This window comes from Streptomyces sp. E11-3 (assembly GCF_046540415.1).
Taxonomy (GTDB): Bacteria; Actinomycetota; Actinomycetes; order Streptomycetales; family Streptomycetaceae; genus Streptomyces.
Genome location: NZ_JAZGRL010000002.1, coordinates 1,361,045 through 1,416,762 on the forward strand (window position 1 = coordinate 1,361,045; position 55,718 = coordinate 1,416,762).

General features: G+C 70.0%; 47 protein-coding genes and 2 pseudogenes (1 of these 49 cut by a window edge). 12 read left to right on the forward strand and 37 right to left on the reverse strand.

Annotation, left to right across the window (positions count from 1 at the left end):
• From U9R90_RS25240 to U9R90_RS25265, 6 genes are all read right to left on the reverse strand, one after another.
• On the reverse strand, window positions 1–808 hold the 5' portion of the coding sequence (locus U9R90_RS25240; protein WP_411058959.1) for a DEAD/DEAH box helicase. Its footprint begins 827 nt before the window's first position; only the first 808 of its 1,635 coding nucleotides appear in the window; the start codon lies at window positions 806–808; its stop codon lies beyond the left edge, outside the window.
• A gap of 246 nt (window positions 809–1,054) precedes the next feature.
• Window positions 1,055–1,258 carry a cold-shock protein gene (locus tag U9R90_RS25245; RefSeq protein ID WP_009715709.1) on the reverse strand — a complete coding sequence of 68 codons (204 nt, stop codon included), beginning with the start codon at window positions 1,256–1,258 and terminating at the stop codon, window positions 1,055–1,057.
• 208 nt (window positions 1,259–1,466) lie between these two features.
• Window positions 1,467–2,105, reverse strand: coding sequence for a TetR/AcrR family transcriptional regulator (locus U9R90_RS25250; protein ID WP_411058960.1), 639 nt, complete (start codon window positions 2,103–2,105; stop codon window positions 1,467–1,469).
• Window positions 2,106–2,131: 26 nt separating this feature from the next.
• A complete protein-coding gene (locus U9R90_RS25255) occupies window positions 2,132–3,775 on the reverse strand; it encodes a cytochrome b (protein ID WP_411058961.1) in 1,644 nt (547 codons plus the stop codon).
• Window positions 3,776–3,887: 112 nt separating this feature from the next.
• Window positions 3,888–4,997, reverse strand: coding sequence for a hypothetical protein (locus tag U9R90_RS25260; RefSeq protein ID WP_411058962.1), 1,110 nt, complete (start codon window positions 4,995–4,997; stop codon window positions 3,888–3,890).
• Between the two features lie 10 nt (window positions 4,998–5,007).
• On the reverse strand, window positions 5,008–5,226 hold the full coding sequence (locus tag U9R90_RS25265) for a hypothetical protein (RefSeq protein ID WP_411058963.1): 219 nt from the start codon (window positions 5,224–5,226) through the stop codon (window positions 5,008–5,010).
• A gap of 135 nt (window positions 5,227–5,361) precedes the next feature.
• Here U9R90_RS25265 and U9R90_RS25270 point away from each other — a divergent pair, with 135 nt between their 5' ends.
• Window positions 5,362–6,276, forward strand: a complete 915-nt coding sequence (locus U9R90_RS25270; RefSeq protein WP_411058964.1) for a chitosanase — start codon at window positions 5,362–5,364, stop codon at window positions 6,274–6,276.
• A 45-nt stretch (window positions 6,277–6,321) separates the two neighbouring features.
• On the opposite strand, the gene U9R90_RS25275 is transcribed toward U9R90_RS25270, so the two are convergent.
• The 16 genes and pseudogenes from U9R90_RS25275 to hisI all read right to left on the reverse strand — a co-directional run bounded on the left by U9R90_RS25275 (window position 6,322) and on the right by hisI (window position 24,558).
• Window positions 6,322–7,155, reverse strand: coding sequence for a carbohydrate ABC transporter permease (locus U9R90_RS25275; RefSeq protein WP_411058965.1), 834 nt, complete (start codon window positions 7,153–7,155; stop codon window positions 6,322–6,324).
• A complete protein-coding gene (locus U9R90_RS25280) occupies window positions 7,152–8,096 on the reverse strand; it encodes a carbohydrate ABC transporter permease (RefSeq protein ID WP_411058966.1) in 945 nt (314 codons plus the stop codon). The genes U9R90_RS25275 and U9R90_RS25280 overlap by 4 nt, the downstream gene beginning before the upstream one ends.
• A gap of 199 nt (window positions 8,097–8,295) precedes the next feature.
• Window positions 8,296–9,756, reverse strand: coding sequence for a glutamate synthase subunit beta (locus tag U9R90_RS25285; RefSeq protein ID WP_411058967.1), 1,461 nt, complete (start codon window positions 9,754–9,756; stop codon window positions 8,296–8,298).
• A complete protein-coding gene (gene gltB / locus U9R90_RS25290; protein WP_411058968.1) occupies window positions 9,749–14,335 on the reverse strand; it encodes a glutamate synthase large subunit in 4,587 nt (1,528 codons plus the stop codon). Before gltB ends, U9R90_RS25285 begins: the two co-directional genes overlap by 8 nt.
• A 304-nt stretch (window positions 14,336–14,639) precedes the next feature.
• Window positions 14,640–15,371 (reverse strand): VIT1/CCC1 transporter family protein, encoded by a 732-nt coding sequence (locus tag U9R90_RS25295; protein WP_411058969.1) that lies wholly within the window; start codon window positions 15,369–15,371, stop codon window positions 14,640–14,642.
• A 265-nt stretch (window positions 15,372–15,636) separates the two neighbouring features.
• A pseudogene (gene lgt, locus U9R90_RS25300) lies at window positions 15,637–16,737 on the reverse strand (prolipoprotein diacylglyceryl transferase); the annotation flags it as partial.
• A gap of 65 nt (window positions 16,738–16,802) precedes the next feature.
• Complete coding sequence (locus U9R90_RS25305; RefSeq protein ID WP_411058970.1) at window positions 16,803–17,579, reverse strand: thioredoxin domain-containing protein; 777 nt, start codon at window positions 17,577–17,579, stop codon at window positions 16,803–16,805.
• A 63-nt stretch (window positions 17,580–17,642) separates the two neighbouring features.
• On the reverse strand, window positions 17,643–18,458 hold the full coding sequence (trpA, locus tag U9R90_RS25310; RefSeq protein ID WP_411058971.1) for a tryptophan synthase subunit alpha: 816 nt from the start codon (window positions 18,456–18,458) through the stop codon (window positions 17,643–17,645).
• Complete coding sequence (gene trpB / locus U9R90_RS25315; protein WP_411058972.1) at window positions 18,455–19,696, reverse strand: tryptophan synthase subunit beta; 1,242 nt, start codon at window positions 19,694–19,696, stop codon at window positions 18,455–18,457. Before trpB ends, trpA begins: the two co-directional genes overlap by 4 nt.
• Window positions 19,697–19,912: 216 nt before the next feature.
• Window positions 19,913–20,065, reverse strand: coding sequence for a tryptophan biosynthesis modulator TrpM (trpM, locus tag U9R90_RS25320; protein ID WP_411058973.1), 153 nt, complete (start codon window positions 20,063–20,065; stop codon window positions 19,913–19,915).
• 7 nt (window positions 20,066–20,072) lie between these two features.
• A complete protein-coding gene (gene trpC / locus U9R90_RS25325) occupies window positions 20,073–20,882 on the reverse strand; it encodes an indole-3-glycerol phosphate synthase TrpC (protein WP_411058974.1) in 810 nt (269 codons plus the stop codon).
• Window positions 20,883–21,050: 168 nt separating this feature from the next.
• Window positions 21,051–21,515, reverse strand: a complete 465-nt coding sequence (locus U9R90_RS25330) for a DUF2752 domain-containing protein (RefSeq protein WP_411058975.1) — start codon at window positions 21,513–21,515, stop codon at window positions 21,051–21,053.
• A gap of 108 nt (window positions 21,516–21,623) precedes the next feature.
• Entirely contained in the window at window positions 21,624–21,851 is a 228-nt protein-coding gene (locus tag U9R90_RS25335) for an HGxxPAAW family protein (protein ID WP_411058976.1), read from the reverse strand.
• 130 nt (window positions 21,852–21,981) lie between these two features.
• Complete coding sequence (locus tag U9R90_RS25340; protein ID WP_411058977.1) at window positions 21,982–22,647, reverse strand: TIGR02234 family membrane protein; 666 nt, start codon at window positions 22,645–22,647, stop codon at window positions 21,982–21,984.
• A 31-nt stretch (window positions 22,648–22,678) separates the two neighbouring features.
• Entirely contained in the window at window positions 22,679–24,178 is a 1,500-nt protein-coding gene (locus U9R90_RS25345) for an anthranilate synthase component I (protein WP_411058978.1), read from the reverse strand.
• Between the two features lie 11 nt (window positions 24,179–24,189).
• Window positions 24,190–24,558: a phosphoribosyl-AMP cyclohydrolase gene (hisI, locus tag U9R90_RS25350; protein ID WP_411058979.1), complete on the reverse strand. Its 369-nt coding sequence runs from the start codon at window positions 24,556–24,558 to the stop codon at window positions 24,190–24,192.
• Between the two features lie 160 nt (window positions 24,559–24,718).
• Between hisI and U9R90_RS25355 the strand changes: the two genes are divergently transcribed.
• A complete protein-coding gene (locus U9R90_RS25355; RefSeq protein WP_411058980.1) occupies window positions 24,719–25,354 on the forward strand; it encodes a TIGR03085 family metal-binding protein in 636 nt (211 codons plus the stop codon).
• Window positions 25,355–25,517: 163 nt separating this feature from the next.
• Window positions 25,518–26,435, forward strand: coding sequence for a ketopantoate reductase family protein (locus tag U9R90_RS25360; protein ID WP_411058981.1), 918 nt, complete (start codon window positions 25,518–25,520; stop codon window positions 26,433–26,435).
• A 70-nt stretch (window positions 26,436–26,505) separates the two neighbouring features.
• Here the strand turns inward: U9R90_RS25360 and hisF are convergent, their stop codons facing one another.
• Genes hisF through hisD form a run of 8 tightly spaced genes read right to left on the reverse strand, consistent with a single transcriptional unit; the run spans window position 26,506 to window position 32,299 of the window.
• Window positions 26,506–27,261, reverse strand: a complete 756-nt coding sequence (hisF, locus tag U9R90_RS25365; RefSeq protein WP_411058982.1) for an imidazole glycerol phosphate synthase subunit HisF — start codon at window positions 27,259–27,261, stop codon at window positions 26,506–26,508.
• Window positions 27,258–27,719, reverse strand: coding sequence for a RidA family protein (locus U9R90_RS25370; RefSeq protein ID WP_411058983.1), 462 nt, complete (start codon window positions 27,717–27,719; stop codon window positions 27,258–27,260). Before U9R90_RS25370 ends, hisF begins: the two co-directional genes overlap by 4 nt.
• Complete coding sequence (priA, locus tag U9R90_RS25375; RefSeq protein WP_411058984.1) at window positions 27,716–28,450, reverse strand: bifunctional 1-(5-phosphoribosyl)-5-((5-phosphoribosylamino)methylideneamino)imidazole-4-carboxamide isomerase/phosphoribosylanthranilate isomerase PriA; 735 nt, start codon at window positions 28,448–28,450, stop codon at window positions 27,716–27,718. Before priA ends, U9R90_RS25370 begins: the two co-directional genes overlap by 4 nt.
• Window positions 28,450–29,097 (reverse strand): imidazole glycerol phosphate synthase subunit HisH, encoded by a 648-nt coding sequence (gene hisH / locus U9R90_RS25380; protein WP_411058985.1) that lies wholly within the window; start codon window positions 29,095–29,097, stop codon window positions 28,450–28,452. The genes priA and hisH overlap by 1 nt, the downstream gene beginning before the upstream one ends.
• On the reverse strand, window positions 29,094–29,258 hold the full coding sequence (locus U9R90_RS25385) for a hypothetical protein (RefSeq protein ID WP_411058986.1): 165 nt from the start codon (window positions 29,256–29,258) through the stop codon (window positions 29,094–29,096). Before U9R90_RS25385 ends, hisH begins: the two co-directional genes overlap by 4 nt.
• A gap of 4 nt (window positions 29,259–29,262) precedes the next feature.
• Window positions 29,263–29,856: an imidazoleglycerol-phosphate dehydratase HisB gene (gene hisB, locus U9R90_RS25390; protein ID WP_411058987.1), complete on the reverse strand. Its 594-nt coding sequence runs from the start codon at window positions 29,854–29,856 to the stop codon at window positions 29,263–29,265.
• A complete protein-coding gene (locus U9R90_RS25395) occupies window positions 29,853–30,980 on the reverse strand; it encodes a histidinol-phosphate transaminase (RefSeq protein WP_411058988.1) in 1,128 nt (375 codons plus the stop codon). Before U9R90_RS25395 ends, hisB begins: the two co-directional genes overlap by 4 nt.
• Window positions 30,977–32,299 carry a histidinol dehydrogenase gene (gene hisD / locus U9R90_RS25400; RefSeq protein ID WP_411058989.1) on the reverse strand — a complete coding sequence of 441 codons (1,323 nt, stop codon included), beginning with the start codon at window positions 32,297–32,299 and terminating at the stop codon, window positions 30,977–30,979. Before hisD ends, U9R90_RS25395 begins: the two co-directional genes overlap by 4 nt.
• A gap of 158 nt (window positions 32,300–32,457) precedes the next feature.
• Between hisD and U9R90_RS25405 the strand changes: the two genes are divergently transcribed.
• Window positions 32,458–34,035 carry an oxidoreductase gene (locus U9R90_RS25405; protein ID WP_411058990.1) on the forward strand — a complete coding sequence of 526 codons (1,578 nt, stop codon included), beginning with the start codon at window positions 32,458–32,460 and terminating at the stop codon, window positions 34,033–34,035.
• 200 nt (window positions 34,036–34,235) lie between these two features.
• Here U9R90_RS25405 and U9R90_RS25410 read toward each other — a convergent pair.
• Window positions 34,236–35,015, reverse strand: a pseudogene (locus U9R90_RS25410) (NYN domain-containing protein); the annotation flags it as partial.
• 251 nt (window positions 35,016–35,266) lie between these two features.
• Here U9R90_RS25410 and U9R90_RS25415 point away from each other — a divergent pair.
• Window positions 35,267–35,461, forward strand: a complete 195-nt coding sequence (locus U9R90_RS25415; protein WP_411058991.1) for a hypothetical protein — start codon at window positions 35,267–35,269, stop codon at window positions 35,459–35,461.
• A 148-nt stretch (window positions 35,462–35,609) separates the two neighbouring features.
• Here the strand turns inward: U9R90_RS25415 and dnaE are convergent, their stop codons facing one another.
• The gene (gene dnaE, locus U9R90_RS25420; RefSeq protein ID WP_411058992.1) at window positions 35,610–39,149 is read right to left on the reverse strand and encodes a DNA polymerase III subunit alpha; all 3,540 of its coding nucleotides are present in this window, start codon (window positions 39,147–39,149) and stop codon (window positions 35,610–35,612) included.
• Between the two features lie 171 nt (window positions 39,150–39,320).
• Between dnaE and U9R90_RS25425 the strand changes: the two genes are divergently transcribed.
• From U9R90_RS25425 to U9R90_RS25450, 6 genes are all read left to right on the forward strand, one after another.
• Window positions 39,321–40,649 (forward strand): DUF2252 domain-containing protein, encoded by a 1,329-nt coding sequence (locus tag U9R90_RS25425; RefSeq protein WP_411058993.1) that lies wholly within the window; start codon window positions 39,321–39,323, stop codon window positions 40,647–40,649.
• An 82-nt stretch (window positions 40,650–40,731) separates the two neighbouring features.
• The gene (locus U9R90_RS25430; protein WP_411058994.1) at window positions 40,732–41,415 is read left to right on the forward strand and encodes a hypothetical protein; all 684 of its coding nucleotides are present in this window, start codon (window positions 40,732–40,734) and stop codon (window positions 41,413–41,415) included.
• A 58-nt stretch (window positions 41,416–41,473) separates the two neighbouring features.
• Entirely contained in the window at window positions 41,474–42,268 is a 795-nt protein-coding gene (locus U9R90_RS25435; protein WP_411058995.1) for a DsbA family protein, read from the forward strand.
• A 91-nt stretch (window positions 42,269–42,359) separates the two neighbouring features.
• Window positions 42,360–44,006 carry an alkaline phosphatase D family protein gene (locus U9R90_RS25440; protein ID WP_411058996.1) on the forward strand — a complete coding sequence of 549 codons (1,647 nt, stop codon included), beginning with the start codon at window positions 42,360–42,362 and terminating at the stop codon, window positions 44,004–44,006.
• Window positions 44,007–44,398: 392 nt separating this feature from the next.
• The gene (locus U9R90_RS25445; RefSeq protein WP_411058997.1) at window positions 44,399–45,421 is read left to right on the forward strand and encodes a zinc metalloprotease; all 1,023 of its coding nucleotides are present in this window, start codon (window positions 44,399–44,401) and stop codon (window positions 45,419–45,421) included.
• 78 nt (window positions 45,422–45,499) lie between these two features.
• Window positions 45,500–47,095, forward strand: coding sequence for a protein kinase domain-containing protein (locus tag U9R90_RS25450; RefSeq protein WP_411058998.1), 1,596 nt, complete (start codon window positions 45,500–45,502; stop codon window positions 47,093–47,095).
• A gap of 265 nt (window positions 47,096–47,360) precedes the next feature.
• Here the strand turns inward: U9R90_RS25450 and U9R90_RS25455 are convergent, their stop codons facing one another.
• From U9R90_RS25455 to U9R90_RS25475, 5 genes are all read right to left on the reverse strand, one after another.
• Window positions 47,361–48,392, reverse strand: a complete 1,032-nt coding sequence (locus U9R90_RS25455) for a glycoside hydrolase family 5 protein (protein WP_411058999.1) — start codon at window positions 48,390–48,392, stop codon at window positions 47,361–47,363.
• A gap of 191 nt (window positions 48,393–48,583) precedes the next feature.
• Window positions 48,584–49,042, reverse strand: coding sequence for a GNAT family N-acetyltransferase (locus tag U9R90_RS25460; RefSeq protein ID WP_411059000.1), 459 nt, complete (start codon window positions 49,040–49,042; stop codon window positions 48,584–48,586).
• Complete coding sequence (locus U9R90_RS25465; protein WP_411059001.1) at window positions 49,039–49,983, reverse strand: RluA family pseudouridine synthase; 945 nt, start codon at window positions 49,981–49,983, stop codon at window positions 49,039–49,041. The genes U9R90_RS25460 and U9R90_RS25465 overlap by 4 nt, the downstream gene beginning before the upstream one ends.
• A gap of 59 nt (window positions 49,984–50,042) precedes the next feature.
• Complete coding sequence (gene lspA / locus U9R90_RS25470; protein ID WP_411059002.1) at window positions 50,043–50,660, reverse strand: signal peptidase II; 618 nt, start codon at window positions 50,658–50,660, stop codon at window positions 50,043–50,045.
• Window positions 50,661–50,756: 96 nt separating this feature from the next.
• Complete coding sequence (locus U9R90_RS25475) at window positions 50,757–51,815, reverse strand: TraR/DksA family transcriptional regulator (RefSeq protein WP_411059003.1); 1,059 nt, start codon at window positions 51,813–51,815, stop codon at window positions 50,757–50,759.
• A 598-nt stretch (window positions 51,816–52,413) separates the two neighbouring features.
• On the opposite strand from U9R90_RS25475, the gene ileS reads away from it, so the two are divergent.
• Window positions 52,414–55,557, forward strand: coding sequence for an isoleucine--tRNA ligase (ileS, locus tag U9R90_RS25480; protein WP_411059004.1), 3,144 nt, complete (start codon window positions 52,414–52,416; stop codon window positions 55,555–55,557).
• The last annotated feature ends 161 nt before the right edge of the window (window positions 55,558–55,718 follow it).

Consider the following 55,718-nt stretch of genomic DNA (forward strand, 5'->3'; position numbering starts at 1 on the left):
GCCGGTCGATGTTCTTGTCCAAGGTGGCCGAGAACAGCATCCGCTGCCCGCCCTCTTCGACCTGCTTCAGCAGCGCCGTGACCTGCGGCATGAAGCCCATGTCGGCCATCTGGTCGGCCTCGTCCAGGACGGTGATCGCGACCTGGTCGAGTCGGCAGTCGCCGCGGTCGATGAGGTCCTTGAGCCGCCCGGGCGTCGCCACCAGCACTTCGGCGCCGCGGCGCAGCGACCCGGCCTGCTTGCTGATCGACATTCCGCCGACGACCGTGGTCAGCCGCAGCTGTACGGAGGTGGCGTACGGCGCCAGCGCGTCGGTGACCTGCTGCGCCAGTTCGCGGGTCGGTACGAGGACGAGGGCGAGCGGCGCCTTGGGCTCTGCGCGGCGGCCCGCGGTGCGGGCCAGCAGGGCGAGGCCGAAGGCGAGGGTCTTGCCGGAGCCGGTGCGGCCGCGGCCGAGTATGTCGCGGCCCGCGAGCGAGTTGGGCAGGGTCGCGCCCTGGATGGGGAAGGGCGCGGTGACGCCCTGGGCGGCGAGGGTCTTGAGCAGGGCGGCGGGCATGTCGAGCGCGTCGAAGGTCTCGACGGCGGGCAGCGCGGGGACGACGGTCTCCGGCATGGCGAACTCGCCCTGCGGGGGCATGGAGCGCTTGGCGGGGCCCTTGCGGCCGCCCTGACCACCCTGGCCGCCCGATGCGCGGCCTCCCGGTGCCCGTCGGCCTGAGTTCCGCGGGGGGTTGCCCGCGGGCTTCTGGGCGGAAGACCTCGCGGCGGTGTTCCGGGTGCGGACAGGACGTGCGGAGCTGCTCATGCGGTGTTGCCTTCCCTAGGGGTACTGAAGATCTGCGTACGGCCGAAAATGGGCCAGCGCGGCAGATGTGTGCCGGGCGCCGCGAGCCCGGTCAAAGCCTCAGTACTCTCCTGAGCCTTTGGACAGCAGAAACCGGGGCCCGCACCGTGTAGGTGCGAGCCCCGGCTGCGAGACTGCGTTTTCCGGGGGATCACCCCCGGACCCCCGGCCGGCCAGGCAGGTCAGCCGGGGTGCACGTCCGGGCTATCAGGCCGGGACGATGTTCTCCGCCTGCGGGCCCTTCTGGCCCTGCGTGACGTCGAACGTCACCTTCTGGCCCTCCTGCAGCTCACGGAAGCCCTGGGTGGCGATGTTCGAGTAGTGGGCGAAGACGTCAGCGCCGCCACCGTCCTGCTCGATGAAGCCGAAGCCCTTTTCCGAGTTGAACCACTTCACGGTGCCAGTAGCCATGTCATTCTCCTAAATAAATGGGGCAGATCCGGAACCCGCACTTTACGAGTTCCTCGTCGCCGCATTGAGCCCCATCATCACCGGAGAAGCCGGAAAACAATAATGCGCCTGAGGAACATTCCCGTCAGGCGCACATAAAGTTCATGGGTACCAAAACTGCAACAGGGCAACCATAGCACGATCTCGGGGCCGGTCCCCGCGATGAGGGCTACGTCTCATCTACGGCGATTCCGTCCAGGACCATGGACAGGTACTGGCGGGCGATTTCCTCGGGGCTGTGCTGGCCGCCGGGCCGGTACCAGGAGGCGGCGACCCACACCGTGTCGCGTACGAAGCGGTAGGTGAGCCGGACGTCCAGGTCGGCGCGGAAGGCACGGGCGGCGACGCCTCGCTCCAGGGTGCCGAGCCAGGCCTTCTCGAACTTCTGCTGGGACTCGACGAGGTAGCCGAAGCGCGGTTGCTCGGCGAGGTGGTGGGACTCCTTCTGGTAGATGGCGACGGCGGCGCGGTGCCGGTCGATCTCCCGGAAGGACTCGGTGACCAGGGCCTTGAGGGTCTCGCGGGGGCCGAGGTCGGCGGCGAGTACCGCGTCGTAGCCCTCCCAGAGCTCCGTGAGGAAGCTGGCGAGGATCTCGTCGAGGATCGCCTCCTTGGAGTCGAAGTGGTAGTAGAGGCTGCCCGCGAGCATCCCCGCCTCGTCGGCGATCTTCCGCACGGTGGTGGCGTTGTAGCCCTGGGCGGCGAACACCTCGGCCGCGGTGGCGAGGAGTTCGCGGCGGCGCGCGGGGCCCGGCCTGGCGGCCTGCTTCGTGGCCTGCTTGCTGGTCGGCTTGCTGCTGTTCGGCACGGGCCCATTGTCCGCCCCGCGCGCGCTCAGTGGTGCCGCTCGCTCTCGGCGATCTCGCGGTACTCCCCCGCCGTGGCTTTGGGAACCTGCGCGGCGGGCCCGTACATCGCGCGCGCGAGCCGTGCCCGCAGCTTCTCGGAGCGCTTGAGGCGGCGTTCCACGCCGTTCCTGTCGACGAGCGGTCCCGGGTCGTAGGGTTCGGGCGGATCGTGCGCGGTGAGGGTGTACAACTGGCCCTGGGGCAGGGGTTCGTGGACTTCGATGAACTCACCGTGCGGCAGGCGCTTGATGGTGCCGCTCTCTCTGCCGTGCAGGACCTTGTCGCGGTCCCGGTGCTGCAGGGCCAGGCAGATCCGTTTGGTGATGATGAAGGCCAGTACGGGGCCGACGAAGCAGGCGATGCGGACGAACCAGGTGATATGGGTGATCGACAGGTGGAAGCGGGTGGCCCACAGGTCGTTGCCGCCGCCGATCAGCAGGACCGCGTACAACGTCAGCCAGGCGACGCCGAGCCCGGTGCGGACGGGGGCGTTGCGGGGGCGGTCGGCGATGTGGTGTTCGCGTTTGTCGCCGGTGACCCAGGCCTCGAAGAACGGGTAGACGGCGATCGCCGTCATGATCAGCGGGAAGAGCATGAAGGGGATGAAGACCCCTAGTTGCAGGGTGTGGCCCCAGGCGTTGATCTCCCAGGCCGGCATCACCCGGATCAGCCCCTCGGAGAAGCCCAGGTACCAGTCGGGCTGGGCGTTGGTGGAGACCATGTCGGGGCGGTAGGGGCCGAGGTTCCACACCGGGTTGATGGTGGCGAACGCGGAGAGCAGCGCCAGGACCCCGAAGACCAGGAAGAAGAAGCCGCCCGCCTTGGCGACGTAGATGGGCATGAAGGGGGCGCCGACCACCCGCTTCTCGGAGCGTCCGGGGCCCGCGAACTGGGTGTGCTTGTGGTAGAAGACCAGGATCAGGTGGAGGACCACCAGGCCGAGCATGATCCCTGGCAGCAGCAGGATGTGGAACATGTAGAACCGCGGGATCATGTCGGTGCCGGGGAACTCTCCGCCGAACAGGAAGAAGGAGATGTACGTCCCCACCACCGGGATCGACAGAAGCGCGCCCTGCGCGAAGCGCACCCCGGTGCCGGAGAGCAGGTCGTCGGGGAGCGAGTAGCCGGTGAGGCCGGTGAGCAGGGCGAGCATCAGGATCGTCCAGCCGAAGATCCAGTTCAGCTCGCGCGGCTTGCGGAAGGCGCCGGTGAAGAACACCCGCATCATGTGCACCAGCAGTCCGGCGACGAAGACCAGGGCGGCCCAGTGGTGGATCTGCCGGATGAGCAGGCCGCCGCGTACCTCCATGCTGATGTCGATGGTGGATTCGTACGCCCGGCTCATCTGGACGCCGTTCAGTGGCGCGTACACGCCGTCGTAGACGACTTCGGCGCTGCTCGGCTCGAAGAACAGGGTGAGGTAGATCCCGGTGAGGATCAGGATGAGGAAGCTGTAGAGGCAGATCTCGCCCAGCATGAACGACCAGTGGTCCGGGAAGACCTTGCGCATCTGGGTCTTGGCGACCGTGTAGATGCCGAGGCGGCCGTCGGCCCAGTCGGCAAGGCGCTCGCCTTTGGCCGGTTGGGCCTGTCGGCCACTTTCCAGGGTGCGCTCGGTGTGTCCACTCATGCGGGTCCCTTCCAGGCCCGTCCAGGGTAAACAGGGCAGCCGCGGCTGCCAACAGCCCCTAGGCCAAAAGGCCCTAGCCCGTAAGGGTTTGGCGACCCCACCCGCCGCGCGACTAGCCCGTCTGGTCCTGGAAGGCGGGCAGCTCGAAGACGCGGGTCTTGGCGGTGTCGTCCATCAGCTCGACCAGGGGCAGGACCAGCTCCCACAGGTCCCGCTTGTCGACCTCGCGGGCGAGTGCGTCCAGGTCCCGGTCGCCGAGCGCGCCCGCCGCGTCGGCGACGGTCTTGCGGGACGGTTCGGGCAGCAGCTCGACCAGGGGCAGGAACTCGGCCCACAGGGCGGTGGCGACCACAGCCCGGACGATCCCGGTCAGCACCTCGGCGGAGCGCAGTGCGGGCAGTACGGCGACGGTCCGCCGCTCCTGCTCGCTCAGCAGTGCGACCAGGGGCAGCAGCGCCTCCCACAGGTCCTGCTCGGCGACGACCGTGACGAGGGAGTCCAGCTCGCGCTCGGGGCGGGCGGCGGCCAGTGAGGCGATCACGCCGCGCTGCTCGCCGGTGACCATCCCGGCGACCGCGAGCGCCTCGGGCCACAGGCCGTCGGCGCAGGCCGAGCCGATGACGGCGGCCAGCCGCTCGGGGCCCATCAGCTCGATGATCCGGCCGAGCCGGTCGGCCCGGTCGATGGCGAAGCCGGTCTTCAGGACGGTGGCGTCGTCGACCTGGGGCAGGATGCGGGTGAGGGCGGAGTCGCGCAGGTGGCCGACGAAGCGGCCCATGGTGAGGTGGTCGCCGCGTTCGGCCAGGGCGACGGCGATCCGGACGAGGAGGTTCTCGTCCAGCCGGTCGACGATGCTGGGGATGCGGCGCGGGTCGAGGTGGCCGCAGGACTCGGCGGTGAACGCGACCGGCAGCTTCTCGATGATGTCCGCGGCGCGCGCGGGCTCCAGGCGGCCCGCGACGGCGGCGGCGAGCCGGGGCCCGAGGGCCTTCTGGGAGATGGCGGCGGCGACGCCCGCGGGGACGAGTTTGGTGGCGGCGGCGATCTTGTCGAGCATGTCGGGCGCGCGGTCGTAGAGCGCGGTGACGGACTGCTCGCGGAAGCGGCGTACGTCGTCTGGGGGCAGGTCCGCCAGGAAGGCGACGTGGTCCGGGTCGGCGTTCAGCAGGCGGGCGATCTTCTGGGTCTCGGCGCGGCTCTGGAGCTTGTCGATGGTGGTCACGGCCTGCCCCTTAGCGGAAGAGAATGCGACGGACGGGCCCGCGGGCCAGTGCGGGGACCAGTTTCAGAGCGTCTTCGGCGGCCTCGTTCAGGCCCAAGGCGCGGCTCTCGCGCTCGCGGCGCAGGGCGTCGGCCAGCAGCTGTAGCTGCGCGGGCTCGAGCGTCTGGAAGCTGTCGGGGGGTGCGGTGCCCAGTTCCGTACTCAACTGCGCCGGCGCTTCGGTGCTCACGGGTCCTCCCCAAGGGGGTCAGCGGCTGAGCGGCTCGGTGCCGAGGCTCCCGCTCGTTTGACTATTAGTCAATAGCGGCCTCAAGACCGCGTCCCGGGCGCCACAACCGTTCCCCTGAGCCTTACGCTGTGCGGCATGAAGCGTGCCAGTTGCCTGTTTTTCGCGATCGCTCCGCTAGCGACCCTTGCCTTCTTCCTGTTCGGACCGAGCTCAGGATCGGATGATTTCCGGGCAAAGAACAAGGAAAGCGGACAGAAGAGCGACGCCGAGGACTGGGAGCGGGACAAGAAGGCCGCCGAGAGCGACGCGCTCGACAAGCGCATCGCCAACCTGCCGCCGGGCCTCGCGGCCCCGGACAAGCGGGAGCTCGCCCTGCGTCTGGTGTCGACGGCGCACGGCTCCACGCTCGACTGGAAGCAGATGTACGCGTCCATCGGCGACAGCGGCGAGGGCGCTGGCTACTGCGCGGGCATCGCCGGTTTCTGCTCGGGCACCAACGACATGCTGTCCTTCGTCGAGCGCTACACCAAGAAGCAGCCCGACAACGGCCTCGCCGACTACCTGCCCGCGCTGCGCGAGGTGAACGGCTCGGACTCGCACGAGGGCCTGGACCCGGACTACCCCAAGGCCTGGGCTGATGAGTCGGCCAAGCCCGCCATGCGCAAGGCGCAGGACGAGGCCCTGGACCGGTTCTACTTCAAGCCCGCCGTGCGGATGGCGAAGATCGACGGCCTCGGCACGCTCGGCCAGTTCATCTACTTCGACGCGATGCTCCAGCACGGACCCGGCGCCGACGCCTCCGGCTTCTACAGCATCCGCAAGACCGCGATGGCCAAGGCCGACACCAAGGCCAAGGGCGGCGACGAGACCGCGTACCTGGAGGCCTTCCTCGACGTACGGCGTGACGTCATGAAGCAGGCGAAGCGCAAGTCGCAGCGCGAGACCAGCCGGATCGACACCGCGCAGCGGGTGTTCCTGCGCGACGGCAACCTGGAGCTGAAGACGCCCCTGGAGTGGAAGATGTACGGCGAGACCTTCCGGGTCCCGTAACGGTCAGGCCCGGGGACCGCGCGGTCCCCGGGCTCGGTATCCGACTCAGCCCTTCACCGCTCCCGCCGCGAGCCCGGAGCCGAGCCTGCGGTGGACGATGATGAAGAAGATCATCACCGGCGCGGTGACCAGCGTCGAGCTGGCCATGACAGGACCCCAGGCCGTGGAGTTCTCCCCGAAGAACTGGAAGATCCCCACCGCCGCCGTGTAGTTGTCGCTGCTCTTCATGAACGTGTACGCGAAGACGAACTCGTTCCACGCGGTGATGAAGGCGAAGATCGACGTGGCCACCAGGCCCGGCGCCACCAGCGGCAGCAGCACCGACCGGAACATCCGGAACCACGACGCGCCGTCGATGTAGGCGGCCTCCTCGACCTCCTTGGGGACGGTGGACACAAAGCCGCGCAGGGTCCAGATCGCGAACGGCAGGGACAGCGCGATGTAGACGATGCTCAGGCCCAGCAGGCTCTCCAGCAGGTCGTAGTCGCGCATCTGGAGGTAGAGCGGGATGACCAGCGCCTCCAGCGGGACCATCTGCACCACGAGGATCATGAGCAGTACGGACGTACGGAAACGGAACTTGAAGCGGGCCACCGCGACGGCCGCGAAGAGCGCCAGCAGCGCGGCCCCCAGGATGGTGCCGATCCCGATGATCGCCGAGTTCAGCAGATAGGTGCCGAAGTTCCCCTTCTCGAAGGCGAACGTGAAGTGCTCGAAGCTCAGGCCGCTGGGCAGCAGGTCCGAGCCGCGGGTGAGCGCCTTCGGATCGAGGGCGGTGGAGACCATCCAGTACACGGGGAAGAGCGCGAAGACCAGCAGGGCGGCGACGGCGGTCGCGAGACCGAAGCGCGCCGCGGGTGTGCTGCGGCGGGTGCTCACAGATCCTCCTCGCCTTGTCGGAACAGCGTGCGGATGTAGACGATCGTGATCGCCAGGAGCAGCAGGGTGAGCAATACGGCCGCGGCCGCGCCCGTACCGTAGTCGCTCTTGGCGAAGGCCTCGATGTACGAGAAGACGCCGAGGTTGTAGACGTCGGGGTTGGAACCGTCGCCGCCCGGCATCAGGAAGATCTGGGTGAAGACCTTGAAGTCCCAGATGGTGGAGAGGATGGTCACCACCAGGAAGACCGGCCTGATGGTCGGTACGGTGATCTGCCAGAACCGCTGCCAGGCGTTGGCGCCGTCGATCATGCCCGCCTCGTAGAGCTCCTTGGGGATGGTGAGCAGCCCGGCGAGCACGGTGATGGCGACGAACGGGAAGCCGTGGTGGACGACGTTGAGCGTGGCGATCGCGTAGAACGGCACCCGCTCGGTGAACCAGTTGGTGGTCTCCGGGTCGATCAGTCCCAGGCCTGCTGCGAGGTGGCTGAACAGGCCGTCCTCCGGCTGGAAGAGCCAGATCCACACATAGGTGCCGGTGACGGCGGGCATCGCCCAGGCTGCCATGATCGCCAGTGAGCAGATCAGCCGCCAGACCGGGCCGAGCCGGTTCAGCAGCAGTGCCACCAGCGTGCCGACGACGACGGTGAGTCCGACACACGCGAACGCGAAGAACACGGTGTTGGGCAGGACCGTCTTCCACAGCAGTGAACTGGTGACCAGCTCCGCGTAGTTGTCGAAGCCGGTGTAGGTGCCGACGCCGCCGCCGAACTTGACCTCGTACTCCTGCAGCGAGAGCTTGCCGACCTGGATCATCGGCCAGAGCAGCAGGCCGGCGAGTACGACCAGGGCGGGGGCGAGCAGCAGCCACGGGCGGGTGAGGGTGATGAGCCGTTTGCGGCGGCGGGCGGCGGTGTCGGGGGCGGGAGGTTCGGNGCACAACACGCAACGCGTCACCGAGCTCACAGCAGTGCGGCGACGAGCTCTACGGCGGCGGGACGCTCGTCACCCATGGCGGAGATCCACACGCCGCGGCGCCCGCATCCCTGGTCGGGGACATGCGGGCGCCGCGTCAGGTCCGTACTCCGTTGTACGGAACGTCAGTGGGGTACTGCGTCAGTGCAGGACTGCGCGTACCGGGTCAGACCGTCAGCGAACGGTCCGTGGGGCGGATCGGGGCCGGGAGGTCGCTGGCGCCGGTCAGCAGGCGGTCGACGCCGCGGGCCGCCGAGCGGCCTTCGGCGATCGCCCAGACGATCAGCGACTGGCCGCGGCCCGCGTCACCGGCGACGTACACGCCGGGGACGTTGGTCTGGAAGTCGGCATCGCGGGCGATGTTGCCGCGCGCGTCGAGCTCCAGGCCGAACTGCTGGACCAGGCCGTTCTCGGTGTCCGTACCGGTGAAGCCCATGGCGAGGGTCACCAGCTGGGCCGGGATGACCCGCTCGGTGCCGGGCTTCTGCTCCAGCTTGCCGTCCTTGAACTCCACCTCGATCAGGTGCAGGGCCTGGACGTTGCCGTCCTCGTCGCCCTCGAAGTGGGTGGTGGAGACGGAGTAGACCCGCTCGCCGCCCTCCTCGTGCGCCGAGGTGACCTTGTAGAGCATCGGGAAGGTCGGCCAGGGCTGGCCCGCCGGGCGGTCCTCGCCGGGCTTGGGCATGATCTCCAGCTGGGTGACCGACGCGGCGCCCTGGCGGTGGGCGGTGCCCACGCAGTCGGCGCCGGTGTCGCCGCCGCCGATGACCACGACGTGCTTGCCCTCGGCGGTGATCGGGGGCGCCACGTAGTCGCCCTCCTGCACCTTGTTGGCCAGCGGCAGGTACTCCATCGCCTGGTGGATGCCGCCCAGTTCGCGGCCCGGTACGGGCAGGTCGCGGGCGGTGGTGGCACCGGCGGCGATGACCACGGCGTCGTAGCGCTTGCGCAGGTCGGTCGCGTTCAGGTCGCGGCCGATCTCGATGCCGGTACGGAACTTGGTGCCCTCCGTACGCATCTGCTCGATGCGCCGGTTGATGTGCACCTTCTCCATCTTGAACTCGGGGATGCCGTAGCGGAGCAGGCCGCCGATGCGGTCCGCGCGCTCGTATACGGCCACCGTGTGACCGGCGCGGGTCAGCTGCTGGGCGGCGGCCAGACCGGCCGGGCCCGAGCCGATGACGGCGACGGTCTTGCCCGAGAGGCGCTCGGGGATCTGCGGCGCGACATCGCCGTTGTCCCACGCCTTGTCGATGATCGAGACCTCGACGTTCTTGATGGTGACGGCCGGCTGGTTGATGCCGAGGACGCACGCCGACTCACACGGAGCCGGGCACAGACGGCCGGTGAACTCCGGGAAGTTGTTGGTGGCGTGCAGTCGCTCGGACGCCGCCGACCAGTCCTCGCGGTAGGCGTAGTCGTTCCACTCGGGGATCAGGTTTCCGAGCGGGCAGCCGTTGTGGCAGAACGGGATGCCGCAGTCCATGCAGCGCGAGGCCTGCTTGGAGATGATCGGCAGCAGCGAGCCCGGAACGTAGACCTCGTTCCAGTCCTTGAGGCGCTCGGGGACGGGGCGGGTCTCGGCGACCTCGCGGCCGTGGTTCAGAAAGCCCTTCGGGTCAGCCATGGGTCGCCGCCTCCATCATCTTCTCGGTGATCTCGGACTCCGGGAGTCCGGCTCGCTCGGCGGCGTCCTTGGCGGCGAGCACTGCCTTGTACGTGCTGGGGATGATCTTGCTGAACCGGCTCACGGCCGTGTCCCACTCGGCGAGCAGCTTCTCGGCGACGGTGGAGCCGGTCTCCTCCTGGTGGCGGCGCACCACGTCGTGCAGCCACTGCCTGTCGGCGTCGTCGAGGCTCTCGACGGCCGCCGCGTTACCGGAGTTGACCTGGTCCAGGTCGAGGTCGATCACGTACGCGACGCCACCGGACATACCGGCCGCGAAGTTACGGCCCGTCTCGCCGAGCACCACCGCGTGGCCACCGGTCATGTACTCGCAGCCGTGGTCGCCCACGCCCTCCGAGACGACCGTGGCACCCGAGTTACGGACACAGAACCGCTCGCCGACCCGGCCGCGCAGGAAGATCTCGCCACCGGTCGCGCCGTAGGCGATGGTGTTGCCCGCGATGGTCGAGTACTCGGCGAGGTGGTCGGCGCCGCGGTCCGGGCGGACGACCAGACGGCCGCCGGAGAGGCCCTTGCCGACGTAGTCGTTGGCGTCGCCCTCCAGGCGCAGCGTCACACCGCGCGGCACGAAAGCGCCGAAGGACTGGCCCGCGGAGCCGGTGAAGGTGATGTCGACGGTGTTGTCGGGCAGGCCCGCGCCGCCGAACTTCTTGGTGACCTCGTGGCCGAGCATGGTGCCGACGGTCCGGTTGATGTTCCGGATCGCGACCTGGGCGCGGACCGGCTGCGCGTCCTCGGCGGAGTTCGCGGCCAGCGCGTCGGCGGCGAGCTTGATCAGCTCGTTGTCGAGCGCCTTCTCCAGGCCGTGGTCCTGCTCGATCAGCTGGTGGCGTACGGCGCCGTCCGGAAGGTCCGGGACGTGGAACAGCGGTTCCAGGTCCAGGCCCTGGGTCTTCCAGTGGTTGACGGCCCGGTCGGTGTCGAGCAGCTCGGCGTGGCCGACGGCCTCCTCGATGGAGCGGAAGCCTAGCTCGGCGAGGATCTCGCGGACCTCTTCGGCGACGAACTCGAAGAAGTTGACGATGTACTCGGCCTTGCCGGAGAAGCGGTCCCGCAGCTCCGGGTTCTGCGTCGCGATGCCGACCGGGCAGGTGTCCAGGTGGCAGACGCGCATCATGATGCAGCCGGAGACCACCAGCGGCGCGGAGGCGAAGCCGAACTCCTCGGCGCCGAGCAGCGCGGCGATGACCACGTCGCGGCCGGTCTTCAGCTGGCCGTCGGTCTGGACGACGATACGGTCGCGCAGGCCGTTGAGCAGCAGGGTCTGCTGGGTCTCGGCGAGGCCGAGCTCCCAGGGGCCGCCCGCGTGCTTGAGCGAGGTGAGCGGCGATGCGCCCGTACCGCCGTCGTGTCCCGAGATGAGGACCACGTCCGCGTGGGCCTTGGAGACACCCGCGGCGACGGTGCCGACGCCGACCTCGGAGACCAGCTTCACGTGGATACGCGCGGCCGGGTTGGCGTTCTTGAGGTCGTGGATCAGCTGAGCCAGGTCCTCGATGGAGTAGATGTCGTGGTGCGGCGGCGGCGAGATCAGGCCGACACCCGGCGTGGAGTGCCGGGTCTTGGCGACCCACGGGTAGACCTTGTGTCCGGGCAGCTGGCCGCCCTCGCCGGGCTTGGCGCCCTGGGCCATCTTGATCTGGATGTCGTCCGCGTTGACCAGGTACTCGCTGGTCACACCGAAGCGGCCGGAGGCGACCTGCTTGATGGACGAGCGGCGCGCCGGGTCGTACAGGCGCTCCGCGTCCTCGCCGCCCTCACCGGTGTTGGACTTGCCGCCCAGCTGGTTCATGGCGATGGCGAGGGTCTCGTGCGCCTCCTGGGAGATGGAGCCGTACGACATGGCGCCGGTGGAGAAGCGCTTGACGATCTCCGAGACGGGCTCGACCTCGTCGATGGAGATCGGCTGGCGTCCCTCGCCCGCCTTGCCGTTCTTATTTGTCTTTAGGGCGAACAGGCCGCGCAGCGTCATCAGCCGCTCGGACTGCTGGTTGACCCGGTCCGTGTACTGCTTGAAGACGTCGTAGCGGCGGTTGCGCGAGGCGTGCTGCAGCCGGAAGACCGTCTCGGGGTCGAACAGGTGCGGCTCGCCCTCGCGGCGCCACTGGTACTCGCCGCCGATGTCCAGGGCGCGGTGCGCGGAGGGGACGCCGGAGGCCGGGTAGGCCTTGGCGTGCCGGGCGGCGACCTCGTCGGCGACGATGTCGATGCCGACGCCACCGAGCTTGGAGGTGGTGCCGTTGAAGTACTTCTCGACGAAGTCCTGGTCCAGGCCGATGGCCTCGAAGACCTGTGCGCCGCGGTAGGAGGCGACGGTCGAGATGCCCATCTTGGACATGACCTTCAGCACGCCCTTGCCGAGGGCGTAGATCAGGTTGCGGATGGCCTGCTCGGGCTCGATGCCGGGCAGGAACGTACCGGCGCGGACCAGGTCCTCGACGGACTCCATGGCCAGGTACGGGTTGACGGCGGCGGCGCCGTAGCCGATGAGCAGCGCGATGTGGTGCACCTCGCGGACATCGCCGGCCTCGACGAGCAGGCCGACCTGGGTGCGCTGCTTGGTGCGGATCAGGTGGTGGTGCACGGCCGCGGTAAGCAGCAGCGAGGGGATCGGCGCGTGCTCGGCGTCCGAGTGCCGGTCGGAGAGCACGATCAGCCGGGCGCCGCCCTCGATGGCGGCGTCGGCCTCGGCGCAGATCTCCTCGATCCGGGCGGCGAGGGTCTCGCCGCCGCCGGAGACCCGGTAGAGGCCGGAGAGCGTCGCGGCCTTCATGCCGGGCATGTCGCCGTCGGCGTTGATGTGGATGAGCTTGGCCAGCTCGTCGTTGTCGATCACCGGGAAGGGCAGCGTGACGCTGCGGCAGGACGCGGCGGTCGGCTCGAGCAGGTTGCCCTGCGGGCCGAGCGAGGAGTACAGCGAGGTGACGAGCTCCTCGCGGATGGCGTCCAGCGGCGGGTTGGTGACCTGCGCGAACAGCTGGGTGAAGTAGTCGAAGATCAGCCGGGGGCGCTCCGACAGGGCCGCGATCGGGGTGTCCGTACCCATCGAGCCGAGCGGCTCGCCGCCGGTCTTGGCCATCGGCGTGAGCAGGATGCGCAGCTCTTCCTCGGTGTAGCCGAAGGTCTGCTGGCGGCGGGTGACCGAGGCGTGGGTGTGCACGATGTGCTCGCGCTCGGGCAGGTCCTCCAGCTGGATCTCCCCGGCCTCCAGCCACTCCCGGTACGGCTGGGCGGCGGCGAGGCCGGCCTTGATCTCGTCGTCCTCGACGATGCGGTGCTCGGCGGTGTCGACGAGGAACATCTTGCCGGGCTGCAGGCGGCCCTTGCGGACCACCTTGGCCGGGTCGATGTCGAGCACGCCGACCTCGGAGCCGAGGACGACCAGGCCGTCGTCGGTGACCCAGTAGCGGCCGGGGCGCAGGCCGTTGCGGTCGAGGACCGCGCCGACCTGGGTGCCGTCGGTGAAGGTGACACAGGCCGGGCCGTCCCAGGGCTCCATCATCGTGGAGTGGTACTGGTAGAAGGCGCGGCGTGCCGGGTCCATCGAGGCGTGGTTCTCCCAGGCCTCGGGGATCATCATCAGCACGCTGTGCGGCAGCGACCGGCCGCCGAGGTGCAGCAGTTCGAGCACCTCGTCGAAGGAGGCCGAGTCGGAGGCGTCGGGGGTGCAGACCGGGAAGATCCGCTCGATGTCGCGCTCGGTGCCGAAGAGGTCGGAGACGAGCTGGGACTCGCGGGCCTTCATCCAGTTGCGGTTGCCCTTGACCGTGTTGATCTCGCCGTTGTGCGCGACGAACCGGTACGGGTGGGCGAGCGGCCAGCTCGGGAAGGTATTCGTCGAGAACCGCGAGTGGACCAGCGAGATCGCGGAGGCGAAGCGGCGGTCCGAGAGGTCGGGGAAGAAGGGCTCCAGCTGGCCGGTGGTCAGCATGCCCTTGTAGACAATCGTGCGGGCGGAGAGCGAGGGGAAGTACGTCCCGGCCTCGCGCTCGGCGCGCTTGCGCAGGGCGAACGCCTTGCGGTCCAGGGCGATTCCGGTGCTCTCGCCGTCGGCGACGAAGAGCTGGCGGAACTGCGGCATCGTCGAGCGGGCGGAGGCGCCGAGCAGCTCGGGGGCGACCGGGACCTCGCGCCAGCCGAGGACGTTCAGGCCCTCCTCGGCGGCGATGGCCTCGATCTGCGTGACCGCGTCCGCGGCGGTGTCCTGCGGCAGGAAGGCGATACCGACGGCGTACGCACCGGCCTCGGGCAGCGGGAAGTCGCTGACCTCGGCGAGGAAGGCGTGCGGGACCTGGAGCAGGATGCCCGCGCCGTCACCCGAGTCGGGCTCGGAGCCGGTGGCGCCGCGGTGCTCGAGATTGCGCAGTACGGTCAGCGCCTGCTCCACCAGCTCATGGCTGGCAACACCGGTCAGGGTGGCCACGAACCCGACACCACAGGCGTCGTGTTCGTTACGGGGGTCGTACATTCCCTGCTGGGCAGGGCGACCGTCCATGGGCGACCAGGCGTCGGAACGCATCGGCTCTCCCGTCGTCGTCGTGGCAGATGTGCAGTGCCGAGGGACGACGTTGGCCCTCAAGGCGTTCAAATTTCGTGCAGGTTACATGATGAAGCGATTCTCGGGAATCGGATACTTCGTTCCACCATGTGGACACCGCTCATAGCGGCGAGTGAGGGACCAATGCGGACAGGTCGATGACCGTCGGCCCGTGGCGAGCGAGCTTCATTGCCCGCGGCGCTTACGGCTCATGCCCGGCGATTAAGGAATCGAAACCGCCGAGTAACGACTAGTTATGCAAGGACCTGTATAGACCCGAAGTTGCTCATCCTAGGGCCGCACCGAACGCCGTGCCCAGGACGTACGTCACACCCGCCGCCGCACCTCCCAGGGCGAGCTGCCGCAGCCCGCTGTACCACCAGGTGCGCGCCGTGACCCGCGCCACCACCGCACCGCACACGAACAGCCCGGTCAGCGCCACCAGCACCGCGGGCCACAGCGCGCTGGCGCCCAGCAGATACGGCAGTACGGGCAGGATCGCGCCCAGCGCGAAGGCGCCGAAGGACGACCCCGCGGCCAGCAGCGGCGAGGGCAGCTCGCCGGGGTCGATGCCAAGCTCCTCGCGGGCGTGGATCTCCAGCGCCTGCTCCGGGTCCTTGGACAGCTGCCGGGCGACCTCGCGGGCCAGCTTCGGCTCGACGCCTCGGGACTCGTAGAGCGCGGCGAGCTCGTTCAGCTCGTCCTTGGGGTGCTTGCGCAGCTCACGGCGTTCGACGTCCAGCTCGGCCTGGACCAGGTCGCGCTGCGAGGCGACCGAGACGTACTCCCCTGCGGCCATCGAGAAGGCACCGGCCGCCAGACCGGCGAGTCCGGTGAGGATGATGACCTGCTGCGACACCGAGCCGCCCGCGACACCGGTCATCAGGGCCAGATTGGATACCAGGCCGTCCATCGCGCCGAAGACGGCGGGGCGCAGCCAGCCGCCGTTCACATCGCGGTGCGTGTGGTTGTCGCGGTGCGCTTCGTGCAGCGCCGCCGCGTTGTCGATCACCGGCATCCTGGCCCCCTCGTTACTGCCTCCAGCACCGAAAGTACGCGCGAAAAACGGCTCTCGCCAGCAAGGAAGGCCGTACTTACCAGGGCGGTTGGGGGTGGTTCGGCGACGGAAAGGGCCCCCGCCGGACCGTGGTCCGACGGGGGCCCAGGCCCGTGTTTCGGGGTCAGCCCTTGTTGGCCGACTTGGCTTCGCCGTCCGGGGCCGCCGTCGACTCATCGCCGTCAGAGTCGGCGTCAGAGTCAGAGCCGGGTGCGGTGTCGGAGTCGGCCTCCGACGCGGTGTCGGCGCCGTCCGCCTTGGCTTCGGTCTTGCCATCCGCCTTGGCGTCGGGCTTGGTTTCCGACTTGGGGGCGGCCTTCGTGTCGGCCCCGGCGTCAGGCTTCGGGGCCGCCTTCGCCTTGTCCGTGGCATCCGCCGCGGCGTCGGACTTGTCATCGGACTCGGCATTGGACTTGTCCGAGGTCTTGGCGTCGGCGTCGGACTTGGCAAGAGCCGAGCCCTTGGGCTTGTCCGCGTCGCCGGACGCCCCCTCGCCCTGGTCCGCCCCCGGCTCCACGATCTCCTCGCGCCCCGGCCGCAGCCGCGCCGACACGACCATGTACACGACGGCGAGGATGAAGACGATGATCGACATCCAGACGTTGAACCGCAGCCCGAGGACGTCGTTCAGCTGTACCGCGTCGACGCGCATGTACTCGATCCAGCCACGTCCCGCGCAGTACGCCGCGACATACAGGGCGAAGGCCCGCCCGTGCCCGAGCTTGAAGCGCCGGTCCGCCCAGATCACCAGCAGGGCCACACCGAGTACCCAGAGCGACTCGTACAGGAAAGTGGGGTGGTACGTGCCGGGCACCCGGCCGCCGTCGGTGCGCGTGATCTCCAGCGCCCAGGGCAGATCGGTGGGCCGCCCGTACAGCTCCTGGTTGAACCAGTTGCCCCAGCGGCCGAGCGCCTGGGCGATGGCGATACCGGGCGCGATCGCGTCGGCGTACGCGGGCAGCGGGATACCGCGGCGGCGACAGCCGATCCAGGCGCCCAGCGCACCGAGCGCGATCGCGCCCCAGATGCCGAGGCCGCCCTCCCAGATCTTGAAGGCGTCGACCCAGTTACGGCCCTCGCTGAAGTACAGCTCGTAGTCCGTGATGACGTGGTAGAGCCGTCCGCCGACCAGGCCGAAGGGCACCGCCCAGACAGCGATGTCGGCGACCGTGCCGACCCGGCCGCCGCGGGCGACCCAACGCCGCCCGCCGAGCCAGACAGCGGCGAAGACACCGAGGATGATGCAGAACGCGTATCCACGCAGAGGCACGCCGAAGGGGACGATCTCGCCCTTGGCCGGACTGGGAATGAAGGCAAGGATTTCCATGGCGGTGCCGACGCTACCCTGCCGGGCGCGATGCGCGGCAATCAGCCCGGCTTACGGCTCCGTAACTACTTCGCGGCCTCCTCGACCATCGTCTTCAGCTTGTCGGGGGTGAGCGGGTTCTGCTGGTCCCCGAAGATGTCCTTGCCGTCGAGCAGCACGGTCGGGGTGCCCCGGAAGCCGCCCGCGCGGAAGGCGTCGTTGGACTTGCCGACCCAGCTGTCGTGGGTACCGTCCTCGACGCACTGCTTGAAGGTGGCGGTGTCCAGCCCGTCCACCTCGCCGGCCAGCTCGATCAGCTTGCTGTTCTCGGCGAAGGCGTCGTCCGATTCCGCGGGTTGGTTCTCGAAGAGGACGTCGTGGTACGGCTTGAACTTCCCGGCGTCCTGGGCGCAGCCCGCGGCGTTGCCCGCGCGCAGCGAGCCCTGGCCGCCGAAGTTCCCGTCGATGATGGTGGCCAGGCGGTACTCGACCTTGAGCTGGCCCTTCTCGGCGAGCTCGTCGATCGTGGGGTTGTAGGCCTTCTCGAACTGGGCGCAGGCCGGGCAGCGGAAGTCCTCCCAGATGGTGAGGGTCGAGGAGGCGCCGTCCTCGCCGACCTGGATCGTGAGGCTGTCCTCACCGGTCGCGCCCCCGGGGGCGACGACGGGCCCCGAGGTGTCCTTCTTGTCGCCATCGGACCCCGCGGCGATCACCCCGATCACGGCGGCCAGGCCCAGGACACCCACCACGGCCGCGGCCACGATCAGCGTGCGGCGGCGCCGCTCCCGCGCCTTCTGCTTCTCGCGCTCCATCGCCAGGCGTTCGCGGGCGGTGCGCTTTCCCTCACGGTTGTTCTCGCTCACATCCCGCAAACGAACCGGGGAGGCACCAGCGTGCCTCCCCGGTCCCAGGTCCACTCGTACGGGTTACGCGTTCCTGCGCACGCCCTCGGCGAGCTCGCCCGCGAGCGCACGGACCGCCACCAGACCGGCGGCCTCGTCCGGGGCGTCCAGCATCCGCTGGACGAACGCGGAGCCGACGATCACACCGTCGGCGAAGCCCGCGACCTCGGCCGCCTGCCGGGCGTTCGAGACGCCGAGCCCGACGCAGACCGGCAGGTCGGTGGTGGCCCGGGTGCGGCGCACCAGGTCGGCGGCCTGGGCGCCGACCGACTCACGGGTGCCGGTGACGCCCATCAGCGAGGCGGCGTACACAAAGCCGGAGCCCGCCTCCGTGATCTTCGCCAGGCGCTCGTCCTTGCTGCTCGGCGCGACCACGAAGACCGTGGCCAGGCCGTGCTTCTCGGCGTGCTCGCGCCACTGCGCGGACTCCTGGACCGGCAGGTCGGGCAGGATGCAGCCCGCGCCGCCCGCCTCGGCGAGCTCCGCGGTGAACCGCTCGACGCCGTAGCGGTCGATCGGGTTCCAGTACGTCATGACGAGCACCGGCTTGCCCGTCGCGGCGTGCGCCTCGCGGACCGTGCGCAGTACGTCGGCGATCTTCAGGCCGCCGCGCAGGGCGATGTCGTCGGCGGTCTGGATGACCGGACCGTCGAGCACCGGGTCGCTGTGCGGCAGACCGACCTCGACGACGTCGGCGCCTGATTCGAGTACGGCCTTGACCGCCTCGATCCCGCCGTCGACGGACGGGAAGCCCGCCGGGAGGTAGGCGATCAGGGCGGCCCGGTTCTCGGACTTGGCCCGGGCGAGGGTGTCGCTCAGCAGTTGGATGTTGCCACTCACTTGGTGTCACCCTCCCCGTCGTACAGCCCGAAGTAGCGGGCGGCGGTGTCCATGTCCTTGTCGCCGCGCCCGGACAGGTTGACGATGATCAGCCCGTCCTTGCCCAGCTCCCTGCCGACCTCCAGGGCCCCGGCCAGCGCGTGGGCGCTCTCGATGGCCGGGATGATGCCCTCGGTCCGCGACAGCAGGCGCAGTGCCTGCATCGCCTCGTCGTCGGTGACGGCGCGGTACTCGCCGCGGCCGGTGTCCTTGAGGTAGGCGTGCTCGGGGCCGATGCCCGGGTAGTCGAGTCCGGCCGAGATCGAGTACGGCTCGGTGATCTGGCCCTCCTCGTCCTGCAGGACGTACGAGCGTGAGCCGTGCAGGATGCCGGGTTCGCCCGCGGTCAGGGTCGCCGCGTGCTCGCCGGTCTCCACTCCGTGCCCGGCGGGCTCGCAGCCGATCAGGCGTACGTCGGCGTCGGGGATGAAGGCGTGGAAGAGGCCGATGGCGTTGGAGCCGCCGCCGACACAGGCGACGGCCGCGTCCGGCAGGCGTCCGGCCCGCTCCAGGATCTGGCGCCTGGCCTCGACGCCGATCACGCGGTGGAAGTCGCGCACCATGGCCGGGAAGGGGTGCGGTCCCGCCACCGTCCCGAACAGGTAGTGGGTGCGGTCCACGTTGGCCACCCAGTCGCGGAACGCCTCGTTGATGGCGTCCTTGAGGGTCCGGGAGCCGGACTTCACGGCGATCACCTCGGCGCCGAGCATCCGCATCCGGGCGACGTTCAGCGCCTGGCGCTGGGTGTCGATCTCGCCCATGTAGATGGTGCACTCAAGGCCGAACAGCGCGCAGGCGGTGGCGGTGGCGACGCCGTGCTGGCCGGCGCCGGTCTCGGCGATCACCCGGGTCTTGCCCATGCGCTTGGTGAGCAGCGCCTGGCCCAGGACATTGTTGATCTTGTGGGAGCCGGTGTGGTTGAGGTCCTCGCGCTTGAGGAACACGCGGGCGCCGCCGGCCTGTGCGGCGAACCGGGGCACCTCGGTGAGGGAGCTGGGGCGTCCGGTGTAGTTGACCAGCAGGTCGTCGAGCTCGGCCGCGAACGCGGGGTCCGCCTTGGCCTTCTCGTACTCCACGGCGACCTCGTCTACGGCGGCGACGAGGGCCTCCGGGATGAACTTGCCGCCGAACGCGCCGAAGTACCCTTCGGCGCTGGGGACTTGACCCTCCGGGTCGGGGATGAAGAATTCGCTGGGCATGTGCGCGATGCTCCTACGTGGGCGTGGTTGGTCACGGTTGCGGTGCGGGCGTGCGCGCCGTAGGTACGGGGATTCCTTCACCCCACCCCGCCCCTTACCGAAACTGGACCTCAATTTGAGCCCGTCCGGCGATTGAGGACGAGCCCGAAGGGCGATCCGGGGGTCTGGGGGCTTGCCCCCAGTTACGGGAAGGGGCGGGGTGGGGGAAAACGTCCCCTACCGGCGCACGGCCTCGCGCCATCGCATCCCGTTGACCTGCCCCGGCTCGGAGCCGATCACATACCGCACCCGGCGACCGTGCACACGCCGCGCCGGCGCCCGGCAGCCGCGAGGGCGGCAACCGGGTGCGAGGCGGACGGCGATGGGCATGGCGGCGTCAGCTCCGCCCGTGGCGCAGGGCCGGGTGGGCGCCCGCGGCGACCAGGTCGACCACCGCGGCCTTCGGGTCGCGCCCGGTGACCAGGGACTCGCCGACCAGCACCGCGTCCGCGCCGTCGTTGGCGTAGGCGATGAGGTCATGCGGCCCGCGGACCCCGGACTCGGCGATCCGGATGATGCCCGCCGGGATCTCGGGGGCGACCCGCGAGAAGGTCGAGCGGTCGACCTTCAGCGTCTTCAGGTCGCGGGAGTTGACACCGATGATCTTCGCTCCGGCCGCGACCGCCCGCTCGACCTCCTCCTCGTCGTGCACCTCGACGAGCGGCGTGAGTCCGATGGACTCCGCGCGCTCCACGAGCGAGACGAGGGCGGGCTGGTCGAGGGCCGCCACGATCAGCAGGACGAGGTCGGCGCCGTACGCCCTGGCCTCCCACAGCTGGTACGAGGTGACGATGAAGTCCTTGCGGAGCACCGGGATGTCGACGCGGGCGCGCACCGCCTCCAGGTCGGCCAGCGAGCCGCCGAAGCGGCGCTGCTCGGTGAGGACGGAGATGATCGCCGCGCCGCCCGCCTCGTAGTCGGCGGCGAGTCCCGCCGGGTCCGCGATGGCGGCCAGGGCGCCCTTGGACGGGCTGGAGCGCTTGACCTCGCAGATGACCTTGACGCCGTCGCCACGCAGTGCGGCGAGCGCGTCCTTGGCCTGGGGGGCCTTCGCCGCACGCTCCTTGAGCTCGTCGAGGCTGACGCGCGCCTGCCGTTCGGCGAGGTCCTCGCGGACGCCTTCGATGATCTCGTCGAGCACACTCACGCGAGCGGCCCCCTTCCCTGACAGCGGACTGAAACTTCAGCGGACTGAAACTGATCCGATGGGACCCTGCCTGAGCAGGTGACCCGATGGTCACTGCGATGGTATCCGCAGGAGAGCGAAGGCTCCGCATCCGGTTGACGCCGGTCCCACTGGTTGGACGTCCATCGGCTACGGCGCGAGCCAGGCCCCGAAGGGCAGATTGCGTACGACACTGAACACCAGCAGCACCGCGCCGATGCTCCACTGGTGGGCGTTGCGCAGCGCGATCCGCAGCGGGCGCCCGCGTGCGGCGCGGGTCACCCACAGGACCCAGATCGCGGCGAAGGCCACGAAGGCGGCGACGGCGAACACGTTGGCGCCGAGCGCGGCCGGAAGGTCTCCGTTGGCGAAGGCGTGGGCGCTGCGCAGGCCGCCGCAGCCCGGGCAGAGGATGCCGGTGAGCGCGAGGAGCGGGCACGCGGGGTAGTGCCCCGGCTCGTTCGGGTCGACCGTGCCGACGTAGGCGAAGGCGCCGACGACCGCGCCGAGCGCCCCTACGGGCACCAGCAGCCGTCGTGTCACCGCGAGCGCACCGCGCGGCTGGTCCGGCGTGACCGCGGGGTCCGGCTGGGCCACTGCGTGTTCTGCGTTCACCCGTGCATTGTGCCCCGGCGCGTGCGTGGGCGCGCGATGGCCCCCGGCGAAAGCGAAGGGGCGGAACCGGTGATCCGGTTCCGCCCCTTGCGCGGTGTGTCGTGGCGGTCAGCTCTCCTGCGGAACCACCTGGTGCCGGACGGCCTTCGGCTGGCCGAGGCCGGCGGCCCGCATGATCATCCCAACGACGCCGCCCAGGAGGACCACGACCAGGCCGGCCCAGAAGCCCACCGGGTTGGCCATGACCATGAAGGCACCGGAAACGCAGAAACCGATGAAGGCGATGATGACACCGGTCCAGGCGGCCGGGGTGTGTCCGTGGCTCGTGCCCGCCATGACGTGCTCCTCGTAGTAAAAGTCCAACGCTCCCCGCCATTGTCCCGCACCGGAGACCGGGCAGGACGCCGGGGGCCTGTCATCCGTGTCACTCCGTCGGAGACGAACCTAACCGGTGGGGTGCTCGCCCCTAGCCGGTGGGGTCCTCGCCCCGGTCGAGGGCCTTCCAGAGGTCCTCGGGGCGGTCCGGGTCCGGTGCCTTGGTGCGTTTCGCGGCCGGTGCGCCGGTGCGCTCGTAGCGGCCGGACATGGCGGGCCAGCGCGTCCCGAACCAGAGGGCGAGCACGCCGGCGCAGAGGATCAGCAGGCCGCCGCCCCCGGCGACGTAGGGCCACGCGGTGTGGGCGATGTCCACGGCGGTGGCCCCGGCGTCGCCCGTGGTGGTGGCGGCCTGCTCGTCGAGCGCCGTGCTGTCGCCCGCGCCGGTCAGCGCCGCGAGCACGATGCCCGCGCCGCTCAGCGCGAGCAGCGCGGACACCAGGTACCGGCCGGTTCTGCGGACCGCGAAGACCGCGACCAGCGCGGCGAGCCCGACGATGGCCAGCGCCGCGGGTGCCCCGGTGACGTCGCTTCCCTTGGCCACCTGGTGCAGCGCGCCGCCCGCTGTGGCGGCCTCGCCTTCGGCCCAGGTCTGCCGGGTCGCGAGCAGCACCACGGTGGCGCCGACGGCGCCGAGGAGCAGCGCGGCGGCGAGGCTGCGCCGCCCGCCGCGCTCACGGGACTGCGGCTGTGCGGTTGCTCGGGGCTGGGGCACGGCTGGCTGCGGTACGGCTGAAGTCACCCCTCCACTATCCATCACCCGATCGGGAAACCCGCCGCCCGGGCCCTCATACGTCGTACAGGCGCCCGGCGGTGTGGACCGCGCGCAGCACCGCCGCCGCCTTGTTGCGGCACTCGGTGTCCTCGGCGACCGGGTCGGAGTCGGCGACGACACCCGCTCCGGCCTGGACGTACGCGGTGCCGTCGCGGAGCAGGGCGGTGCGGATGGCGATGGCGGTGTCGGAGTCGCCCGCGAAGTCCAGATAGCCGACGCAGCCGCCGTACAGGCCGCGCCGCGAGGGCTCCAGCTCGTCGATGATCTGCATCGCCCGCGGCTTGGGTGCCCCCGACAGGGTGCCCGCGGGGAAGCAGGCGGTCAGCACATCGAAGGCCGTACGGTCCTCGGCGACCTTGCCGGTGACGGTGGAGACGATGTGCATCACATGCGAGTACCGCTCGACCGACATGAAGTCGACGACCTCGACGGAGCCCGGCTCGCAGACCCGGCCGAGGTCGTTGCGGCCCAGGTCGACGAGCATCAGGTGCTCGGCGCGCTCCTTGGGGTCGGCCATCAGCTCGTCGGCCAGCTCGGTGTCCTCGCGCGGGGTCGCACCGCGCGGCCGGGTTCCGGCAATGGGGTGCACCATCGCCCGTCCGTCCTCGACCTTGACCAGCGCCTCCGGGCTCGACCCGACCACGTCGAAGCCGTCGAAGCGGAAGAGGTACATGTACGGCGAGGGGTTGGTGGCCCGCAGTACGCGGTAGACGTCCAGGGCGCTGGCGTGGCAGGGCGCCTCGAAGCGCTGGGACGGCACCACCTGGAAGGCCTCGCCCGCGCGGATGCGCTCCTTGATGTCCTCGACCGCCGTCTGGAAGTCCTCGCCGCCCCACAGCGCGGAGAACTCCGGCAGTTCGGACGCCGGGAGCGCCGCCGGGTGCTGGGCCACCGGGCGCGCCAGGTCGGCCTGCATCGCGTCGAGCCGGGCGACCGCGTCCGCGTATGCCTCGTCGACGCCGGTCTCCAGGTCGTTGTGGTTGATGGCGTTGGCGATCAGCAGCACCGAGCCGCTGAAGTGGTCCAGTACGGCGAGGTCGCTGGTGAGCAGCATGGTGAGCTCGGGCAGCTTCAGGTCGTCCCGCTCGCCGGGGCCGATCTTCTCCAGGCGGCGCACGATGTCGTACCCGAGGTAGCCGACCATGCCGCCGGTGAACGGCGGCAGCCCGTCCACGCGGTCGCCGACCAGGTCACGCGGGGTGTGCAGGGCCTCGACGGTGGCGCGCAGCGCCTTCAGCGGGTCGCCGTCGGCGGGGACGCCGACGGGCGGGGTGCCCTGCCAGTGGGCCTGGCCGTCCCGCTCGGTCAGGGTCGCCGCGCTGCGGACGCCGATGAAGGAGTAGCGCGACCAGGAGCGGCCGTTCTCCGCGGACTCCAGCAGGAAGGTGCCGGGGCGCTCCGCGGCGAGCTTGCGGTAGAGCCCGACGGGGGTGTCACCGTCGGCCAGGAGTCGGCGGCTTACGGGGATGACGCGGCGGTCGGCGGCGAGTTTGCGGAACGTCTCGAGATCCATGTCGGCCGACCCTACTGACCGAGCGGGAGCACGTCGGAATCGAAGCAGGTGCGGTCGCCTGTGTGGCAGGCCGCGCCGATCTGGTCGACCTTGACCAGGACGGTGTCCGCGTCGCAGTCCAGGGCGACCGACTTGACGTGCTGGAAGTGACCGGACGTGTCGCCCTTGACCCAGTACTCACCGCGGCTGCGCGACCAGTACGTACAGCGCCCGGTGGTCAGGGTGCGATGCAGCGCCTCGTCGTCCATCCAGCCCAGCATCAGCACCTCTCCGGTGTCGTACTGCTGGGCGATGGCGGGGACGAGCCCGTCGGCGCTGCGCTTGAGACGCGCGGCGATCTTGGGGTCCAGGTGGCTCGGCTGCGAGGGCGTGCTGGTCATGCGCCCCATTGTGCGCGATGGGACTGACAGCGCGGGGCATCCGTCCGGTCACCGGGACACCGGCCGGAAACTGCCGCGATGGCGCCGTGATGCCGTCGTGTTGCCCTTCGGAGGCGTGGCGGCATGGCAGGCCGGGCGGTACCGCCGTAGGCTTGCGGCCATGTCGACCCATGCCAAGCGTGAACGACTGCTCCTCGCCGACCTGTTGGAGGCGGCAGGTCCTGATGCCCCGACGCTGTGCGGGGACTGGAACACCCGTGACCTGGCCGCGCATGTGGTGGTGCGCGAACGACGCGCGGACGCCGCGGGCGGAATCGTCATCAAGGCGCTTGCCGACCGGCTCCAGCGGGTGCAGGCCGAGTTCGCCGAGAAGCCGTACGAAGAGCTGATCCAGCTGATCCGTACGGGCCCGCCGAGGTTCTCCCCGTACGCCCTGAAGCAGATCGACGAGGCGGCGAACGCCGTCGAGTTCTATGTGCACGCCGAGGACGTCCGCCGCGCGCAGAAGGACTGGACACCGCGCGAGCTGGACCCGGTCTTCGCCGACGCCCTGTGGTCACGGCTGGAGAAGGCGGCCCGGGTGCTCTGCCGTGGCGTCCCGGTCGGCCTGGTGCTGCGCCGCCCGGACGGCCAGACGGCGGTCGGCCACAAGGGCACCCCGGTGGTGACGGTGACCGGTGAGCCGGGCGAGCTGACGATGTTCGCCTTCGGGCGGCAGGATGTCGCCGATGTGCAGAAGGAGGGCGACGAGGACGCCATCGAGAAGCTGCACGGGACCAAACAGCTCGGTCTCTGAGGGCCGCGGGCCGCTGCTTTGAGGCCTGCGGGCCGGTGCTCCGAGGCCTGCGGGACGCTGCTCACCCTGGGCTGTCAGCGGGGCAGTTCGCCCAGGGATGTTACCTGGCTCACATTTCGGATTCATGATCCACATACTGAGAGCGGTCTGGCAGCCTGCTGTCATGATCGAGACCTCAGCGAGTTCAGTGACCCCCGCACCGTGGACCGTGGCCGTGCTCGGCCCCGGCGGAATCGGCGGCCTCGTCGCCGCGCTGTTGGCCCGTGCCGGACACCGGGTGATCTGCCTGGCGCGTGAGGAGACCGCCGCCGTACTGGACGAGCGGGGGCTGTCGTTGCGCAGTGGGCAGTTCGGCGATTTCACCGTACGGGTGGAGACGGACACCCGGCTGCGGGAGCCCGTCGACGCGGTGGTCGTCGCGCCCAAGGAGACCGCGCTGCTGTCGGCGCTCGACCGGGTGCCGCGTGAGGCGCTTGGGTCCGCGCTGGTGATACCGCTGCTCAACGGCGTGGAGCACGCCGCCGTGCTGCGTGAGCACTATCCCGCGTCCCAGGTCGTCCCCGGCACGATCCGGGCCGAGTCGACGCGGGTCGCGCCGGGTGTCATCGAGCACGGCACGCCGTTCGCGAAGATCGAGGTGGCGAGCACGACCGCGGACCACGCGCGCGTGGAGGCGTTCGCGGACGTGCTGAGCGGGGCCGGGTTCGAGGCGGCCGTGCGGGCGGACGAGTCCTCGATGCTGTGGGGCAAGTTGTCCATGTTGCTGCCGATGGCGCTGCTGACGACGCGGTACTCGGTGCCGATCGGTGGGGTGCGGGGTGAGCACCGGGCGGAACTCGTCTCAGTGCTCGATGAGTTCAAGCGGGTTGCGGAGGGGGTGGGCGCGGCGGTCGACACCGATGCGGTGCTGGCGTTCATCGACGCCGCGCCGGAGGAGATGCGGTCGTCGATGCAACGGGATGCCGATGCCGGACGGCCGCTGGAGATCGACGCGATCGGCGGGGCGTTGCTGCGGGAGGCCGCGCGGCAGGGGGTGGAGGTGCCGGTGACGGCGAAGCTCGTCGCGGCGCTGGGTGGCTGAGGTCAGGGATTCTGGATTCAGCCTCGCCGGACGGGCTCCACGGAGCCCGTCCGGCGATTGAGGACGAGCCTCACCGCACCGGGTACCCAGCCCCCCGCAGCGTGTCCTTGACCTGGCCGACCCGCAGATCGCCGAAGTGGAAGACCGACGCCGCCAGCACCGCGTCCGCGCCCGCCGCGATCGCGGGCGGGAAGTCGGCGAGCCGCCCCGCTCCCCCGGACGCGATGACCGGGACGGTGACGTGCTGACGGACCGCCGCGATCATCTCGATGTCGTAGCCGTCCTTGGTCCCGTCCGCGTCCATCGAGTTGAGCAGAATCTCGCCCGCGCCCAACTCGGCCGCCTGGTGGGCCCATTCGACGGCGTCGATCCCGGCGGACCGGCGCCCACCGTGGGTGGTCACCTCGAAGCCCCCGGAGGCGGTGCGGCGCGCGTCGACGGACAGCACCAGGACCTGCCGCCCGAAGCGCTCCGCGATCTCCCGGATGAGCTCGGGGCGGGCGATCGCGGCCGTGTTCACGCCGACCTTGTCGGCACCCGCGCGCAGCAGCTTGTCGACATCGTCGGCGCTGCGTACGCCTCCGCCGACGGTCAGCGGGATGAAGACCTGCTCGGCGGTGCGCCGCACCACGTCGTACGTGGTCTCGCGGTCGCCGGACGACGCGGTGATGTCCAGGAAGGTGAGCTCGTCGGCGCCCTCGGCGTCGTACACCTTGGCCATCTCGACGGGATCGCCCGCGTCGCGCAGGTTCTGGAAGTTGACGCCCTTGACGACCCGGCCGTTGTCCACGTCCAGGCAGGGGATGACTCGTACTGCCAGGGTCATGACTGCTCAGGCTCCTCAGTGCCGTCCGAGGCCGCTGCCCAGATGGCTTCTTCTTCCGCGTCGGATGGCCCGTCGAAGGCCTCCAGCTCCACTTCGACCAGGATGCGCGAGTCGACGAAGCCGGACACGACGACCATGGTCGTCACGGGGCGTACGGAGTCGAAGAACTCCTGGTGCGCCCGCCCCACCGCGTCGACGTCGCGCGCGTGGGTCAGATACATACGGGTGCGGATCACGGACTCGGCGCCGAGCCCGAACTCGCCGATCGCCGCAAGCGCATGCGAGAACGCTCGTCGGGCCTGCTCATACGGGTCGCCCTCGCCATGCAGCACACGGCCCTCGAAGGACGTCGTACCGCCGACCACGACCCGGTCACCCGCCGCGACGGCGCGGGCGAACCCGAAGGACTCCTCCCAGGGGCTTCCGCTCTGCACCCGCCGTATGGCATCGGACGTCATGACGACACGGCCTCCAGCGCCTCTTCCAGCGTGAACGCCTTGGCGTACAGCGCCTTGCCGACGATGGAGCCCTCCACGCCCTGCGGAACGAGCGCGGCGATGGCGCGCAGGTCGTCCAGCGAGGAGACACCGCCGGAGGCGACGACCGGGCGGTCGGTGGCGGCGCAGACGTTCTTCAGCAGCTCCAGGTTGGGGCCCTGCAGGGTGCCGTCCTTGGCGATGTCGGTGACGACATAGCGGGCGCAGCCCTCGGAGTTGAGGCGCTCCAGGGTCTCGTAGAGGTCGCCGCCGTCGCGGGTCCAGCCGCGGCCGCGCAGCGTGGTGCCCCGTACGTCGAGGCCGACGGCGATCTTGTCGCCGTGCTGGGCGATGACCTTGGCGACCCACTCGGGGGTCTCCAGGGCCGCGGTGCCGAGGTTGACCCGGGTGCAGCCGGTGGCGAGGGCCGCGGCGAGCGTGTCGTCGTCGCGGATGCCGCCGGACAGCTCGACCTTGATGTCCATGGCCCCGGCGACCTCGGCGATCAGGGCGCGGTTGTCGCCGGTGCCGAACGCGGCGTCCAGGTCCACCAGATGCAGCCACTCGGCGCCGGAGCGCTGCCAGGCCAGGGCGGCCTCCAGCGGGGAGCCGTACGAGGTCTCCGTACCGGACTCGCCGTGCACCAGACGGACGGCCTGGCCGTCGCGGACGTCAACGGCGGGAAGGAGTTCGAGCTTGGAGGGCTTGGACATCAGAGCGTTCCGATCCAGTTGGTCAGCAGCTGGGCTCCGGCGTCGCCGGACTTCTCGGGGTGGAACTGGGTGGCCCACAGTGCGCCGTTCTCGACGGCGGCGACGAAGGGCTCGCCGTGGGTGGTCCAGCTGACGCTGGGGGCACGCAGCACGGGGTTGGTGATCTCCAGCGACCAGTCGTGGACCGCGTAGGAGTGCACGAAGTAGTAGCGGGCGTCGGCGTCCAGGCCCGCGAAGAGCTGGGAGTTCGCGGCGGCGTCCACGGTGTTCCAGCCCATGTGCGGGACGACCGGCGCCTTGAGCGGTCCGACGGTGCCGGGCCACTCGTCCAGGCCCTCGGCCTCGACACCGTGCTCGATGCCGCGCGAGAACAGGATCTGCATGCCGACGCAGATGCCCATCACCGGGCGGCCGCCGGCCAGCCGGCGCCCGACGATCCAGTCGCCGCGGGCCTGCCGCAGCCCCTGCATACAGGCGGCGAAGGCGCCGACGCCGGGGACCAGGAGCCCGTCGGCGTTCATGGCCTTGTCGAAGTCGCGGGTGATCTCGACGTCGGCGCCGACCCGGGCCAGGGCGCGCTCGGCGGACCGTACGTTGCCGAAGCCGTAGTCGAAGACGACGACGCGCTTGGCGGCGGACGTGCTCACTTGAAGGCCTCCAGCTGGAGAATGCCCGCGCCGAGGCACATCGCGGCGCCGATCGACAGCAGGACGATCAGGCTCGTGGACTGCTTCTGCTTGACGAAGGAGAACACTCCGCCGAGAAAGAAGAGCCCCACGAAGATCAGTGCGGTGGATACACCGTTCATGGCTCTACAGGGCGCCCTTCGTGGAGGGGAGGATGCCGGCGGCGCGCGGGTCGAGCTCGCAGGCGTAGCGCAGGGCGCGGGCCAGGGCCTTGAACTGGCACTCCACGATGTGGTGGGCGTTGCGGCCGTACGGGACGTGGACGTGCAGGGCGATCTGTGCCTGCGCCACGAAGGACTCCAGGATGTGCCGGGTCATGGTGGTGTCGTACTCGCCGATCATCGGCGCCATCTTCTCGGGCTCGGTGTGCACCAGGTAGGGGCGCCCGGAGAGGTCCACGGTCACCTGGGCGAGCGACTCGTCCAGCGGCACGGTGCAGTTGCCGAAACGGTAGATCCCGACCTTGTCGCCGAGCGCCTGCTTGAAGGCGGCGCCGAGGGCGAGCGCGGTGTCCTCGATGGTGTGGTGCGAGTCGATGTGCAGATCGCCCTCGGTCTTCACCGTGAGGTCGAACAGGCCGTGCCGCCCGAGCTGGTCGAGCATGTGGTCGTAGAAGCCGACCCCGGTCGACACATCGACCTTTCCGGTGCCGTCGAGGTTGACCTCGACCACGACGGAGGTCTCCTTGGTGGTGCGCTCAACACGGCCAATGCGGCTCATGCGCTCTGCTCCTTCTTGCTGCGTTCCGTCATCAGTGCGCGTACCGCATCGAGGAACGCGTCGTTCTCGGCCGGGGTGCCCGCGGTGACCCGCAGCCATCCCGGTACGCCGTTGTCACGGACCAGGACACCCCGGTCGAGGATCTGCTGCCACGCACTGTGGCTGTCGTCGAACCGCCCGAACTGCACGAAGTTGGCGTCGGAGTCGGTCACCTCGTAGCCCATCGCCCGCAGCTCGCTGACCAGCCGGTCCCGCTCCTTCTTGAGCTGGTCCACATACCCGAGCAGCGTATCGGTGTGCTCCAGGGCGGCCAGCGCGGTGGCCTGGGTGACGGCCGACAGGTGGTACGGCAGACGCACCAGCTGTACGGCGTCCACCACGGCGGGGTCGGCGGCCAGGTACCCCAGGCGCAGCCCGGCGGCACCGAAGGCCTTGGACATGGTCCGCGAGACGACCAGGTTCGGGCGGCCTTCGAGCAGCGGCAGCAGCGACGGCTGGTGGCTGAACTCGACATACGCCTCGTCCACGACCACCAGCGAGGGCTTCGCGGCCTGGGCGGCCTCGTACAGCGCGAGGACCGTCTCGGCCTCGACAGCCGTACCCGTGGGGTTGTTCGGCGAGGTAATGAACACGACATCCGGCCGGTGCTCGGCGATGGCCCGCTCGGCAGCGGCGACATCGATGGTGAAGTCCTCGCGCCGGGGCCCGGAGATCCAGCCGGTGCCGGTACCCCGCGAAATGAGCGCGTGCATCGAGTACGAGGGCTCGAAGCCGATGGCGCTGCGCCCTGGCCCGCCGAAGGTCTGCAGCAGCTGCTGGAGGACTTCGTTGGAGCCGTTGGCCGCCCAGACGTTCGCCAGGGTGAGCGGGTACCCGCCGGTACGGGTGAGGTAGCGGGCCAGCTCGGTGCGGAGCTCGACCGCGTCCCGGTCCGGGTAGCGGTTGAGGCCGCGGGCGGCCTCGCGCACCCGCTCGGCGATGCGCTCGACGAGCGGCTCGGGCAGCGGATACGGGTTCTCGTTCGTGTTCAGCTGCACCGGCACATCAAGCTGAGGCGCCCCATACGGGGACTTGCCCCGCAGCTCGTCCCGAATGGGCAGATCGTCAATCCGTACAGAGCTCACTGCCCCGGCACCTTCCAACCAAAGCGGGCCTTCATCGCGGCCCCGTGCGCGGGCAGGTCCTCGGCCTCGGCGAGCGCCACCACGTGATGCGTCACCTCGGCGAGCGCGTCACGCGAGTAGTCCACGATGTGCATACCGCGCAGGAAGGACTGCACGGACAGACCCGACGAGTGGCAGGCGCAGCCACCGGTCGGCAGCACGTGGTTGGAGCCCGCGCAGTAGTCGCCCAGCGACACGGGGGCGTACGGGCCGACGAAGATCGCACCCGCGTTGCGGACCCGCTCGGCGACCGCGGCCGCGTCGGCGGTCTGAATCTCCAGGTGCTCGGCGCCGTACGCGTCGACGACCTTCAGCCCCTCCTCAAGACCGTCAACGAGAACGGTGGCGGACTGGCGCCCCTTCAGCGCGGGCACGATCCGGTCCTCGATGTGCTTGGTAGCAGCGACCTGCGGCTCCAACTCCTTCTCCACCGCGTCAGCGAGCTCCACGGAGTCGGTGACCAGCACGGCAGCGGCCATCGGGTCGTGCTCGGCCTGGCTGATCAGGTCGGCGGCGACATGCACCGGGTCGGCGGTGGAGTCCGCGAGGATCGCGATCTCGGTCGGGCCCGCCTCGGCGTCGATGCCGATCCGGCCGGTGAAGTAGCGCTTGGCCGCGGCGACCCAGATGTTGCCGGGCCCGGTGACCATGTTGGCCGGGGCGCACTCGTCGGTCCCGTACGCGAACATGGCGACGGCCTGAGCCCCACCCGCCGCGTACACCTCGTCGATACCGAGGAGCTCACAGGCGGCGAGGATCGTCGGGTGCGGCAGCCCGTCGAACTCGGCCTGCGGCGGAGAGGCCAGCGCCATCGACGGCACCCCGGCCTCCTGAGCCGGAACCGCGTTCATGATCACTGAAGACGGATACACAGACCGCCCACCGGGCGCGTACAGACCCACCCGGTCGACCGGCACCCACTTCTCGGTCACCGTGCCACCAGGCACGACCTGGGTGGTGTGCGAGGAGCGGCGCTGCTCGCGGTGGACCAGCCTGGCCCGCCGGATGGACTCCTCCAGCGCGGCCCGCACCGTGGGATCAAGCCGCTCCAGCGCATCGGCCAGCGCGGCCTGCGGCACCCGCACCCGCTCCAACCGCACGCCGTCGAACTTCTCCGCGTACTCGATCAGCGCCGCCGTGCCCCGATGATGTACGTCCTCGCAGATGGGCCGCACCTTCTCCAGGGCGGCCGCGACGTCGAACTCGGCACGGGGCAGCAGGTCGCGCAGGGCTCCACCCTCGGGGAGGGCTTCGCCGCGCAGGTCGATTCGGGAGATCACAGCCCCAATTCTCGCAGACTGCCGAAGCGTGCCGGTCGCCTGTATCACTGGCTGATACACGCACCGGAAGACGACCTTCACCACTAGCGTTCGCCTGGTCATTGAACGGGCATCAACCCGGGACAGAGCCGTACGGGACGGGGAGGAGAAGAACAGCCGTGGTCGACAGGCACATCGGCGACCCACCAGAGGACCTGGACCTGACCGCCACCGAGGCCCTGATGTGGCAGGCCTTCCAGAACGGCAGCCGCTACGACCTGACCGCCGGGGACCCCGACATCGACGATCCGCACGGCGGCCGCCGCTGGGGCCCCGAGCGCAGTGTGCGCGCCCGGATCGTCTCACTCCTCCTGCTCGACGGACCGCCCGCGCTCCGCGGCCGGGTCTCCTCGGTCAAGCTCAGGGGGGTGCAGATCACCGGCACGCTCGATGTGGCGGGCGGCACTGTCACGCCGTACGTGGAACTGACTGGCTGCCGCTTCGAGAACGAGGTCCTGTTACCCGAGAGCCGTTTCACCACGCTGCGCCTGGTGAACTGCTCGATCCCGCGCCTGGAGGCGGCCCGGCTGCGCACCGAGGGCGACCTCCATCTGCCGCGCTGCCAGGTGCACCGGGGCGTCCGGCTGACCGACGCCCAGATCGGTACGGACCTGCTGCTCAGCCAGGCCGTACTCCACCGCGACCAGCGCGATCACGCGTTCCTGGGCGACGGGATCACCGTGGGCCAGGACCTGCACGCCGAGCTGCTCCAAGCAGAGGGCGAGATCAGCCTGCGCGGGGCGCAGATCGGGGGCTCGCTCAGCCTGCGCGGCAGTCGGCTCGCGCAGCCGTACGGCGACCGGGCGCTCAACGCCCCGCAGCTGACGGTCGAGCACACCCTCTATCTGACACCCGCCGCGGTCGGCAATCCCACGGTGACCGGCGGCGCGACCCCGGCCCGCGGGGTACGCGTCCAGCGCTTCGAGTGCCGCGGCGGCATCCGGCTCGACGACGGCCGGATCGGTGACGCACTCGACATGACCCAGGCCCGGTTCATGCTGGAGCGCGAGCAGGAGGTGTCCTTACGCCGCATCCAGACCCCGGAGCTGCGCTTCCTCGGCGAGCGTCCGGCGCGCGGCACGGTCATCCTGAACGGCGCCAAGGTGACCAACCTGATCGACAGCGCGGCCAGCTGGCCGGACCCCGGTGGCCTGCGGATGGCCGGGTTCAGCTACGAGATCCTCATCCCGACCGGCAGGTTCCCGCTCAACCAGCGGCTGGCCTGGGTGGAGGCGGCCACCCCCGAGTACAGCCCAGAGGCGTACGAGAAGCTGGCCGCCGTACTGCGCGAGAGCGGCGAGGACGCGGACGCCCGCGAGGTACTGCTCGCCAAGCAGCGCCGCCGCCGCGAGACCCTGCCGCTGGCGGGCAAGCTCTGGGGGTACGTCCAGGACTGGACGGTGGCGTACGGCTACCGCCCCGGCCGGGCCGCGGTGTGGATGGCGGTGCTGTGGGCCGCGGGCGCCATCGCCTTCGCACGGCACACACCACCGGAGCGGAAGCCCGGCGAGGGCCCGGCCTGGAACGCTTCGCTGTACGCCCTGGACCTCCTTATCCCGGTGATCAACCTGGGCCAGAGGGGCGAGTGGCGCATGACGGGCTACTGGCAGTGGGCAGCCGCGGTGCTGGTCCTGCTCGGCTGGGTCCTGGCCACGACGGTGGCGGCGGGAGCCACCCGCCTCCTACGCCGCGGCTGAGGGCGGTGCCCTCGGGCTTAGTGGAACGGGTGCCCCGTGGCGAGCGGTTGTGCCCACCCTCCCCCACTCTCGACTTCGCTCGAGCGGGAGGTGCCCCCCTCGCCCTGCGGAACGAATGCCCACAACGTGGTAGACGGCTAGTGCGTCGTTGGGGATACCAGGACGCTGTCTGTTGTGCGGGCTACCACGTAGNGCGGGGTGGGGCTGCGCAGTGCGGCCAGATCCTTGGGGGTGGGTACGCCCTTGTGCGCGGGCCGGTCGGCGCCGTCGTGCTCGCTGCGGGTGGGTGCCGTGCCGTTCGGTGCGGTGGTGGACTCGTCGGCGGTGTGCTCGGCGGCGGCCGCTGCCATGGCGGACTCGGGCAGCGGCGCGGAGAGGATCGCGGCGATCTCCGGGCGGGGCGCGGGCTGCGGGGCGCAGACCCCGGTGAGCTCCTTGGCCCGTACCGCCTGGGTGATCCAGGCCCGGTCCAGTACCCGGCGCTCGTCGGCCTCGGCGACCAGGTCCTCGGACTGGTTGTAGTCGCCGTCGGCGGCCTGTACGGCCCACAGGTGGACGGCGACGCCGTGTTCCTTGGCGGACATCAGGCCGGGCAGCAGATCGCCGTCGCCGGTCACCAGGACCACGTCGGAGCAGGCGCGGTTGCGGGCCAGCTCGGTGAGCTCGGCGTGCATCGCGGCGTCCACGCCCTTCTGCGCCCAGCGCCCGTCGCTACGGGTGAGCGCGCCGAGCCGCACGGTCACGCGGGGCATCACGCGCAGCCTGCGGTGTTCGGGCTGGGGGACCCGGTCGGGCGCGCCGTCGAACCAGTAGATCCGCAGCAGCGGCTGCGCGGTGTCCGACTCGGCGCGCTCCCGTAGCCCCTGGATGAGCGCCGCGTGGTCGACGGTGATCCGTGACCGTGAGGGTTCCCCGGCGAGGAGACTCGCGGCGGCGCCCAGCAGATAGCCGGCGTCCACCAGGACGACGCAGCGGTCCATGCGTTCCACCCTCTTTCCCTTGGGCTCCCCGAATTCACGCGTCGGGAGCGGGTCTGCTTCGGGTTACCTTCGAGTCTGCCCGACGGCGCGAGGGTTAACGGCCGGAACTGGATCTTCGGCGTGGCGTATCGGTGAATTGCTCTCCGTGGAGCCTTATTACGCACGGTAATTCTCTGAAATGCGCGCTTTGTCAACCTGTGTGAATCTGGTGCAGGCCCTGGCCCCTAGTTCCCCCTCAGGAGGCAGTCACCATGGCCAAGCAGAAGCATCGTAAGCAGGGTGGAGATCAGCACCGCGCGGCCCAGCAGGCGCAGCGCGCTGCCGAGCAGGCCCAGCGAAGCACCGAGCAGGCGGGCAAGGCCGCACCGTCCGAGGCACCGGCCAGGCCCAGCCCCGGTGACTTCGGAGAGCACAGCAAGAAGTCGAAGAAGTTCGGCCACAACTGAGGCGGGCCGCACCGCGGTCACCGCAACCGAGTCTCCAGTCACCTGTGTCGAGGGGCGCGGCCCCCACGGGGGGGGGCGGCCCCGCCGCGCCCCCCCCCCTCGACGGGTGAAGAAGACGCGCCTCTCGACGCGTGGAGCAGCGGGGCGGTCAGCCCGCCAGGCAGGACGGGCCGAGCAGCACCTTGAGGTCGCCGAAGAGCGCCGGATCGGGCTGCACCCGGTGCCGGTCGAGTCGCAGCACCGTGGTCTTGCGAGCGCCCTGGAGCTTGATCCGCACCTCGGAGTTGCCCTTGTGGTGGCCGAGGATCTCGCCGAGGCGGCCGACCATCGGCGGGGTGACCTTCACCGTCGGGATCGTGATGATCACCGGGGCGTTGGTGCCCGCGTTCGACAGGTCGGGGACCTGGAGTTCCATGGCGACGAGCCGCGGGATGTCCTCGCGCTTGTCGAGGCGCCCCTTGACGAAGACAACGGCGTCCTCGACGAGTTGGGTGGACACCAGCTGGTAGGTGGCCGGGAAGAACATGCACTCGATGGAGCCGGCCAGGTCCTCGACGGTGGCGATCGCCCAGGCGTTGCCCTGCTTGGTCATCTTGCGCTGGAGCCCGGAGATGATGCCGCCGATGGTGACCACCGAGCCGTCGGAGTAGTCGCCGCCGGTGAGCTGTCCGATGCCGGCGTCGGCCTTGTCGGACAGCACGTGCTCCAGGCCGAACAGCGGGTGGTCGGAGACGTACAGGCCGAGCATCTCGCGCTCCTGGGCGAGCAGATAGCTCTTCTCCCACTCGTCGTCGGAGAACTCCACGTCGAGTCCGAAGCCCGGCTCGTCGGCGCCTTCGTCGCCCATGCCGCCGAAGAGGTCGAACTGTCCCTCGGCCTCCTTGCGCTTGACCTGCACCACGTTGTCGATCATGGGTTCGTACTGTGCGGTGAGGCCCTTGCGGGTGTGGCCCATGGTGTCGAAGGCGCCCGCCTTGATCAGCGATTCGGTGGTGCGCTTGTTGCAGGCGGTGGCCTCGACCTTGTCGAGGTAGTCGGGGAAGGAGGCGTACTTCCCCTTGGCCTTACGGCTGCGGATGATCGACTCGACGACGTTGGTGCCGACGTTACGGACCGCGGAGAGGCCGAAGAGGATCACGTCGTCGCCCTGTGCGGCGAAGTTCTGCTCGGATTCGTTCACATTGGGCGGAAGTACCTTGATGCCCATACGGCGGCATTCGTTGAGGTAGACCGCCGACTTGTCCTTGTCGTCCTTGACCGAGGTAAGCAGTGCGGCCATGTACTCGGCCGGGTAGTTCGCCTTCAGATATGCGGTCCAGTAGGTGACCAGGCCGTACGCCGACGAGTGCGCCTTGTTGAAGGCGTAGCCGGCGAACGGCACCAGAACGTCCCAGAGGGCCTGGATCGCCTCGTCCGAGTAGCCGTTCTTGCGGGCGCCGGCCTGGAAGATGCCGAAGTTCTTCGCCAGTTCCTCGGGCTTCTTCTTACCCATCACGCGGCGCAGGATGTCGGCTTCGCCGAGCGAGTAGCCCGCGATGATCTGGGCGGCCTTCTGCACCTGCTCCTGGTACACGATCAGGCCGTAGGTGAGGCCGAGCACCTCCTTGAGGGGCTCTTCCAGCTCCTTGTGGATCGGCGTGATCTCCTGGGCGCCGTTCTTGCGGAGCGCGTAGTTGGTGTGCGAGTCCATGCCCATCGGGCCCGGCCGGTACAGGGCCGAGACGGCGGAAATGTCCTCGAAGTTGTCGGGCTTCATCAGCCGCAGCAGCGAGCGCATCGGGCCGCCGTCGAACTGGAAGACGCCGAGCGTGTCACCGCGGCAGAGCATCTCGTACGTCTTGGGGTCGTCGAGCGGGAGCTCCAGCATCTCCAGGTCGACGCCCTTGCCGGCCCGCACCATCTTGACGGCGTCGTCCATGATCGTAAGGTTGCGCAGGCCCAGGAAGTCCATCTTCAGCAGGCCGAGCGACTCGCACTGCGGGTAGTCCCACTGCGTGATGGTCACGCCGTCGGTGTGCCGCACCCAGACCGGGGCGTGGTCGGTGATCGTCTCGCTGGACATGATCACGCCGGCCGCGTGCACACCCATCTGCCGGACCAGGCCCTCGACGCCCTTGGCGGTGTCGATGACCTTCTTCACGTCCGGTTCGTTCTCGTACATCCCCCGGATCTCGCCCGCCTCGCTGTAGCGCGGGTGGGTGGGGTCGGTGATGCCGTTGAGGTCGATGCCCTTGCCCAGGACGTCGGCGGGCATCGCCTTGGTGAGCCGGTCGCCCATCGCGTACGGGTAGCCGAGCACGCGCGCGGAGTCCTTGATCGCGTTCTTGGCCTTGATCTTGCCGTAGGTGCCGATCATGGCGACCTTGTCGGCGCCGTACTTCTCCGTCACATACCGGATCACCTCGACGCGCCTGCGCTCGTCGAAGTCGATGTCGACATCGGGCATGGAGACACGCTCGGGGTTGAGGAACCGCTCGAAGATCAGGCCGTGCGTGATCGGGTCGAGGTCGGTGATGCCCATCGCGTACGCCACGATCGAACCGGCCGCGGAGCCACGTCCTGGGCCCACGGCGATGCCGTTGTTCTTGGCCCACATGATGAAGTCCGCGACGACCAGGAAGTATCCCGGGAACCCCATCTGGATGATGATGTCCATCTCGTACTCGGCCTGCTTCTGGCGGTCCTCGGGGACGCCGCCCGGGTAGCGGCGGTTCATGCCGACCCGGACCTCCTCCTGGAACCAGGTGACCTCGGTGAAGCCGTCCGGGATCTCGAACTTCGGCATCAGGTCGCGCTTCTCGAACATCCCGGAGACGTCGACCTGCTCGGCGACCAGCAGGGTGTTGCGGCAGCCCTCCTGCCAGGCGTCCGAGGAGTCGATGGCGTACATCTCGTCCGTGGACTTCAGGTAGTACCCGGTGCCGTCGAAGCGGAAGCGGTCCGGGTCGGAGAGGTTCTTGCCGGTCTGGATGCACAGCAGCGCGTCATGGGCGGTGGACTCGTGCGCGTAGGTGTAGTGCGAGTCGTTGGTGACCAGCGGCGGGATGCCCAGCTCCTTGCCGATCTTCAGCAGGTCCTCGCGGACCCGCCGCTCGATCTCGATGCCGTGGTCCATCAGCTCCAGGAAGTACTTGTCCTTGCCGAAGATGTCCTGGTACTCGGCCGCCGCCTTGCGCGCCTCCTCGTACTGCCCGAGGCGCAGTCGGGTCTGCAGCTCACCTGAGGGGCAGCCGGTGGACGCGATCAGGCCCTCGGACCACTGGGAGATGGTCTCCTTGTCCATGCGCGGCCACTTCTGCAGCCAGCCCTCGGCGTACGCGTCCGATGAGAGCTTGAAGAGGTTGTGCAGGCCCGTGCTGTTGTGCGCCCAGATCGTCTTGTGGGTGTAACCACCGGAACCCGAGACGTCGTCCCGCTTCTGGTGCGGCTGGCCCCACTGGATCTTGCGCTTGGTGCGCCGCGACTCGGGCGCCACGTATGCCTCGATGCCGATGATCGGTGTGACGCCCGCGTCCTTCGCGGAGTGGAAGAAGTCGTACGCGCCGTGCAGGTTGCCGTGGTCGGACATGGCGATATGCGTCATGCCCATCTCATTGCAGGCCTTGAACATGTCCTTGAGCCGCGCGGCACCGTCCAGCAGCGAGTACTGGGTGTGGACGTGCAAGTGCGTGAAGGGCGGCTTGGTCACGACGGAGGACCTCCGAGAAAGCGCGGCGACAGGTGGGGTGACGAGCGGGTGGAATCAGCTACGAAGTCTACGTGCGGGCACTGACAGTCCGCGGGCACTCGGCGCCGGTCCCGTCCGTTGGTAGGGGCGGAACACCTGTCCGTGATGTACCGCACCAGGAGGCACCCAGCGATGTCGGTCTCCCAGCCCACCGCCGAGCAGCGCGGTGAGCAGATCCTCGCCTCGTTCGACACCGCCTTCGGCGGCCTCATGGCATCCGACCCGGACGCGGCCCTGGTCGGGTTCCGGAAGATGGCGGCCTCCCCCTTCGCCTTCTACCGCGGCGCGGCCTGCCTGTTCTACGGCGATCTGGCGCGCGAGCGGCACGGCGGTCCGTATCTGGACGACCGCACGGCGCGCCTGTGGATTCACGGCGATCTGCACGCCGAGAAGTTCGGCACCTACCTCGACGACCAGGGCCGGCTGGTCTTCCATGCCCGTGACTTCGACGAGGCCTTCGTCGGCCCGTTCACCTGGGATCTGCGGCGCTTCGCGGCCTCCGTCGCGCTCATCGGGTACGAGAAGGCGCTCAGTGACAAGCAGATCACCGAGCTGGTACGCGGCTTCGCCACCGCCTACCGCGAGCGTATCCACGCCCTGGCCACCGGCGCCAAGACGGACGAGGTGCCACCGTTCTCGCTGGACACCGCCGAGGGCCCGGTGCTCGACGCGCTGCGGGCCGCGCGCTCCCGCAGCCGGGTCGCCCTGCTCGACTCGATGACCGAGATCCGGGAGCACGAGCGCCGCTTCGCGTCCTGTGACGACGCCGTCGAACTGGACGCCGCGACGCGGTACAAGGTGCTCGCCGCGTTCGACGGCTATCTGGAGACGCTCCCCGACTCCAGCCTGACCCGCCCGGACTCGTACCGCGTCAAGGACGTGGTGGGGCGGCGCGGCAGCGGCAGCGGCTCCGCGGGCCCGTTCTCGTACAACATCCTGCTGGAGGGGCACAGCGACGCCTTCGAGAACGACGTCGTGATCTCCCTGCGGCGGGCCGCGACCCCGGCCGTCGCGCGGCACATCACGGACCGGGCGATCCGCGCGTACTTCCAGCACGAAGGCCATCGCACGGTGGCCGCGCAGCGCGCCCTGCAGTCGCACGCCGACCCCTGGCTCGGCTGGACCGAGCTGGACGGCGCGGGCCAGCTGGTGACCGAGATATCGCCTTACGCCGTGCGCCTGGACTGGTCGGACATCAACGACATCGAGCGGATCGAGGCGCTGGTACGGGATCTGGGCCGGGCCACCGCCGCCATGCACGCGGTCGCGGACGACGAGCGGGCGCACTCGGAGCTGGTGCCGTTCAGCACGGAGCGGGCGATCGACGCGGCGATCGCGGCCGACGAGGAGTCCTTCGCCCCGCTCCTGGTCGACTTCGCGCACACCTACGGAGCGCGGGCCCGCCAGGACCACCAGATCTTCGTCGACCTGTTCCGCAACGGTCGGATCCCGGGCCTCTAGCACACAGCGCGGCCCGCACGGCGAGGCCGCACAGCGAACCTTGAGGAGGTCCTTACCCACCGACATGGCACACTCTGCGGCGATGAACGACACTTCCGGAACGCAGCTGCGAGTGCTGCGGGCGGCGCTCTTCACGGCACTGGTCGTGACGCTGTCCGCCGCCGCGCATGTCCTGCTGTCCGAGGCGCCGTTGCCGCTGGCCACCGTCGCCGCGGTGGGCGCCGGGGTCTTCGTCCTCGCGTATCTGCTGGCCGGGCGGGAGCGCGGCTACTGGCGGATCGCCGCCCTGCTGATCCCGCTGGAACTGGCCGCCGACACGGTCCTCACCACCGGTCAGCACACCTGCTACGGCGAGGCGGGCGGCCCCGTCACGGGACCGCTGCGCTCGCTCGGCCTCGACGTGCTGTGCGGCGGCGGCGACGTGGGCACCTCTCTGGCCCAGGTGACCGGTGGGCAGCGCCCCGCGGCCGAACTGCTGGCCACCGCCGACCCTGCGAGCGCCTGGCTGCTCCTTGGCGCCCATGTGAGCGTCGGGCTCATCGCCGCGGGCTGGTTGCGGCGCGGTGAGAGCGCGCTCACCCAGCTGATGCGCGCGGTGGGGGGTTTCGCCTTCCGCCCGCTGCTGATCGCGGTCGCGGTCGTCCTGGCGCCCCGTGCGGCTGCGCGCCGTGCGCCGCGGCACACCCACCGGACGCCAACCCCGCGTATCCGGCTGCTCACCCACTCCGTCGGACGGCGTGGACCGCCGTGCTCCGCACTCGCCTGAGCGAGTCCGAGCACGGCCATCCCACCCACGTCACAGACGATCCACGGAGAACTCCATCATGAGCAAGCGCAACAGCCAGGCGGCGAAGCAGGCGGCACGCGAGCGGCTGCGGATCGAGCGCGAGCGGCAGGCCAAGAAGGACAAGATGCGCCGCCAGCTGATCGTCGCGGCCTCGGTCGTCGGCGTCCTCGCGGTCGCCGGCGGCATCGGCTACGCGATCGTGCAGGCCAACCAGCCCACCTACTGGGACGAGGCCAAGGACAACAAGCTGGTGAAGCCCGCCGGCGCCACCGGCAAGGACGGCACCACCCTCGTCATCGGCGACAAGGACGCCAAGAAGACCCTGGAGCTGTACGAGGACCCGCGCTGCCCGGCCTGCGCCTCCTTCGAGCAGGCGGCGGGCGAACAGCTGGCCAAGGACGTCGAGGACGGCAAGTACAAGGTCCAGTTCATCGGCGCCACCTTCATCGACAACGCCGCCCCGGGCGAGGGCTCGAAGAACGCGCTCAGCGCGCTCGGCGCCGCCCTCGACGTGAGCCCGGAGGCGTTCCTCGACTTCAAGTCCGCGCTGTACTCCAAGGAGAACCACCCCTCGGAGAGCGACGACAAGTTCAAGGACGACGCGTATCTGATCGAGATCGCGAACGAGGTCCCCGACCTCAAGGACAACAAGGCCTTCCAGAAGGACGTCGAGGACGGCACCTTCGACAAGTGGGCGCTGAACATGTCCAAGAAGTTCAGCGACGGCGACGTCGAGGGCACCCCCACCCTGAAGATGGACGGCAAGAAGCTGGAGACCCCGCAGACCCTGGACGAGTACAAGAGCACGCTGGAAGCGGCCCTGAAGAAGTAGCGCACGAGGTGAACTAACGCCGGAACAAGGGCGGGCGAACATTCGAAGGTCGCCCGCCCTACCCCTTTACCGATCAGTAATATGATCGGCCGTGACCAGTAGACTCCAGACAACTCCCAGCCGCCGTACGGTCGTCAAGGCCGCCGCGGCCACCGCGGCCGCCGTCTCGTTCGCGGCCGCCCCACTCGCTCAGGCCGCCGAAGCCGAACAGGGCCAAGCCTTCCTGCACGGCACCGCCTCCGGCGATCCGCTCCCTGACGGCGTCCTGCTGTGGACCCGGATCACCCCCACCCCCGACGCGGTGCCCGGCTCCGGCAAGGGCCAGGACATCCAGGTGGACTGGGAGATAGCCGAGGACAAGGGCTTCACCAAGGTGGTGGCCCGCGGCTCGACCACCGCGAAGGCCGCGTCCGACCACACCGTCAAGGCCGACGTACGGGGGCTGAGCCCGGCGACCGACTACTACTTCCGCTTCCAGGCCGGTGACGTCCACTCGCCGGTCGGCCGCACCCGCACCACCCCGGCGCACGACGCCGCCGCGCCCGGCGTCCGCTTCGGTGTGGTCTCCTGCTCCAACTGGGAGGCCGGCTACTTCTCCGCGTACCGGCATCTGGCGGCCCGCGCCGACCTGGACGCGATCCTGCACCTGGGCGACTACCTCTACGAGTACGAGACCGGCGGCTACCCGGAGCCGGACAAGGTCGTACGCGAGCACGAGCCGCGGCACGAGATCGTCACGCTCGCCGACTACCGCGCCCGGCACGGCCAGTACAAGACCGACCCCGACCTGATGGCGCTGCACGCCCGGCACCCGGTGGTCGCCATCTGGGACGACCACGAGCTGGCCAACGACGCCTGGTCCGGCGGCGCCGAGAACCACACCCCCGAGTCCGAGGGCGCCTGGGCCGAGCGGATGGCCGCCGCCAAGCAGGCCTACTTCGAGTGGATGCCGGTGCGCGCCGCCACCGAGGGCACCGTCTTCCGCCGTATCCGCTACGGCAAGCTGGCCGATATCCACCTCCTGGACCTGCGGTCCTTCCGCTCCGAACAGGCCAAGGTCGGCAGCGGCGACGTGGACTCCCCCGAGCGCACCATCGCGGGCCGCGCCCAACTGGACTGGCTGAAGCAGGGCCTGACCGCCTCCGACGCCCAGTGGAAGCTGGTCGGCACCTCGGTGATGATCTCGCCGCTGGCCTTCGGCTCGCTGCCCTCCTACCTGCTCAAACCCCTCGCCGAGCTGCTCGGGCTGCCCACCGGGGGCCTGGCCGTCAACACCGACCAGTGGGACGGGTACACCGCCGACCGCAAGGAGCTGCTGACCCACCTCAACCGGAACGCCATCAAGGACACCGTGTTCCTGAGCGGCGACATCCACATGGCGTGGGCCAACGACCTGCCGGTGAAGGCCGCGACGTATCCGCTCTCGCGGTCCGCGGCCACGGAGTTCGTGGTCACCTCGGTGACCTCGGACAACCTGGACGAGATCCTGGGCGTCGCCCCGCACACCGTCTCGCTGGCCGCGGTGGCGGCCATCAAGGGGGCCAACCGCCATGTGAAGTGGCTGGACATGGACTCGCACGGCTACGGCGTCCTCGACGTGACGTCCGAGCACGCGCAGATGGACTACTACGTGCTGTCCGACCGGACCGATGCCGGGGCTACCTCGAAGTGGGCGCGCTCGTACCGCACGCGCACCGGGACCCAGCGCATGGAGCGCGTCGACCAGCCGGTGCGCTGACCGACCCTGCCGGTGCGTTGGCCGACCCCGCCAGCGCACTGGCCGACCCTGCTGGCGCACTGACCGACCTCCCGCCAGTGCACTGACCGATCGTCCGGTGGGCTGACCGATCAATTCCAGCCATGATCGCGCCTGTTACGCGCGGATCACGCCACCGGGACGAGTGGTGTCCGTCCGTGGCATCAATGCGGACACACCGCCCGTCCTGGTGGCCCCTTCTGTTTCAGCCATCTTTCAAACACTGGTTGATGCCTGAAATTTTCTCCCCGTTGGCCCGATTCACCTCACGTTTGATTGGGCCTGATCGTTCCTCCCCCACATCTGACATGGCCACGTAATCTCCCGGCGGCGGTGAGGAAATCCCTCCCTGTCCGCTTCCGCGAGGAGTCACCATGCGCCACCTTGCCCGCATATCCCCACGTCTGGGCAGACGCTTCATCGGTACGGCAATCATGGCCGGAACCCTGGCACTTGCCGCCCCGCTCTCCGCCCCCACCGGGTACGCGAGCGCCGCTCCCGCCACCGCCGCCTCCGCCTCCGCCTCCGACGAGTGCGACGACGAGGGTGTCTCCTCCGCCCGTAAGGCCAAGCCCGGCCACGACGGCCACAGCGACCACGCGAACGAGCCCAACGACATCACCGCGGCCAAGGCCAAGGCGATGAACGCCGACCTCAAGGAGAAGCTCGACAAGGCGCGTTCGAGCAACCGAGGGTTCGACGTCTCCGCCGCGGCCACCGTCACGATCCCGGTCTACTTCCACGTGATCCACGACGGCACCAACGGCAAGCTCACCGCGACCGACATCAGCAACCAGATGGCCGTCCTGAACGAGGGCTTCGGCGGCCAGGGCGACGGCAACGCCGACTCGGGCTTCCAGTTCTCGCTGGCGGACACCACCTACACCGACAACGCCTCCTGGTACAACGGCCTCTCGCACGGCTCCACCGCCGAGAGGGAGATGAAGTCCACGCTGCGCCAGGGCGGCCCCGGCGCGCTCAACTTCTACACCGCCAACCTCGGCGACGACCTGCTCGGCTGGGCCACCTTCCCCGACTCGTACGACCGCAGCCCGGAGATGGACGGCGTGGTCGTCCTGGACACCTCGCTGCCCGGCGGCACCGCTGGCAACTACAACGAGGGCGACACGGCCACCCACGAGGTGGGCCACTGGATGGGCCTCTACCACACCTTCCAGGGCGGCTGTAACGGCAAGGGCGACTACGTAGCGGACACCGCCCCCGAGAAGAGCCCCGCGTACCAGTGCCCGGAGGGCCGGGACAGCTGCGCCCGCAAGGCGGGCGTGGACCCGATCCACAACTTCATGGACTACACGTACGACGCCTGCATGTACCAGTTCACCGCGGGCCAGGCCCAGCGGATGCAGGACCACTGGACGGCCTACCGCGCGGGCTGACGCGCGCCTGAGAGCCAAAACCCTCTACCCTGCCTGCAATACGCAGGCAGGGTAGAGGCATACAGGGGGAACGGCTCCGTGAGCGCACCCGGCGAGGTCATCGACGGGCGGTTCGAGCTGCTGCAGCGGCTCGGCAGCGGCGGCATGGGCACGGTGTGGCGGGCCCGCGACACCGTGCTGCACCGCGAGGTGGCCCTGAAGGAGGTCCGGCCCCCGGACCCGGCACTGACCGCCGAGGCACGTGCGCAGCTCGGCGAACGGGTGCTGCGCGAGGCCAGGGCGCTGGCCCGGCTGAGCCATCCGCATGTGGTGACGATCCATCACATCGTCGCGGCGGGCGAGCGGCACGAGCACCCGTGGCTGGTGATGGAGCTGCTGCCCGGGCACACCCTCCAGGACCGGATCGGCCAGGGTCCGCTGCCGCCCGCGGACGCAGCCCGGATCGGCCGCCAGGTGCTGTCCGCGCTACGGGCCGCGCATGCGGCGGGCATCCACCACCGTGACGTCAAGCCCGCGAACATCATGCTCCGCGAGGACGGCTCGGCGGTCCTCACCGACTTCGGCATCGCCGCCCTGCAGGGCGCTACCTCGCTCACCGCGACCGGCGATCTGATCGGCTCGCCCGAGTACATCGCCCCAGAGCGCATCCGCGGCGTCGACACCGACCCGGCCTCCGACCTGTGGTCGCTCGGCGTGGTGCTGTACGTGGCCGTGGAAGGCATCAGCCCGCTGCGCCGCGGCACCACGCTGGCCACCCTCGCGGCGGTCCTGGACGACCCGGTGCCGCCCCCGGTGCGCTCCGGACCGCTCGCGCCCGTACTGAACGCCCTCTTGGTACGGGATCCGGCCGCGCGGCCCGCCGCCGAGCGGCTGGACGCGATGCTGGCGCAGGTCGAGGCGGGCGGACAGCCCGAGTGGGCTCAGCCGACCCAGACCGCCTACGCTCCCCCGCTGCCGCCGCCTCCGCCCCAGGTCGACAGCCCGCGTCCCACCGCCCCCGGCGCCCCGGCGCTCCCGCACACACCGCAGCAGCCGACGGCGCCGCGCCCGTACCCCGAGCCCCGTAGCCGTACCCGTACGCCCGTGATCATCGCGGCGATCGCGGTGGCCGTCGCCGTGGTGGCCGCCGCCGCACTGGTGTTCGCGCTCCGCGACGGCACCGGCGACCAGGCCGGGGGCGACAAGGGCGGCGACCGGACGAGCTCACCCGTACAGCAGCCGACCGAGCCCGTCACACCGACGCCCACCCCGTCCCCGTCGTCGTCCCCGTCCCCATCCTCGTCCTCGAAGCCGACCCGGACACCCACCTCGACACCGACCACCGAACCGCCCCCGCCCGCCGACAAGGTGGCCGACACCTGGGTCGCCCAGCTGGCGTCGGTCGACCAGAGCAAGGGCACCGNCCCGTATCGCCACGTCCCCCGCGGTCCTGCCCCCGGCCGACTACCACCCGGAGCACCCGGCACCGGAGCCCCCGCGCACCGGACTGGGCTGAGGTTCAGCGGAGGGTCAGTCAGGCGGGGCGATCGCGCACTTCTTCTCGGTGAGCGGCCAGGCGGCGCCCGCCGCCCTGGCGCACACCACGCGCGAGTGCGAGGTGCTGTCGGCGGGCCGTACCTCGTTGAGCACGATGCTGTGGCCGCTCCGGTCGGCGTACAGGGGCGCGCCAGTTAAGTCGATGATGCCCGTCGCCGTATTTGTGATCTTGACCGTTCTGAGGTTCACCCAGGTCGCCGCGCGGCTCTGCCGGGCGTCCTTGCGGCTGGCCGCCCGGTGCAGGGCCCGGGTCGCGTCGTGCGCCAGGGCGATCTGACCACCGTGACGGGGAGGCGCACGCCCGCGCGTCCTGGACGGCGCGTGCACGGCCGCGCACAGCGGCGGACCAGGGCGATCGTGGCCCGTAGGTCACCGATCGCCCTGGTCCGTGCAGGAGTGCGAGCTACTGCCTGATCTTGCCGCGGACCCAGACTCCGGCCTGCTTCAGCACCGAGGTGCCGGTCCACTTGGTGTCCCTGTCGCAGGTGCCGGACTTGAAGACGGCGCCGGAGCGGTGGTCGTCGGAGTAGTTCCAGTTGACCCAGGAGATCTTCTTGCTCCGCATCAGGTCGAGGTACCGCTGCGCCATCGTGAAGTCGTTGGCCCCTTCGCCCGCGTAGTTCTGCGTGCCGAACTCCGTGACGAACACCGGCAGTCGGCTGGACGCCCGGTCGAGGGCCGCCAGGTACTCCCCGCGGTGCGAGGCCGCGTAGAAGTGGAAGGTGTACATGACGTTGGCGGCCCGCACCGGGTTGTTGACGACCTCGCGCTCGCTGCCGCCCTCCGAGACGCCGAACGAGGACCAGGCCCGGGTGCCGACGAGCACCACGGCCTTGGGGTCCTCGGCCCTGATCACCGGGATGATCTGCTCGGCGTAGGACTTGATGCGCGACCAGCTGACACCGGAGGGCTCGTTGGCGATCTCGTACAGCACGCCCGGGTTGTTCCGGTACTTGCGGGCCATCTCGCGGAAGAAGGTCTTGGCGCGGGCGGTGTTGTAGTGCGGGTCGCCGGGGCTGAGCATGTGCCAGTCGACGATCGCGTACATGCCGCGGCGGTGCGCCTGGTCGACGAACTTCTGGGCACGGGCGGTGAATCCGGCCGGGTCGGTCTCGTAGCCGCCCTCCTGGACGTACGTCGAGACCCGCAGGACGTCGGCCCGCCAGTCGTAGGCGAGCGCGTCGAGGGACTTCCCGGTGACGCACTGCGGGTACCACTGGGTGCCGTGGGTGCTCATGCCGGTGAGCTGGACGGGGCGCCCGTCCGCGCCGCAGAGCCGGGTTCCGCAGACCCTGAGCCGACCGTGGTACGCGACGGCCGACCGGGCTTCGGTGCTGACGCCCTGGCCGCCGCCGCTCTGGTGGGTCTGACCACCGTGGGCGGGCCCTGCCAGGGCGAGCAGGGCCACCATCAGAAGCCCTATAAGCATGGACATGACAGTACGGTGCTGACGCCTCATCGCTGACTCCGTGGGGGGAGGTGGGGGGATGGACCTGCGTGAAAGTTAGGGTTGTTTCCAGTTAGCGTCAAGACAGACTGGAAACTTTCCTAACTATCCTCGGTCACAGAAAAGCCCCCGCGCAGGTCAGTCGCCTGCGTGAGGGGCCTGAAGAAATACCGGGAGCGTCAGAGAGCCCGGTGCATCGCGCGGTGCGGGATGCCCGCGTCCGTGAACTCCGGGCCGTAGGCCTCGTACCCCAGGCGCTCATAGAAGCCGAGCGCCGATGTCTGGGCGTAGAGCACGACCTCGGCGCAGCCGCGGCGGGCCGCCTCGGTCTCGATGGCCCGCACCAGGGCGATCCCCACGCCGAGCCCGCGCGCGGACTCGAGCACCGCGAGCCGTCCCAGTTTGCCGGTCTCAGGGCCGTACCCCTCGGGGCCGACGAGCAGCCGTCCGGCGCCGAGCGGTCCGTCCTGGCCGACGGCGAGCACATGCGCGGTGCTCTCGTCGGAGTCGTACGCGTCGTACTCGAGATCCTCGGGCACCCGCTGCTCGACGACGAAGACCGCCTTACGGACCGTGAAGCACGCCTCGCGGTCGGCGGGCGAACCGGCGACCCGGACCTCGTACGACGGCCGGGTCACCCGTAGGTCTCCTCGGCGATCGCGTCCAGGGCCTTCTGCAGGTCGGCCGGGTAGCTGCTCGCGAACTCGACCCACTGGCCGTCCGCCGGGTGCTCGAAACCGAGCCGCACGGCGTGCAGCCACTGCCGGGTCAGCCCGAGTCGCTTGGCCAGCGTCGGGTCCGCGCCGTAGGTCAGGTCGCCCACGCACGGGTGCCGGTGGGCGGCCATGTGCACCCGGATCTGGTGGGTGCGGCCGGTCTCCAGCTTCACGTCGAGCAGGGACGCCGCGCGGTAGGCCTCGATCAGGTCGTAGTGCGTGACGGACGGCTTGCCCTCGGCGGTCACGGCCCACTTGTAGTCGTGCTGCGGGTGGCGCCCGATCGGGGCGTCGATGGTGCCGCTCATCGGGTCCGGGTGGCCCTGCACCAGCGTGTGGTACTTCTTCTCGACCACGCGCTCCTTGAACTGCCGCTTGAGCGAGGTGTACGCCCGCTCCGACTTGGCGACCGCCATCAGGCCGGACGTGCCCACGTCGAGGCGGTGCACGATGCCCTGGCGCTCGGCGGCACCCGAGGTCGAGATGCGGTATCCGGCGGCCGCGAGACCACCGATCACCGTGGTGCCACTCCAGCCGGGACTCGGATGCGCGGCGACGCCGACCGGCTTGACGATCACTACGAGATCGTCGTCGTCGTGCACGATCTCCATGCCCTCGACCGGCTCGGCGACGACCTGCACCGGGGGCGCCGCCTGCGGCAGCTCCACCTCAAGCCAAGCCCCGCCGTGCACCCGCTCGGACTTGCCGACCGCCGACCCGTCGACCAGCACCTTCCCCGCCGCTGCCAGCTCGGCGGCCTTCGTACGGGAGAAGCCGAACATGCGGGAGATGGCGGCGTCGACACGCTCGCCCTCCAGGCCGTCGGGCACGGGCAGGGACCGGATCTCGGGAATGGTGCTCACCAGACGAGTATGCCGGACGCGGCGCCCGCTCTCGTACGTCAGTCCCCGCGAACGGTCCGTCAGTCCTTGTGGACGGTGCCGTCCGGGTCGAGACCGCGGAACGAGAGGATCACGATCAGGATGCCGCCGCACACGATCGCCGAGTCCGCCAGGTTGAAGACGGCGAAGCCCTTGGGCGCGATGAAGTCGACCACGGCGCCCTCGAAGACACCGGGAGCCCGGAAGATCCGGTCGGTGAGATTGCCCAGCGCACCGCCGAGCAGCAGGCCGAGCGCGATCGCCCACGGCAGGCTGTAGAGCTTGCGGGCCAGCCGGACGATCACCACGATCACCGCCGCCGCGATCACCGTGAAGATCACGGTGAAGGCCTCGCCGAAACCGAAGGCAGCGCCCGCGTTCCGGATCGCCTCGAACCGCAGCCAGTCGCCGATCACCTCGATCGGCTCGTGGTGCTCCAGCTTGGTGACCACCAGGATCTTGCTGCCCAGGTCCAGCAGGTACGCGAGTAGGGCCACGCCGAGCAGCACGGCGATCCGCCGGTGTCCCTTGGGCGCGGCCGGCTCCGACGGCTCTGACGGCTCCGCCACCTCTGCCACCTCGTCGCCGCTGTGTTCCGGCTCCGCGCCTGCGGCCTCAGGGATGTCCGGCGTACTGATGATGCGCTCCGCCTCTGCCACGTGAGTCCCTCAACCTCGATACCTGACTGAGGATGAGGGTACGACACACACGTACGGTCACCACACACGTACGGTCACCGGGCCTCAGGAGCGTGGTCAGTAGCGCCGCTCCTGCTTCTGCTTGCACTCGACGCACAGGGTCGCGCTCGGGAAGGCCTGGATACGTGCCTTCCCGATCGGCTTGCCGCAGTGCTCGCACAGGCCGTACGTGCCCGCGTCAAGCCGCCCGATGGCCCGCTCGATCTGCTGGAGCATGTCGCGGGCGTTGGCCGCGAGCGCCATCTCGTGCTCGCGCGTGATGTTCTTCGTGCCGGTGTCGGCCTGGTCGTCGCCCGCACCGTCCCCCGAGTCCCGCATCAGCCCGGCCAGGGCCTCCTCGGAGCTCTGGATCTCGGTACGCAGCCGCTCCGCCTCGGCGATCAGCCCGGTACGGGCCTCGGCCACCTCCTCGGGGGTCCAGGGCTCCTCACCCGGGCGTACCGCGAGCTCACCCGGCTCGGCGGCCGCGGCCCGCGCCTTGGGCACGCCACCGGTCTCCTTCTCCGCCGCCGTCGCCGTCCCCGGAGTCTTCTTCGCAACCACCGATTTGGCTCCCGTCTCCTCCGCGGCACCCGCCGCGACCTCGGCCGCGGACGCGACCGCCTTTTTGGCAGCACTCTTCTTGCCTGTACGCGCGCTTGTGCTCTTGTGGGCCGCGGTCTCCGTCTTCTTGCCCGCGGCCTTGGGGGCAGCGGTCTTGGAGGCCGTCTTCTTGGCAGCCGCCTTTTTGGCGGCCGTCTTCTTGGGGGCCGCCTTCTTGGGGGCCGTGGTCTCCTTCGCGGCCGTCTTCCCGGCCGCGGCCTCCTTGTCGGCGGCACCCGTCTTGGCCGCGGCCTTCTTGGCCGCCGCCTCCTTGGACACGGCGGCCTTGGGGGCCGTCTTCTTGGCGGCCTTCTTCGCGGTCGTCTTCTTGGCGGTCGTCTTCTTGGCGGCCGCGGTCTCCTTCGCGGCGCTCTTCACCGCCGCCGCGCTCTTGGTCGGTGCCTTCCTCGTCGCGGCCGTGCTCTTCTTACCGCCCACGTCCTTGGCCGACGCACCAGCGGAACCGGCGGAACCGGCCGAACCGGTGGATCTGGCGGACGCCGAACGCTGTACGGCGGGCTTCTTCGCCACCATGGCCGCGGCCCCTTCACAATTTGTGATCTTGCACGCGAATCGTGCTGGGACGATAAATCGACTTCAAGCTCGCGGCAACGGGGCACGCCGCCCGATTAGCCCGCCCCACAGCTGCCGCACCACGGACCTGCATCCGTTGTGCCCAGCTCCCCGCCCCGTAATCCGCCACGGACCGCACGCGCGAGTCCGTCGAGCCGCGTATGCCCATTCGGGTCAGCCGACGCAGTACCGGCGCAGTACGGCCGGCCCCGCCCCGTACCGGAATAACCAGTCGGCCGACCCGCGCCCGGCCCCGTACACTGGGCGCAGCGAAAGGCATGGATGGGGACGAGTAGCGCCCGTACGCAGCCGAGAGCGACCCGGGGACGGTGTGAGCCCGGGGGCCGGCGCGAGCGTGAAGATCACCCCTGAGCCGCCGGAAGAACGCCGTGGCAGACCGCCCACGGCCAGTAGACCCGGCAGCGCGACCCCAATGAGGGGGCTCACCGGCACACCCGCGCCGGCGGGCCAAGGAGGGTGGTACCGCGGGAGCGCGCCGTACGGCGACCGGCTCTCGTCCCTCCGACGGAAGGCAGCAGCCCGTCGGAGGAATACGCGAATGACGACGCCGCAGTACCGCCAGGTGCCCGCCCAGGTCGACCTGCCCGCCCTCGAGCACGCCGTGCTCGACTTCTGGCGCGAGCAGAAGATCTTCGCCAAGACCCTGGAGCAGTCCGAAGGCCGCCCGGAGTGGGTGTTCTACGAGGGCCCGCCCACCGCCAACGGCATGCCGGGCGCCCACCACATCGAGGCCCGCGTCTTCAAGGACGTCTTCCCGCGCTTCCGCACCATGCGCGGCTACCACGTGGCCCGCAAGGCCGGCTGGGACTGTCACGGCCTGCCGGTCGAGCTCGCCGTGGAGAAGGAGCTCGGCTTCAACGGCAAGAAGGACATCGAGGCGTACGGCATCGCCGAGTTCAACGCCAAGTGCCGTGAGTCGGTGGGCCGCCACACGGACGCCTTCGCCGACCTCACGCGCCGGATGGGCTACTGGACCGACCTCGACGACGCCTACTGGACCATGGAACCGGAGTACATCGACTCCGTCTGGTGGTCCCTGAAGGAGATCTTCAACAAGGGGCTCCTGGTCCAGGACCACCGCGTCGCCCCCTGGTGCCCGCGCTGCGGCACCGGCCTGTCCGACCACGAGCTGGCCCAGGGCTACGAGACGGTCGTCGACCCGTCGGTCTTCGTCCGCTTCCCGCTCACCTCGGGCCCCCTCGCGGGCGAGGCCGCCCTCCTGGTCTGGACGACCACCCCCTGGACGCTGGTCTCCAACACCGCCGTGGCCGCGCACCCCGAGGTCACCTATGTCGTCGCCACCGACGGCACGGAGAAGATCGTCGTCGCCGAACCGCTGGTCGAGAAGGCGCTCGGCGAGGGCTGGGAGACGACCGGGCAGACCTTCACCGGCGCCGAGATGGAGCGCTGGACCTACCAGCGCCCCTTCGAGCTGGTCGACTTCGACAGCGCGGCGCACTTCGTCGTCAACGCCGACTACGTCACCACCGAGGACGGCACCGGACTGGTCCACCAGGCCCCCGCCTTCGGTGAGGACGACCTCAAGGTCTGCCGCGCGTACGGCCTGCCGGTGGTGAACCCGGTCCGCCCCGACGGCACCTTCGCCGACGACGTGCCGATGGTCGGCGGCGAGTTCTTCAAGAAGGCCGACGAGAAGCTGACCGCGGACCTCGACGCGCGCGGCCTGCTCTTCAGGCACACGCCGTACGAGCACAGCTACCCGCACTGCTGGCGCTGCCACACCGCGCTCCTCTACTACGCGCAGCCGTCCTGGTACATCCGCACGACCGCGGTGAAGGACGGCCTCCTGCGGGAGAACGAGAAGACCAACTGGTTCCCGGACAACGTCAAGCACGGCCGATTCGGCGACTGGCTCAACAACAACATCGACTGGGCGCTCTCCCGCAACCGCTACTGGGGCACCCCGCTGCCCATCTGGCGCTGTGAGCAGGACCACCTCACCGTCGTCGGCTCCCGTACCGAGCTCGGCGAGCTGTCCGGCCGCGATCTGTCGGACTTCGATCCGCACCGGCCGTTCATCGACGAGGTGACCTTCGGCTGCCCGCAGTGCGACGCCACCGCGGTCCGCGTGCCCGAGGTCATCGACTGCTGGTACGACGCCGGGTCCATGCCCTTCGCCCAGTGGGGCTACCCGTACAAGAACAAGGACCTCTTCGACAAGCGCTACCCCGCGCAGTTCATCTCCGAGGCCATCGACCAGACCCGCGGCTGGTTCTACACGATGATGGCGATCGGCACGCTCGTCTTCGACAAGTCGTCGTACGAGAACGTCGTCTGCCTGGGCCACATCCTGGCCGAGGACGGCCGCAAGATGTCCAAGCACCTGGGCAACATCCTGCAGCCGATCCCGCTGATGGACCAGCACGGCGCCGACGCGGTCCGCTGGTTCATGGCGGCCGGTGGCTCCCCGTGGGCGGCCCGGCGCGTCGGACACAGCACCATCCAGGAGGTCGTCCGCAAGACCCTGCTGACGTACTGGAACACGGTCGCCTTCCAGGCCCTGTACGCCCGTACGTCGAAGTGGGCGCCGAGCGCGGCCGATCCGGCCCCGGCCGACCGCCCGCTGATCGACCGGTGGGTGCTCAGCGAGCTCAACGCCCTGGTCGAGCAGACCACCGAGGCCCTGGAGTCATACGACACCCAGCGCGCCGGCAAGCTGCTCTCCGGCTTCGTCGACAACCTCTCCAACTGGTACGTACGCCGCTCCCGCCGCCGCTTCTGGCAGGGCGACAAGGCGGCGCTGCGCACCCTGCACGAGGCGGTCGAGACGGTCACCCGGCTGATGGCGCCGCTCACCCCGTTCATCACCGAGCGGGTCTGGCAGGACCTGGTCGTGCCGGTCAGCCCGGACGCACCGGAGTCGGTCCACCTGTCCACCTGGCCGGTGGCCGACCCGTCGCTGATCGACCCGGAGCTCTCCCAGCAGATGGCGCTGGTACGGCGGTTGGTCGAGCTGGGGCGTGCGACGCGCGCCGAGTCGGGCGTGAAGACCCGTCAGCCGCTGTCGCGCGCGCTCGTCGGGGCCAGTGGCTTCGAGACGCTCGGCGCCGAACTGCGGGCACAGATTGCCGAGGAGCTGAACGTCTCCTCGCTGGCCTCGCTCTCCGAAGTGGGCGGCTCGCTGGTGGACACCACGGCCAAGGCCAACTTCCGGGCCCTGGGCAAGCGTTTCGGCAAGGGCGTCCAGGCGGTGGCCAAGGCCGTCGCGGGCGCCGACGCGGCGGCGCTCTCGCTCGCCCTGCGCGAGGGCACGGCGTCGGTCGAGGTCGACGGCGAGACAGTGACGCTGGCCCCCGACGAGGTCATCATCACCGAGACCCCGCGCGAGGGCTGGTCGGTGGCGTCGGACTCCGGTGCCACGGTCGCCCTCGACCTGGAGATCACCGATGAGCTGTGCCGTGCGGGCCTGGCCCGGGACGCGATCCGGCTGATCCAGGAAGCCCGTAAGAACAGCGGTCTGGACGTCGCGGACCGGATCGCGGTGCGCTGGTCGGCCACGTCCGAGGCGACCACGGCCGCGCTCGCCGAGCACGCCGGGCTGATCGCCGACGAGGTGCTCGCCCTGGACTTCGCCACCGGCGAGGGCGACGACCGCTACGGAGAGCCGTTCACGGACGCGTCGCTGGAGCTCACCTTCCGCCTCCGCAAGACCGAGGCGTAGCCCTAGGGGGCGTCTCCCCCTAGCACCTCCTTTCGGTAACGCCGAAGGCCCGCACCACCCGATCAGGTCGATCGGGCCGGTGCGGGCCTTCGGCGTTGTGTACGCGGGCACAGATGCACGCCCCCGCCGGGCCGCGGACGGTAAAAAGGGCCGGGCCCGGA

Bases quoted from the DNA above. Each gene is read 5' to 3' on its own strand.
- U9R90_RS25360 (WP_411058981.1), top strand. From the start codon at position 25,518: ATGATCGAGACCTCAGCGAGTTCAGTGACCCCCGCACCGTGGACCGTG.
- ileS (WP_411059004.1), top strand. From the start codon at position 52,414: ATGACGACGCCGCAGTACCGCCAGGTGCCCGCCCAGGTCGACCTGCCC.
- U9R90_RS25445 (WP_411058997.1), top strand. From the start codon at position 44,399: ATGCGCCACCTTGCCCGCATATCCCCACGTCTGGGCAGACGCTTCATC.
- U9R90_RS25355 (WP_411058980.1), top strand. From the start codon at position 24,719: ATGTCGACCCATGCCAAGCGTGAACGACTGCTCCTCGCCGACCTGTTG.
- gltB (WP_411058968.1), bottom strand. From the start codon at position 14,335: ATGCGTTCCGACGCCTGGTCGCCCATGGACGGTCGCCCTGCCCAGCAG.
- trpM (WP_411058973.1), bottom strand. From the start codon at position 20,065: ATGCCCATCGCCGTCCGCCTCGCACCCGGTTGCCGCCCTCGCGGCTGC.
- U9R90_RS25435 (WP_411058995.1), top strand. From the start codon at position 41,474: ATGAGCAAGCGCAACAGCCAGGCGGCGAAGCAGGCGGCACGCGAGCGG.
- U9R90_RS25285 (WP_411058967.1), bottom strand. From the start codon at position 9,756: ATGGCTGACCCGAAGGGCTTTCTGAACCACGGCCGCGAGGTCGCCGAG.
- U9R90_RS25270 (WP_411058964.1), top strand. From the start codon at position 5,362: ATGAAGCGTGCCAGTTGCCTGTTTTTCGCGATCGCTCCGCTAGCGACC.
- trpB (WP_411058972.1), bottom strand. From the start codon at position 19,696: ATGCCCAGCGAATTCTTCATCCCCGACCCGGAGGGTCAAGTCCCCAGC.
- U9R90_RS25345 (WP_411058978.1), bottom strand. From the start codon at position 24,178: ATGGATCTCGAGACGTTCCGCAAACTCGCCGCCGACCGCCGCGTCATC.
- priA (WP_411058984.1), bottom strand. From the start codon at position 28,450: ATGTCCAAGCCCTCCAAGCTCGAACTCCTTCCCGCCGTTGACGTCCGC.
- U9R90_RS25335 (WP_411058976.1), bottom strand. From the start codon at position 21,851: ATGGCGGGCACGAGCCACGGACACACCCCGGCCGCCTGGACCGGTGTC.
- U9R90_RS25415 (WP_411058991.1), top strand. From the start codon at position 35,267: ATGGCCAAGCAGAAGCATCGTAAGCAGGGTGGAGATCAGCACCGCGCG.
- hisI (WP_411058979.1), bottom strand. From the start codon at position 24,558: ATGACCAGCACGCCCTCGCAGCCGAGCCACCTGGACCCCAAGATCGCC.
- U9R90_RS25425 (WP_411058993.1), top strand. From the start codon at position 39,321: ATGTCGGTCTCCCAGCCCACCGCCGAGCAGCGCGGTGAGCAGATCCTC.
- U9R90_RS25295 (WP_411058969.1), bottom strand. From the start codon at position 15,371: ATGCCGGTGATCGACAACGCGGCGGCGCTGCACGAAGCGCACCGCGAC.
- hisB (WP_411058987.1), bottom strand. From the start codon at position 29,856: ATGAGCCGCATTGGCCGTGTTGAGCGCACCACCAAGGAGACCTCCGTC.
- U9R90_RS25340 (WP_411058977.1), bottom strand. From the start codon at position 22,647: ATGGATAGTGGAGGGGTGACTTCAGCCGTACCGCAGCCAGCCGTGCCC.
- U9R90_RS25255 (WP_411058961.1), bottom strand. From the start codon at position 3,775: ATGAGTGGACACACCGAGCGCACCCTGGAAAGTGGCCGACAGGCCCAA.
- U9R90_RS25430 (WP_411058994.1), top strand. From the start codon at position 40,732: ATGAACGACACTTCCGGAACGCAGCTGCGAGTGCTGCGGGCGGCGCTC.
- U9R90_RS25385 (WP_411058986.1), bottom strand. From the start codon at position 29,258: ATGAACGGTGTATCCACCGCACTGATCTTCGTGGGGCTCTTCTTTCTC.
- U9R90_RS25370 (WP_411058983.1), bottom strand. From the start codon at position 27,719: ATGACGTCCGATGCCATACGGCGGGTGCAGAGCGGAAGCCCCTGGGAG.
- U9R90_RS25455 (WP_411058999.1), bottom strand. From the start codon at position 48,392: ATGTCCATGCTTATAGGGCTTCTGATGGTGGCCCTGCTCGCCCTGGCA.
- hisF (WP_411058982.1), bottom strand. From the start codon at position 27,261: ATGACCCTGGCAGTACGAGTCATCCCCTGCCTGGACGTGGACAACGGC.
- U9R90_RS25245 (WP_009715709.1), bottom strand. From the start codon at position 1,258: ATGGCTACTGGCACCGTGAAGTGGTTCAACTCGGAAAAGGGCTTCGGC.
- U9R90_RS25475 (WP_411059003.1), bottom strand. From the start codon at position 51,815: ATGGTGGCGAAGAAGCCCGCCGTACAGCGTTCGGCGTCCGCCAGATCC.